Origin of the sequence: Microbispora sp. H11081 (assembly GCF_012999535.1) — a bacterium.
Classification (GTDB): domain Bacteria; phylum Actinomycetota; class Actinomycetes; order Streptosporangiales; family Streptosporangiaceae; genus Microbispora.
In genome coordinates this window covers 1-56,005 of sequence record NZ_JABBWV010000013.1, presented here as the reverse complement: position 1 = coordinate 56,005, position 56,005 = coordinate 1, and the positions used below count along the sequence as shown (strand labels likewise).

The following is a 56,005-nucleotide window of genomic DNA, read 5'->3' as shown; positions in this document are numbered from 1 at the left end:
ACGAGGAGTCCTTCAAGATCTACGGCGACGTCTTGATGGGCCCGCTGGGCGTCATTCGCACCGGTGGCTACTTCTTCCGGTCACCCCACGTGTTCCACGGCCCGCTCTACTCGCGCGGCGGAACGATGTCGTTCATCCGCTCGGACGCGGCCCCGACCACCGAGTACCGGCAGCCAGGTCCCGGCGCGACCTGGGACGAACTGTCGGCAAAGGCATATGTCGACTGACGCCAACCAAGTCCGCACCATCGATCCTGGAGCAGCGATGCAACAGCCCACCGGCGCCGCCACGCCACGACCGGTCCCCGCCACCAACGGCGGAGCGGCGATCTCCATCAAGGGGGTCGGCAAGGAGTACACGAGCGACGCCGGCCCGGTGCGTGCGCTGATGCCCACGGATCTCGAGATCAAGCCGCGGGAGTTCGTCGTCCTGCTGGGACCGTCGGGCTGTGGCAAGACCACCCTGCTGCGCATGCTGGGCGGCCTCATCGCGCCCACCGAGGGCACGATCACCATCGGGGACAAGGACCTGTTCGCGGAGGGCTCGACCCAGCCGTCCCGGGAGGCCCTGGGCTCCCTCGGATTCGTGTTCCAGCAGGCCACGCTGATGCCCTGGCGCAAGATCTGGAAGAACATCGCGCTTCCGCTCGAAGTCACCAGGGTGCCGAAGAAGGAGCGGCGCGCGCGGGCCGAGGAGCTCGCCGCGTCGGTGGGCCTGTCCGACTTCCTCGAGCACTACCCGCGTGCCCTCTCCGGCGGCATGCAGCAGCGGGTGGCCATCGCCAGGGCGCTGATCCACCGGCCGTCCATCCTGCTGATGGACGAGCCGTTCGGCGCGCTGGACGCGATGACGCGCGACCGGATGAACTCCATGCTGCAGCAGCTGTGGCTGGACACCGGCAAGACGATCGTGCTGGTCACCCACTCGATCTCCGAGGCGGTGTTCCTCGCGGACCGCATCGTGCTGCTCTCGCAGCGGCCCGGCCGGGTCCAGGACATCGTGAACGTCGACTTCGAGCGGCCTCGCGGCACGGACGTCTCGAAGGACCCCCGCTTCGGGGAGATCGTGCAGTACCTGCGCCGGCAGCTCGGCGAGGTGTGATGAGCGACGCGAGCGGGGCGACCGCCGTCCTGGCACGGTTCGCGGCGGAGCTCTCCTACGACGACCTCCCCGAGGAGGTCGTCGCCAAGGCGCAGGTCCTGTTGCTGGACTTCTTCGGCGTGACGATGGCGGGCAGCCGCGTGCCGGAGATCGTGACCATCACCGACCTGGTCCGCGCGCGCGGCGGCCGGCCGGTGGCCACGGTGCTCGGCGGGGACTTCGCCACCACCGTGGCCGACGCGGCCTACGTCAACGGCTGCGCCTCGGACGTGCTGGAGCACCAGGACGGTTATCGGTTCGGCGGGTTCCACCCGTCGCACGCACTGTCGGCGCTGCTCGCGGTGGCCGAGTCCACCGACGCCACGCTGCGGGACCTGATCGTGGCCGCGGTGGCCGCCTACGAGGTGGCCAACCGGATCGGCCGGGTGCTGCATCCCGGCGCCACCACCAAGGGCTGGTTCCCGGTGGCCGCGGGGTACGGCGCGGCGGCCGGCTGCGCCAAGCTGCTCGGCCTCGACGCGGCGGGCGTCGCGTCCGCGATGGGCGCGGCAGGCTACTTCGTGCCCGCCGTGATGATCGAGCAGATCTTCACCGGGCACACGGTCAAGCCGGCGTTCGCCGGGCAGATCGCCAGGTCCGGGGTCGAGGGGGCGCTGCACGCCAAGGCCGGGCTCACCGGATGGCCCGAGGTGCTTGAGCATCCCAAGGGGATGATCTCGCTCTTCGGCGGCGCGGCCGACGACCCCCGGCTCACCGACGGGCTCGGCAGCGAGTGGACCATCCTCGAGGTGCACCAGAAGCGCTTCGCCGGATGCCGGCACACGCACGGAGCCAGTCAGGCGTGTGTCGACCTCGCGATCGAGCACGACCTGGACCCGGCCGACGTCGCCGACATCGACGTGGAGACCTACGAGGTGGCGCGGATCTTGGTCGAGCGGTCGGTGACGCCCGCGGAGTCGGCGATTCCGTGCACGTTGAGCCTGCCGTACTCCGCCGCGGTCGCCATCGTGGACCGCGACGTCTCCGGTGCGCAGTTCGAGCCGTCCCGGCTCGCCGACCCGCTGGTGCACCAGGTGGCCTCCACCGTGCGCATCCGTGTGTCCGACGAGATGAACGCCCTGTATCCGGAGTTCACCGCGACCCGCGTGACCATCACGACGCGGGACGGGAAACGGCACGAGAGCTTCGTCGACCTCCCGGCCGGGGACCGGCGGGCTCCGCTCAGCCGGGACGAACTGCTCGGGAAGTTCCGCAGGTACGTCCACCCGGTGTCGGGGGAGCAGGCGGCGGACCAGGTGGTGAGCCTGGTGCTGACCTCGCCGGGCTCCGCCGTACGGGAGCTGACCGCTCTGCTGACGGCCTGACGGCCTGACCGGTCGGCCGGCCCCACCGGCCGACCGGCCGCAGTCACGATTCACTACGGAGGAACCTTGCTCAGCCCAGACAGCCCCCTGCACACCATCAAGCCGCAGGAGTTCACCGCGGAGGCGTTCGCCCCCTTCGGGGAGGCGATGTCGCTGGACGCCACGCCCCGGCTGCCCATCGACTTCTACTCCGGCAAGAACGCCGTGCACGGCCCGGTCCGGCTGGACTGCGACACCACGCCGGAGTTCCTGGTGTTCCGCGTCGGCCAGCGCGGGGACAGCCTGCGTTTCCTGGAGCGGCACGTCGAGATGACCCAGACGATGATCCCGCTCAACGGCCAGCCGTACGTCGCCGTGGTCGCGCCGCCGCAGGTGCCGCTGGAGAACGGGTTCCCCGTCCTGGACGAGGTGAAGGCGTTCATCATCCCCGGTGACGTCTCCATCAACCTGTACCGCGGCACCTGGCACGAGCCGCCGTTCCCCTCGGTCGACGGCCAGCTCTTCCTGATCACGAGCCACGAGCGGCTGACCCGTGGCCTGCAGTGCAAGCTCGACGAGAACGGCGAGCTCGACCAGTTCGACGTGGAGAAGCGCAGCCCGTTCTACCGCACCGGCCAGCGCGTGCGAGTGCAGCTGCCATGACCGCGGTGACCAGTGCGGACGTCGTCGTGACCGGACCGGCCATCGGTTCCTCGGCGCGCAAGGAGGGTGGGGACACCCTGCTGACGGGGCGCGGCCGGTTCGTCGACGACTACACCCTGCCGGGGATGCGATACGCCGCGGTGGTGCGCAGCGAGGTCCCCCACGCTCGCATCCTGCGCGTCGACGTGCGCGAAGCGGAGCAGAGCCCGGGTGTGGCGCTGGTCCTCACGGGGGAGAGCGCCGCCGCCCACGCCGGCCCGATCCCCCATTTCATCGACCCCGCCGCCAGGGGCGGACGTTACACCGACGTCCGCTGCCTGGCCGTCGGGAAGGTCGTCTACGCGGGTCAGCCGGTCGCGGCGGTGGTCGCCGACACCCGCCGTCAGGCCGAGGCCGCGGCCGAGCTCGTCCGGGTGGAGTACGAGCCGCTGCCGCACGTGCTGGACGGCGACGACGCGCTGGCGGCGGACGCGCCGCTCCTGTACGAGGAGTGGCCGGACAACGTCGTCCTGCACAACCACTACGGCACGGGGGACGTGGACGCGGCCCTGGAGTCCGCCGACCTCGTCATCTCGGACACGATCCGGATCGCGCGCAGCACGACCGCGCCGATCGAGCCGCGCGGCTATCTCGCCTCGTGGGACCGCCTGGACGAGACCCTGACGGTGTACGGGTCGCTGCAGAACCCGCACCAGCTGCGGTGGATGGTCGCGAACAGCCTCGGCCTGGACGAGACCGCGATCCACGTCATCACCGCGCGGGTCGGCGGCAGCTTCGGCCTGAAGATGCAGGGTCATCCGGAGGAGACCCTGGTCTGCCTGCTCAGCAAGCTGACCGGCGCGCCGGTGAAGTGGATCGAGGACCGCCGCGAGGCGTTCATGGCCGGCGCGCGCGAGCAGGTGCACCGGTTCACGGTCGGCGCCATGCGCGACGGCCGCATCGTGGGCATCCGCGACCAGATCGTCGCCAACACCGGGGCGGTGTCCGCGCAGGCCGGATGGGCGATGCCCAACATGTCGGCCACGACGCTCGCGTCCGGCTACACGGTGCCCAACGTGCAGGCGGAACTGCACGTGGTGGTGACCAACAAGCCGCCGCTCAACGCGGCGCGGGGCTTCGGCAAGGACTCCGCGCACTTCGTGATGGAGCGGGTCGTCGACCTGGTGGCCCGCGGTCTCGGCCTCGACCCGGCGGAGGTCAGGCGGACCAACTTCATCCCGGCCGGCCAGTTCCCTTACCGGACGGCCACGGGACTGAACATCGACAGCGGTGACTTCCCGGGGCTGCTCGACAAGGCGCTCGCGGCGCTGGACTACGACGCCCTGAGGAAGCGGCAGGCGGACCTGCGCACGGAGGGCCGTCACCTCGGCGTGGGGCTGGCATTCGAGCTGACCCCCGAGTCCGCCGACGGTCCCGGGTCCTTCGTCTCGGGGTTCGACGTCACCACGGTGCGGATGACCATGACCGGCAAGGTGACGGTCTACACCGGGGTGACCACGCCCGGCGGCGGCAACGACACCGGGATCGCCCAGATCGTCTCCGACGAGCTGGGTGTGCCGATGAGCTGGATCACCGTGGTGCAGGGCGACACCGAGCGCTGCCCCGGCGGGTTCGGCAACTTCAGCGGGCGCGGCATGGTGACCGGCGGAGGGTCGGCGGCGCTGGCCGCCCGCGACGTGCGCGCCAAGATCGCCACGGTCGGCGCGCGGATGCTCGCGGTGCCGGTGGACGAGGTGGAGGTCGCGCACGGGTACGTGAGGGCGGTCGGCGACGGCAGGACCGTGCCGATCCCCGAGGTCGCCGCCGCGGTGGTGACGCGGGCCTTCGCGATCGCCAACGAGGTGGAGCCGGTCCTGGAGGCCACCCGCGCCTACAAGCCGGGGAATATCGACCACGTCCCCGACGAGCGCGGCCGGATCCAGCCCTATCCCACCTATTCGAGCTGCCTGCACGCCGCCGTGGTCGAGGTCGACGCCGAGACCGGCCAGACCAAGCTGCTGGACTTCGTCATGGTCCACGACTGCGGCACCATCATCAATCCCGCACTGGTGGAGGGGCAGGCGTACGGCGCGATCGTGATGGGCATCGGCGCCGGGCTCACCGAGCGGCTCGTCCACGACGCGCAGGGCCGGCTCGCCAGCGACCGTTTCAAGTCGTATCTCCTGCCGCGCGCGGGCGACCTGCCCACCATCCGCCTGGAGCACCAGGTCACGCCCAGCCCGTTCACCATGTACGGCAACAAGGGCGCGGGCGAGGCGGGCGTGGGCGGCGCCCAGGCCGCCGTGGCCAACGCGATCGAGGACGCGCTCGCGCCCTTCGGCGTGACGGTGCGCGAGGTGCCGTTGCCCCCGCCTGCCGTCCTCGCTCTCATCGACGAGGCGCGAACGAAATGATCACAAAGGATTTCACCTACCACGCGCCCACCGGCCTGGACGGGGTGGTGTCGGTGCTCGCCGAGGCGGCGGGCGACGCCGTCGTCCTCGGCGGCGGCACGATGCTCATCCCCGACATGACGCACGGCAGGACCCGCGCCGACGTGGTCGTCGACCTGTCGCGGGCGGGCCTGTCCGGGATCGCCCCCGGTGACGGCGAGGTCGTGGTCGGCGCTACGACCACGTACGCCGACGTGCTGGCCGACGACCGCGCCCCGGCCCTGGTGCCGCTCCTGCGCGTGATGGCCGGTGGGGTCACCGGTGGTCCGCAGATCCGCAACAAGGGCACCGTCGGCGGATCGGCCTCCTACGCCAACCCGTCGTCGGAGGTCCCGGCCTGCCTGGTCGCGCTCGGCGCGCGGATGCGGCTGGCGTCGGCGTCGGGCACCCGGGAGGTCGAGGCCCTCGACTTCTTCACCGGGGCCTTCGCCACCGCGCGCCGTCCCGACGAAGTGCTCGCGGCCCTCGTGCTGCCCGCTCTCACCGGCACGTCCGTGGGCTACACGAAGCTGAAGCACGCCGAGAGCAGTTGGCCGATCGCCACCGCGGCCTGCGTGCCGGGGCCGGACGGCGCCCTGCGCGTCGCGCTCGGCGCGGTGGCCGCGACGCCGCTTCTCGTCACGGTCGACCGGCCGGACGCCGGCGTCGCCGACCCCGCCTGGCGGGCCCACGTACGGGAGGTCGTCGACGCGGCGGTCACCGAGCCGTGGAGCGACGTCCTGGCGGACGGCGAGTACCGAAGGCGTGTGGCTCCGGTGGCCGCCGCGCGAAGCATCGCCCGCGCGCTGGAAACCGGCGGGGAGGAGGAGACACCGTGAACAGGGTTCGCCTGAAGGTGAACGGCCAGGAGCACGAGATCGAGGTCGAGTCGTGCACGCTGCTGGTGCACGCGATCCGCGAGGACGTCGGCCTGACCGGCACCCACGTCGGATGCCTCACCGGCGACTGCGGCGCCTGCACCGTGCTGGTGGACGGCGCGTCGGTGAAGTCGTGCTCGGTGTTCGCCGTCTCCGCCGACGGCGCGGAGATCACGACGATCGAGGGCCTGGCGGGTGACGAAGGCCTGCACCCCGTTCAGCAGGCGTTCTGGGACGAGTTCGCCTTCCAGTGCGGGTACTGCCTGCCGGGCATGCTGCTGACGACCTGCGAACTGCTCGACCGCGACCAGGACCCCGACGACGCGGCGATCGACCAGGCGATCAACGGCAACCTCTGCCGCTGCACCGGTTACGCCAGCATCCGGAGCGCGGTGCGCCGCGCGGCGACCCGGATGGCCGCGGGAGACCCCGACGCCCTGCCCGAGTCGCAGCGCTCCGAGTCGCCGTCCGCCGAGCCGCCGCCCTCCGCCTGACGACACCCCCGAGGAGAACACCATGGACAAGGCATCCGACGAGCTCGACGCGGCCGTCGCCGTAGTCGAGGACTTCCTCGCGGCGCTCGGCCGGGGCGACCAGGCCAGGGCCGAGACGCACCTCGCCGAGGGCGTGGTCATGATCTTCCCGGGCGACAAGCGGTACGCCACCCTGCGGGAGCTGGCACAGGCGTCCGCGCCCCGCTACCGGCACGTCGACAAGCACCGTACGGAATACGAGGCGTTCAGCGACGCAGACGGCGACGTGATCGTCTGGTCCATGGGGACGCTGTTCGGCGAGAACAACGCGGGCGTCCGCTACGACGGCGTGCGTTACGTCGACAGGTTCCGGCTGCGCGACCTCAAGATCGTGGAGCAGCGGGTCTGGAACGACCTGGCGCAGAGCGGCGTGCTGACCGCGCGGACCGCGGACGAACTCGATCCCCGCTGGCGGCCCGCGGCCACCTGACCGCACCGCCCGTGACCCCCGAACCTCCCCTGACCCCCAACACCCAAGGAGTAGAGAGAACATGGCCCGCAAACTGGTGCTGCTGACCTATGACATCAAGCCGGGGACGGACCTCAAGGAGTACGAGCAGTACACCCGGGAGGTCGACTACGGGAAGTTCCGGCAGAACGACAGGATCCTCGACTACGCGAACTTCGTGATCAAGCGGAACGTCCGGGGCGAGGAGTGGTTCAAGCACTTCGACCTGATGTTCGTCGACGACCTCGACGCCTTTCACGCCGACGGCAAGCTGCACTTCGGCGACCCGGTCATCCTGGAGCACGCGGCCAACTGGCGCGACAAGTGGAGCCGCGACGAGGCCACGGGCTGGCGCGGCAAGGTCAACATCAGCTACGCCGACGAAATCTGAGGGTGAGCCCTCGTCCAGGCCGAGGGCGGGACGCGCGAAGTGGTAGTTGAAGGAGACGGAGCCGAGACCGCCGGCTCGTCCAGGAAGCCGCCCCCGGCCTCCTCTGAGCCGCGGTCCACGGTATCGCCGGAGTTCTCCGAGAAATGGTCATGGGCTCCACGAAGAGCGGTACTGCTGGCCGTACTCCTCGGCATGACCTACATGTACCCCGCCTACCTGGCGGGGACCCTGGGCGTCGCGATCCGCGAAGACCTCGGTCTGGACAGGGCGGCCCTGGGCCTGACGATCAGTCTGTTCTTCGCGATCGGTGCGACCGCGATGACGTTCGGAGGGCGCGTCGCGGACCGGATGGGTCCGAGACGCGCGCTCCGCATCGCAGCGGGAATGACGGGCGCGTGCCTCGTCGGCGTCGCGGTGTTCGGCGGTTCCTGGGCGGGCCTGCTGGTGAGCCTGGCGATCGGCGGCATCGGTTCCGCGGTCGGGGCCCCGGTCGGGGCGCTGCTGATCCTGCGGCACGTCGCCCCCTCGCGGCGGCCGATCGCGTTCGGCCTGGAACGTTCGTCGCTCCCCGCCTCGACGCTCCTGGCCAGCATCTCGCTGCCGCTTCTCGCCACGGTGCTGCACTGGCGGCTGGTCTTCCTGGTGGGAGCGCTGGCCGTGATCGTGCTCGTGGCCCTGCGAATACCCGACGCCGCTCCTCGGGCGGCGAAACCGGTGTCGGAACGGGCGGAGGACACGAGTGCACCCGCGCCGCGCGGGCGGCTCGCCCCGGTGGGCCCGCTGCTGCTGATCACCCTGGCCTTCTTCCTCGGTTCCGCGTCCGCCACCGCGTTGAGCAGCTTCTTCGTCGACTACGGCGTGCTGCTCGGCTTCTCGCAGAGCGAGGCGGGAGTGGCGCTCGCCTTCGGCAGCGTGGTGATCATCGCGGCCCGCTTCGGGCTGGGACTGGGCCGGGTACGACGGCCGGGCAGGCTGACGGTCGCGGCGATGATGGCGCTGGGCGCGGCGGGTTTCCTGCTGCTCATGTCGGGTGACCGGGTCCTGGCCGTGATCGGCATGTGCGTCGCCTGCGGCGCGGGCTGGGGATGGACCGGCCTGGTGGCCCTGGCCCTCGCGGAGGTCTACCGGGAGGCGCCGGGTGCGGCGTCGGGCCTGGTCCAGGCAGGCGGGTCGGCCGGCGGGATCCTCGGGCCGCTGCTGGTCGGCGCCACGGCGAAGTACTACTCCTACCCCGTGGGGTGGAGCCTGTCCGCGATCTTCCTCGCGCTGGCCTCGGTCATGGTGCTCGCGAATCGAGCCCTGTGGAAGGAAAGACGATGAACAACCGAACCGCTTTCACCACGTCGGAGCTGCCGGCGTCGTGCGACGTCCTGGTCCTCGGCAGCGGTGCGGCCGGTCTGGTCGCCGCCTGCCGGGCGGCCGACGCGGGCCACGACGTCCTCCTGGTGGAGCGCGCGAACCTGATCGGCGGCACGACCGCGGTCTCCGGCGGCGTGCTCTGGGTGCCGGGCAACCACCTGATGGAGGCCGGCGGCTACTCCGACAGGCGGGAGGACGCGCTGGCCTACCTCACGGCGGTCACGCGGGGCGACATGCCGCGCGAGCGGATCGAGTGGTTCCTCGACGTCGGCCCCGAGGCGGTCCGCTACCTGTGCGACGAGACCGAGGTGGGGCTCGCAGCGCTGGGACGGCCCGACTACCGCGCGGACCTGCCGGGAGCCGTGCCGGGAGGGCGCGTCCTCGACAACCTTCCGTTCGAGACCGGCGCGCACCCCGGTCTGGCCGAGCTGCTCAGGCCGGCCACCTACCTGCCGGCGATCACCATGCTGGAGCGGGAGCAGAGCCCCGGCCTCGACGTGGAGAAGGCCGCGCGGGAGCGGCAGAGCCGGGGCATCAGGACCATGGGAGGCGCGCTCGCCGGCGCGCTCGCCGTCTCCGCCCACGCCAGGGGGGTCACCTTCGTCGTCGGCGCCCGGGCGGTGGAGCTGGAGCGTTCCGGCGACGCCTGGCACGTCACGCTGCGGCAGGACGGCCGGACCAGGCGGGTCGTGGCCCGGACGGCGGTCGTCCTGGCCAGCGGCGGCTTCGAGTGGAACCCGGATCTGCAGCGTGCCTATCTGCCCGCCCCGGTGCTGCCGATCGGCGCCCCCGGCAACGAGGGTGACGGCCTCCTCATGGCGCTGCGCGCCGGCGCGGCCGTACGCGACATGACGGCTTCCTGGGGCGTTCCCGCGTTCCAGGACCCGTCGGTGCGGTACGAGGACCTGCCCACGGGACGGCTGGCCAACGTGGAGATGACGCGTCCCGGGTCGGTGATGGTGAACAGGTCCGGCCGCCGGTTCGTCAACGAGGCGCAGAACTACCACGACCTGACGAAGGTGTTCCGCGAGGTGGATCCGGCGAACGGAGTGCCGCGCCACACACCGGCCTGGCTCGTCTACGACGGCGCCTACCAGGAGCGTTACCCGGTGGCGGGTGTGCCGCGCGGGACGTCGCCCGAGTGGGGCGTCACCCGGGACACCCTGGAGGAGTTGGCGGCCGCGTGCGGGATCGACGCCGATGGCCTGGCCGAGACGATCGAGAGGTTCAACGAGGACGCCGCCTCGGGGTCGGACCGGTCGTTCTCCCGGGGCGACTCGGTGGCGGACCGCCATCTGGGCGACCCCGCCGTCGGGCCCAATCCGTGCCTCGCGCCGATCACGCGCCCGCCGTTCACGGCGGTTCCGGTGCACGCCGCGACACTCGGCACGTGCGGCGGCGCGCTGACCGACGACCAGGGCCGCGTCCTGACGCCCTCGGGGCAGCCGGTGGAGGGGCTGTTCGCCGCGGGGAACGTCTCGGCGAGCCTCTTCGGCGACTTCTATCCCGGCGGCGGCACGTCGCTGGCCGCCGCCGTGGTCCGCGCGTACGCCATCGGATCAGCGCTTTCCTCTTGATCAGGTCCGATTTACACGGGTTTGACCGGACTAGAAGCGTTGCCATAACCTCTGAGCGGACCAGCGTTCGCTATAGCGGAACAACAGGAGCCAAGGTGGAAGACGGGCCGCTGACGGGGCTGAGGGTGCTGGACGTGTCCACGATCCTCGCCGGACCGTTGTGCTGTCAGATCCTCGGAGACCAGGGTGCCGACGTCATCAAGATCGAGCACCCGGTCCACGGTGACGGCATGCGGGGGCACGGACCCTCGAAGGAGGGCGTCCCGCTCTGGTGGAAGGAGATCTCCCGGAACAAACGGATGGTGGGCCTGAGCCTGTCGGACCCGGCAGGGGCCGAGGTGTTCCTGCGGCTGGCGGAGACGGCCGACGTCCTCGTGGAGAACTTCCGGCCCGGCACGCTGGAGCGCTGGGGCCTCGGACCCGACGTCCTCCACAAGGTGAACCCCCGGCTGGTCATCGTCCGGATCACCGGCTTCGGCCAGCAGGGGCCGTACGCCGCGAGGCCCGGGTTCGGCACCCTGGCCGAGGTGATGAGCGGGTTCGCCCACCTCACCGGCCAGCCGGACGGCCCTCCCACGCTGCCGGCGTTCGGCCTGGCGGACAGCATCTGCGGGATCGCGGCCTCGTCGGCGACGATGATGGCGCTGTGGGCCCGCGAGAAGAGCGGCCGCGGCGAGATCGTCGACATGAGCCTGCTGGAGCCGATCACGACGGCGGTCGGGCCGGGCCCCACCGTGTACGACCAGCTCGGCGTCGTGGGCAAGCGACAGGGGAACCGCTCCTCCAACAACGCCCCGCGTAACACCTACCAGTGCGGCGACGGCGGCTGGGTCGCCATCTCCACCAGCGCCCAGAGCATCGCGGAGCGGGTGATGACGCTGGTGGGACACCCCGAGGTCATCGAGGAGCCGTGGTTCGCCTCGGGCCGTCAGCGGGCGGAGCACGCCGATCTCCTCGACTCCTACGTGGGCTCCTGGATCGCCGCGCGCACGCGCGACGAGGTGATCCAGGAGTTCGAGCGCGCGGGCGCGGCGGCGGCGCCCGTCTACAACGCGCGCGACCTCGTGGAGGACCCGCACGTGCGGGCCACCGGGATGCTCACGCACGTCGATGACGACGAGCTGGGCCCGGTGCTCATGCACAACGTGATGTGGCGGATGACCGGCGCTCCCGGACGCATCCGTTTCACCGGCCGGGAGCTCGGCGCGGACACCGACGAGATCCTGCTGGGCGAGCTCGGCCTCGACGACGAGACGGTGGCGGAGCTGCGATCCAAGCAGGTGATCGCATGACAGGCGCCGGCATCTCCGGCATTCGACCCAGGAACGAGGAACAAGGCGACGTGGGCGGCACCAGTACCACCGGCCTGCTGCTGCGGGCGGTCAGCGAAGGGGTCCGGATCTACGATCTGGGCCGGCCACTGACGATCGGGATGCCGCAGTCCCCCAACCATCCCGCCTTCTGGCACGCCCTGCCCCGCAGGCACGGCGACATGGTCCGGGCGGACGGCGGCTCGGCGGCCAACGACATCATCACCATGGGCACGCACGTCGGGACGCACATCGACGCCTTCGCGCACGTGTCCCACGACGGCAGGCTGCTCGACGGATCGGACGCCGCCGAGGCGGGCCGGGGCGGCCGCTTCGCCGAGCTCGGGGTGCACACGATCGCCCCGATGGTGCGCCGCGGCGTCCTGCTCGACATCCCCGCGGCCCTTGGCACGCCGGTCGGCTGCGAACCCGGTTACGAGATCACCCCGGCGGATCTGGAGGCGGCCGTCGAGCGGCAGGGCACCCCGATCGGCGCGGGCGACGTGGTTCTCGTGCGCAGCGGCTGGGGGCGCTTCTTCGGCAGCGGCGACAGGAGCGTCTACATCGGCAACGACTCGGGCGTGCCGGGTGTCGGCGAGGCCGGCGCGGCCTGGCTCGCCGACCGCGGAGCGCACGCGGCCGGCGCCGACACGATCGCGTTCGAGTGCCTGAAGCCCGGCAGCGGGCACAGCGTGCTGCCGGCGCACCGGGTGCTCCTGGTCGAGCGGGGCGTCTACATCATCGAGACGATGGCGCTCGAGGAGCTCGCTGCCGACGGCGTGCACGAGTTCGCCTTCGTGCTCTCCCCGCTGCCCATCTTCGGGGCCACCGGCTCCCCGGTCCGTCCGCTGGCGGTGGTCGGCGCATGAGCGGCACGAACGAACCGGTCCTCGCGACCGAGCTGTCCGTCTTCGCGGCCAAGACCCTGTCCGGCGCGCTGCCCGAGGACGTGGCAGACAGCGTGCGCCGCCGGGTGCTCGACGTGCTGGGACTGTGCGTCGCCGCCTACCGGCTGCCGACCAGCGACGCGGTCGCCGGCTACGCGGCCGACCAGGGCGGACGCCCCGAGGCGAGCGCGGTCGGCGTCGAGACGAAGCTGCCCGCCGCGCAGGCGGCCTTCGTCAACGGGGTGCTCGCGCACTCGCTCGACTACGACGACACCCACCTGCCCTCGGTGCTGCACCCCAGCGCCGCGGTCGTCCCCGCCGCGCTCGCCGCGGCGGAGGCGTCCGGAGCGTCGGGAGCCGACACCGTCGCCGCGGTCGCGGTCGGACTGGAGATCGCGGTACGCCTCGGCATGGCGGGCTACGACAGCGAGCTCGGCAACTCGGTGTTCTTCGAGCACGGGCAGCACGCCACCTCCATCTGCGGGGCGATGGGCGGGGCCGCCGCGGCGGCGCTGCTGATGGATCTCGGGGCGGACGGCGTGCGGAACGCGCTGGGAGTCACCGCGTCCTTCGCGTCCGGCATCATCGAGGCGAACCGCACGGGAGGGACGGTCAAGCGGCTGCACTGCGGCTGGGCCGCGCACTCGGCCGTGACCGCCGCTGCCCTCGTGCAGCGGGGCTTCACCGGTCCGCCCACGGTCCTGGAGGGGCGCTTCGGGTTCTTTGAAGCCTTCCTGCGTGGTGAGACCGACCTGTCCCAGGTGCTGAACGGGCTGGGCGAGGAGTGGGCCGTACCGGGGATCTTCTTCAAGCCCTACCCGGCGAACCACTTCACCCACACGGCGATCGACGCGGGCATGGCGCTGCGGTCGCGAGGACTGCCGATCGACCGGATCGAGCACATCGAGCTGCGGGTGCCGTCCGCGGTCATCCGCACCATCGGCCAGCCGCTGGAGACCAAGCGGGCGCCGGAGACCGGCTACCAGGCCCAGTTCAGCGGGCCGTACGCGGTCGTGGCGGGGCTGATCGGCGGGTCCGGGCTCGGCGTCGGACTGGACGACTTCACCGACGAGCTGGCCAGGGACCCCGCGCGCCGCGCGCTGATGGCCAAGGTCGACGTCGTGCCCGACGAGCGGTGCGACGCGATCTACCCCTACCAGTTCCCCGCCGTGGTCCGGGTCCGTACGGACGACGGCCGCGAGTGGACCGAAGAGATGCTGGCCAACCGGGGAGGCCCGCGCAGGCCGCTGTCCGAGGCGGAGCTGTCCCGCAAGTTCACCGAGAACGTGGCGGGACGGCTGCCGGAGGAGACCGCCAGGACCGTGCAGGACCTCGTCCTGCGACTCGATCAGCTCACCGGGGTGGCGGACGTGCTGCACCCCCTCACCCGTCTCGACGGGAAAGCGCGCTAAGGAGACAGCAGTGGCACAGTACGACCTCATCGTCAGCAACGTCCGGGTCGTCCGGCACGACAAGGCCGAGGCGGAAGTCGCCGACATCGGCGTCCTCGACGGCCGGATCGTCCGGGTCGAGCAGGGCCTGGACCCCGCCGAGGCGCGCACCGTCGTGGACGGCGGCGGCAAGCTCGCCTTCCCCGGTGTGGTGGACGCCCACCAGCACTGGGGCATCTACAACCCGCTGTCGGTGGACACCGAGACGGAGAGCCGGGCGTGCGCCCAGGGCGGTGTGACCTCCGCGCTGACCTACATGCGCACCGGCCAGTACTACCTCAACAAGGGCGGCGAGTACGCCGAGGTCTTCCCCGAGGTCCTGGCGGCGTCGGACGGCCGTTCGTACGTCGACTACGCCTTCCACCTCGCGCCGATGATGCGCCGGCACATCGAGGAGATCCCGTCGCTCGTGCGCGACCACGGGGTCACCTCGTTCAAGGTGTTCATGTTCTACGGCAGCCACGGCCTGCACGGCCGTTCCGCCGACCAGAACTCGTTCCTGATGATCCCCGAGGGTGAGCGGTACGACTACGCGCACTTCGAGTTCGTCATGCGCGGCATCCAGGCCGCCCGCGAGGAGTTCCCCGACCTGGCCGATGAGATCTCGCTGTCGCTGCACTGCGAGACGGCCGAGATCATGAGCGCCTACACCAAGATGGTGGAGGAGGAGGGCAAGCTCACCGGCCTGGCGGCCTACAGCGCCTCGCGCCCGCCGCACTCGGAGGGCCTGGCCGTCAGCATCGCCTCCTACCTCGCGCACGAGACCGGCCTGCCCACGATCAACCTGCTGCACCTGTCGTCGGCCAAGGCGATGGACGCCGCGCTGCGGATGGCGGACGCGTTCCCGCACGTCGACTTCCGCCGCGAGGTGACGATCGGCCACCTGCTCGCCGACATCGACACGGCCAGCGGCATCGGCGGCAAGGTCAACCCGCCGCTGCGCCCGCGTGAGGACGTCGAGGCGCTGTGGGCCCACGTGCTCGACGGCAAGGTCGACTGGGTGGTCAGCGACCACGCCTGCTGCCGTGACGAGCAGAAGTTCGGTGACCCGCGCGACGACGTCTTCCTGGCCAAGTCCGGCTTCGGCGGCGCCGAGTACCTGCTGCCCGGCCTGGTCACCGAGGGCCGGCGGCGCGGGCTCTCCTACGGCGACATGGCCAAGCTGCTGTCGTGGAACCCCGCCCAGCGGTACGGCCTGCGCAACAAGGGCGCGATCGCCGAGGGCCTCGACGCCGACTTCTGCCTCGTCGACCCCGACGTCACCTGGACCGTGCGCGCCGAGGAGTCCGAGTCGACCCAGGAGTACACGCCGTTCGAGGGCTTCGAGCTCACCGCCAAGGTGGTCGACACCTTCCTGCGCGGTCACCGGGTGCTGGAGAACGGCAAGGTCGTGGGCGAGCCGCAGGGTCGCTACGTGGCCCGGCCCGGCGGTCGTTCGTGACCCCTCGCAGCTACCTGTACGTTCCCGCGGACCAGAGCGACAAGCTGGCCAAATCCCGCGGGAGCGAGGCCGACGCGCTGATCCTCGATCTTGAGGACGCGGTCGCCGCGGGGAGCAAGGAGACGGCGAGAAAGCAGGCGGCTGAGTTCGTCGTCTCCACCGGCCCCGAGCAGGTGGCGCCGGCGCTCTGGGTGCGGGTGAACGCGGAGACCGTCGAGGATGACGTGGCCGCGGTCGCCGTGCCAGGACTGGTGGGGGTGGTCGTCCCCAAGGCCGACCCCGCGATCCTGGCGAGGGCGGACGCGGCGCTGACCAGGGCGGAGTCGTCGCACGGCCTCGGGGCCGGGACGTTCGCCGTCCTCGCGCTGATCGAGTCGGCCCTCGGCGTCGCGCGGGCGGAGGACGTCGCGGCCGCTCCCCGGGTCGTACGGCTCGGGCTCGGCGAGGCGGACCTCGCCGGCGAGCTCGGCCTGCGGCCGGGCCCCGCCCGCGAGGAGCTGTGGCCGATCAGGTCCAGGATCGTCGTCGCGTCGGCGGTGGCGGGCATCCTCGCCCCCGTGGGGCCCGTGGACACCGCGGTGCGCGACACAGGTCAGCTCCAGGAGACCACCCGGATCCTGCTGCGCCAGGGCTTCCGGGCGCGCACGGCCATCTCCCCCCGCCAGCTCGCCGTCATCAACGAGGTGTTCACCCCGGACGCGGCCGAACTGGCGGAGGCCCGCGACGTGCTCGACCGCCTCGCCGAGGCGGAGCGGCGCGGCAGCGGTGTCGCGCTGGACGCCGCGGGCAGGCTCATCGACGCCGCGGTCGCCCGTACGGCCCGCGAGGTGGTCGGCAGGGCGCGCTGACCCAGGGCATGCCGCCCCTTGAGGACGGCGTCCGCCGCACCGGCCCGATCTCCATCCGGGGATCGGGCCGGACGCGTGTACGCGGCCGGAACTAACGCTGCTTGAGACGCTGCGCTTCCTTGCGCACCTCGGCCTGGACCGACCGCTCGTGCTGCAGCCACTCGGGGTTCTCCGCCTTGATGGCGTCGATCTCGGCGGTGGTGAGCGGCCCGGTGATGCCCGCCCTGGCCAGGCCCGAGTTGGAGATGCCCAGCTTGACGGCGGCGACCTGCCGGGGGTGCGGCCCGTTGCGCCGCAGGTCGGCCAGCCAGGCCGGCGGGTTGGCCTGCAGCGCGTTCAGCTCATCCCTGGAGACGACTCCCTCCTGGAACTCGGCGGGAGTGGCCGAGAGGAGCACACCCAGCTTCTTGGCCGCGGTCGCGGGCTTCATCGTCTGAGTGGTCTTGAGCTTGGTCATAAGGTCAAGGGTATGGCGCGAAGCCGCCTCCCCTGACATCGGTACCCTGGGCAGATGACCGACAGGGAGTTCCGGCTGGCCTACGTGCCCGGGGTGACGCCCGCCAAATGGGTCGGCGTGTGGGCAGAACGCGTGCCGGACGTGCCGCTCACCCTGGTCTCCGTCGCCGCCGCCGACGCGGTGCGGGTCCTGCGCGACGGCGACGCCGACGCCGGGTTCGTACGGTTGCCCGTGGACCGTGAAGGGCTCAGCGTGATCCCTCTGTACGTCGAGACCACCATGGTCGTGGTGCCGAAGGACCACGTGGTGGCCGCCGCCGACGAGGTGACCGTCGCCGATCTCGCCGACGACGACATCCTGCGCCCGATGGACGACACCCTTGACTGGACGACCCTGCCGGGACGGCCGGCCGCCGCCCGTCCTGAGACGACGGCGGAGGCGATCCAGCTCGTGGCGGCCGGAGCCGGGCTGCTGCTGGTCCCGCAGTCGCTGGCGCGCCTGCACCACCGGAGGGATCTGACCTACCGGCCGGTCGTGGAGACGCCGCAGTCGCAGGTCGCGCTGGCCTGGCCGGAGAATGCGACGACCGAACTGGTGGAGGACTTCATCGGCATCGTCCGCGGCCGTACGGCGAACAGCTCGCGGGGCCGTGCCCCCGCGCCCGCTGAGGCGAAGGCGAAGGCGCCGAAGCAGCCGCGCGGTCCCGTCCCCGGCGGGTCGGGGCGCCGGGGCGCGCGGACCGGCCGGAGCGGGAAGGGCCGCCGGTCCCGCTGAGACGCGGCACTGAGCCGCGACTCCGAGCCGCCGAGGCTGAGCCGCGACGCCGAGTCACGACGCCGGGCCACGGCTCGGCCCGGATCCGGGCCGAGCCAGGCCGGGTCAGGGCACGACGAGGGCGTTCGCGCCCAGGAGAACCTTGATGTCCCCGGCGAACGCGCCGTTGTTGATGTTCACCGCGTAGTTGGGGAGCTCCACGACGTTGATCTTGCGGTTGAGCCGCTCCACGCGCAGCCGCACGGGGGTCTCCCCGGGGTGCACGGTCAGGATCCGCTTCAGCTCGTGGACGAGTTCCCTGTCGATGCGTTCCTCGCGGAGGGCGATCACGACCGGTTCGCGGCCGTCGTCCTGAATCCCGGAGATGTCGAGGAACGTGATGTCGGTGGCGTTGAAGGAGATCGTGGCCTCGTCGCCGTCGCCGCGTGACCGGATCCGGCCGGTGACGGAGACGACCAGGTCGGGTGCGAGGTTCGTGCCGTAGAGCTGGTAGGTCTGCGGGAAGCAGGGCACCTCGATCGACGCGTCATGGTCTTCGATCTTGAGGATCGCCCAGACGTCGCCCTTCTTGGTGACCTTCTTGTCGACGCCCGAGATGATCCCCGCGATGCGTACGTTGCCCGCCCCGGCCTGCCCGTCGAGAACCTGCGCGATGGTCAGGTCCCGGTTGCGTTCCAGGATGCGTTCCGCGCCGTTGAGCGGGTGGTCGGAGACGTAGAGGCCGAGCATCTCCCGCTCGAAGGCCAGCTTCGTCTTCTTGTCCCACTCGCCTTCCGGGACGGCGATGTGGAAGACGTTCCCGCCGGGGCCGTCGTCGTCGAGCGCGCCGAAGAGCGAGTCCTGGCCGAGCGCCTCCTTGCGCTTGACGTCGATCACCGCGTCGACGGCCTGCTCGTGGATCTGGATCAGCCCGTGCCTGGGATGGCCGAGGCCGTCGAACGCTCCCGCCTTGATCAAAGACTCGATCGTGCGCTTGTTGCAGACGACCTGGGGCACCTTGGTCAGGAAGTCGTTGAAGTCGGTGTAGGCGCCCTTGTCCCGGCGCGCGGAGATGATGCCCTTGATGGCGTTCTCACCGACGTTCTGGATCGCGCCCAACCCGAACCGCACGTCCTCCCCGACGGCGGAGAACCGCAGCCCCGACTCGTTGACGTCGGGCGGCAGGACCTTGAGCTTCATGCGGCGGCACTCGGCGAGATAGAGCGCCATGCGGTCCTTGTTCGTACCCACGGAGGTGAGCAGGGCGGCCATGTACTCGGCCGGGTAGTTGGCCTTGAGATACGCGGTCCAGTAGGAGACGAGACCGTAGCCGGCGGTGTGGGACTTGTTGAAGCCGTAGGAGCTGAAGGGTTCGAGGACGTCCCAGACGGCCTTCGCCGCTTCCTCTGTGTAGCCCTTGGCGACCATGCCGGAGGAGAAGGTGGCCCATTGCTTGTCCATCTCCTCCTTCTTCTTCTTGCCCATGGCCCGGCGCAGGATGTCGGCGCCACCGAGGGTGTAGCCGGCCAGCTGCTGGGCGATGGCCATGACCTGCTCCTGGTAGACGACCAGGTGATAGGTAGTGCCGAGGATCGGCTCAAGGGCTTCCTTGAGCGAGGGATGGATCGGGCTGATGTCCTGCTGCCCGGCCTTACGGAGCGCGTAGTTGACGTGGGCGTTCGCCCCCATCGGGCCGGGACGGCCCAGGGCGAGGATGGACGAGATGTCCTCGAACCGGGTCGGAGCGATCAGCTTGGTGAGATCCCGCATCATCGAGCTGTCGAGCTGGAACACGCCGAGCGTCTCACCGCGGGCCAGCAGCTCGTAGGTCTTCTTGTCGTCCAGCGCGAGACTGAGCATGTCGAGGTCGACGCCGCGGTTGTCCTTCACGTTCTGCACCGCGTCACCGATGACGGTCAGGTTGCGCAGGCCCAGGAAGTCCATCTTCAGGGCGCCCATGGACTCGGAGCTCGGTCCGTCGAAGCCCGTGATGCGGGCGCCGTCGTCGGGGCGCATGAAGATCGGCATGACGTCGATCAGCGGCTGGGAGGAGAGGATGACGCCCGCTGCGTGCACGCCGGTGCCCCGGGTCAGCCCCTCCAGGCCGAGCGCGGTGTCGATGACCTGCTTGACGTCCGGGTCCTCCGCGTACAGCTTCCGCAGCTCGGTCGCCTCGGCGTACCGGGGGTGCTTCTCGTCGAAGATGCCGGTGAGCGGGATCTCCTTGCCCATGACGGCGGGCGGGAAGGCCTTCGTGATCTTCTCGCCGACCGGGAAGGGGTAGCCGAGGACGCGGGCCGCGTCCTTGACCGCCGCCTTCGACTTGATCGTCATGTAGGTGATGATCAGCGAGACGTTGTCCTCGCCGTACTTCTCCGTGACGTACCGGATCATGTCACCGCGCCGGCGCTCGTCGAAGTCGAGGTCGACGTCGGGCATGGAGATGCGTTCGGGGTTCAGGAACCGCTCGAACAGCAGCGAGTGCTCGATGGGGTCGAGCTCGGTGATGCCGGTGACGTAGGCGACCATGGACCCGGTGGCCGATCCTCGGCCCGGGCCGAGCCAGATGCCGTTCTCCCGCGCGTAGCGGCAGATGTCCGCGACGACGAGGAAGTATCCGGGGAACCCCATGCCCTCGATGACGCCGAGCTCGTACTCGATCCGCTCCACGACCTCGGCCGGCACGGGGTCGCCGTAACGCCGCACCGCGCCACGCTGTGCCTCCTTGCGGAGCCAGCTCATCTCGGTCTCCCCTTCGGGAACCGGGAACTTGGCCGCCAGGTCGCGGTGGGCGAACACCTCGTCGTACGGCTCGACCCGCTCGGCGATCAGCAGGGTGTTCTTGCAGCCCTCGGCCCACATGTCGGAGTTGGGGTTGAGAGCCCACATCTCCTCGGCGGTCCGCACGTAGTAGCCGTTGCCGGAGAAGCGGAACCGGCTGGGGTCGCTGAGCAGGGAGTTGGTGCCGACGCAGAGCAACGCGTCGTGGGCGGTGGCCTGGTCCTCGGTGACGTAGTGGGAGTCGTTGGTGACCAGGGGCGGGATGCCCAGGGTCTTGCCGATCCGCAGCAGGTCCTCGCGGACCCCCGTCTCGATGGGGATCCCGCCGTGGTCCATGAGCTCCAGGAAGTAGTTGTCCCGCCCGAAGATCTCCTGGTATTTGGCGGCGTGCTCCAGCGCCTTGTCGTACTGCCCGAGCCTGAGCCGGGTCTGCACCGCACCGGACGGGCAGCCCGTCGTGGCGACGATCCCCTCGTGGTACTCCGCGAACAACTCGTCGTCCATGCGCGGGTACTTCTTCATGTGGCCCTGCAGGGAGGCCAGCGACGAGATCCTGAACAGGTTCCGCAGGCCCTGGGCGTTGATCGCCCACATCGTCTTGTGCAGATAGGTGCCGCTGGCGGAGACGTCGCCGCCCAGGCCGGTGCGCTCGTCGGACTTGCGCTGGTGGGGCTCTCCCCAGAACACCGGCTGCTTGTAGTGGCGGGACTCCGGGCTGACGTACCCCTCGATACCGATGATCGGCTTGACCCCGGCGGCCTTCATCTTCGACTGGAACTCGTACGCGCCGAACATGTTGCCGTGGTCGCTCATGGCGATCGCGGGCATGCCCAGAGCGGCCGCCCGCTCAGCCAGCTTGCCGATCTTCGCCGCTCCGTCCAGCATGGAGTATTCGGTGTGAACATGCAGGTGAACGAACGAATCAGCCACTGGTGATCTCTGGCCTTTCGTGGTCGGGCGGGCAGAGACCCAACTCTATCGAGAGCCGGAAGCCGCCGTCGTGGCCCGGCGGGAACCGGCCGATCGCCGGCCTCGGCCGATCACTACCCGGTCCCGGCATCGGTGCGAGGCCGCAGGGCGCGGGCCCGCAGCGCCGCCCGCGCGGCGGCGCGACCGGTGTCGGTGAGGCGGTCGCCGGGGTCGTCCGGGCCGCGGCGCCGGTGCATCATGCCGAGCAGGTCCAGACGGCGGTGGATCGCGCCCATGAGCCATCCGACGGCGTCCGAGGCGATGGGAGTTCCGGTGGCGGGGGAGTGCCAGCCCTCACCGGCCATGGCGTCGGCGACGGCGGCGCACCGGTCGAAATAGCCGGTGGGAGCCTCGGAGAGGTGCAGCATCAAGACGACCTCCGCCGCTGCGCACTCGGCGGGATCAGATGGGATCAGGGCGGCTGTCACGGCCGGCCACAGTGTGGCCGTATCGGCTCCGGCCAGGCGTTTGCCCTCCGGGGTGAGGACCAGGCTGCGCTTGCTGCGCCGTACGGCCCCGAGTTGCCGGACGAGCTCTCGCAACGTCCAGGCTTCGGGGATGTCGGATTCCGAGCGCGGTCTTCCGGTCAGCGTGAGCCAGTCGAAGCGGCGGCAGCCCTCCGCGACGACGGCCCTCGCGAGGGTGTGGTTGGCGGTCAGCGGGACGCCGCCGTCGGTGGCCGCGAGGGTCAGCAGCCAGCGGACCGGCGCCAGCCGTGCCTCCGCGTCCTCGGGAACCGCCACCGGTGGCAGGATCATCGGGACGATCTTCTTCGTGAGGCGGGCGCGGGCCGCGCCATGCGAGGAGGCCCACAATTCCATCCGTTCTGTGTGGATGTCCTCCAGCCGGCTCCGCTCGCCCGCGGCCCGAGTAGAGGTGAGGAGTTCGGCGGTGACGCGTTCCGCGGCTGCGCGCCACCCGCGGGTTCCAGGAGCGAACTCGCCCGCGGCCATCGCCATCTCCAGACGGACGGCTGTCGTCAGGAAGGCCTCGTTCTCGTGGAGGCCCATCACCCGTCCCCAGGTCAGGACTCCTTGGACGTCGGGCGGCTGCACCCCGGAGGCGTTCATGGCCTTCTCGAACGCCTTCAACCCGGCGTCGCGGCCCTGGTGCCAGGCGGTCAGGACCCGCACGGTGGTCTCGGAGGCGCAGACGGCGGCGTACCGGGGCATCTCCAGCAGGTCGAACAACGCACCGAGCGCGGCGGCGAGCCGCTGCTGTTCCGCCAGGCCGGCCCACCCCTTGGCGGGCAGCAGGTACCACAACCAGTGCTGGAGCCCGTACAGGGTGACGGCCTCGACTCCTTCCCCGAAGGTCAGCGAATCGAACGCGATCCGCGCCCGACCGGCCTCCTCCGGGCTGCGCCGGGCCAGCTCGGCGAGAGCGCGTTCCACCTCCTCGTCCCCGGTCCTGCCCACCTTTCCCTCCTTCTCGTCCGCCGGACGGGCCGGCCGGGTGTCGTCCGCGTGGCCGGCTCCGGAGCCTGTCACGGCATCGGCGCCGTTTGTCGCGTCCGCGCCGCTCCCGCACCCGGCAGGGGATCGGAGACGACACGTTCCACACCCGGCATACTTTCTTCTTCGCCCTCCACGAAACACCCCGGTAGAAAGGTGAACGCACGCATGGTGCTCGCTCACGACCAGGCAGGAACCGGTTCCCCTGTCGTCCTGCTGCACTCTTCCGTCTGCGACCGGCGCATGTGGGACCCGCAGTGGCAGGCCCTGCTCGACGCCGGCTACCGGGTGGTGCGCTGCGACTTCCCCGGACACGGGGAGACTCCCGTGCCGGACCGGCCGGGCAACAACGCCGAGGACGTCGTCCGCCTGCTCGACGAGCTCGGGATCGACCGCGCCTCCGTCGTCGGCTCCTCCTACGGCGGCAAGGTGGCGGTGGAGTTCGCGGCCCGCTGGCCAAAGCGGGTCGACGCGCTGGTCCTGCTGTCGGCGGGCTCACCCACCTGCCCGCCGACCGAGGCGCTGGAGGCCTTCGGCGCCGAGGAGGATGCGCTGATCGAGGCCGGCGACCTGGACGGGGCGGTGGAGCTCAACGTCCGCACCTGGCTGGGGCCGCACGCCGACGACGAGACGCGGGTCAAGGTGCGCGGCATGCAGCGGCAGGCGTTCGACCTGCAGCTCGCGGCCGAGGAGGAGTTCGACCGGCTGGTGGCGGAGTGGGACCCCGCCCAGGTCGAGGCACCGACGCTGGTCGTGACCGGCGGGCACGACCTCGACTATTTCCAGCGGGCCGCCGCCGACCTGGCGGACCGGATCCCCGGCGCACGCCTGGTCCGGCTGCCGTGGGCGGGCCACCTGCCCAGCCTGGAGCGCCCGGCGGAGACCTCCGAACTGGTCATCGGCTTCCTTCCCTCGCCTTGATCTTTATGGTGCTCCGCGTGAATGAGAGATGATTCCGGCGTATGAGGGACAAACCGGCAGGCCTGGCGGAGGCCCAACTGATGGTGGCGCTGACGGAGGGCTGGGGCGTGGAGCCCCACTCCGTCGAGTACCTCCCGGTGGGCGCGGGCAGCTACCACTGGTCGGTGGTGGATCGACGTGGGACGGCGTGGTTCGTCAAGGTGGCCGACCTCGGCGTCGAGGACGCTGGACGTGACGCCGCGTTCGACCTGCTCGGCCGGTCGTTCGGCGCTGCCCTGGCACTGCGGCGGGACGCGGGGCTCGACTTCGTCCTCGCGCCGATCCCGGCCACGACCGGCGCCTCGATCCGGCGGCTGAACTCGCGTTACGCCCTGTCGGTGTTTCCGATGGTGGCGGGAACCGCCGGAAATTTCGGCACGCACCGGCCCGAGGACCGTGCCGAGGTGGTCGACCTGCTGGCCGCGCTGCACGAGGCGACTCCGATCGTGGCGGACGTCGCAGCACGGGCCGACCTGGTGCTGCCCGCACGGGACAGGCTGGAGGAGGCACTGGGGGACCTCGATCGAGAGTGGACCGGAGGGCCCCACGCCGAGCCGGCCCGCACGCTGCTGTCCGTCCATGCCGGACGGATCCGACGACTGCTCGCCGACTTCGATCGGCTCGTCGACCAGGTACGGAGCACCGCCGCTGAGTGGGTGGTCACGCACGGCGAACCACACCCAGGGAACGTCATGCGCACTCCGGCCGGACCGCGGCTCATCGACTGGGACACCGTGCAGATCGCTCCGCCAGAGCGGGATCTGTGGATGCTCACCCCCGCCCTCGCCCGCATGCTCGGCGAGAACCCGGTCGGCGACGATGACGTACTCGTCCGTTACACCCGAGCCACCGGCCGGACCGTCACCCCGGCCGGCCTCGCTCTCTATCCGCTCTGGTGGCGGCTCGCCGACATCGCCATCTTCGTCGACGAGTTGCGCCGGCCGCACGGCGCGGGCGAGGACATCGCCGCGTCGTTGCGCTATCTCACCGGCTATCTCGAATCCAGCCAAGACTGACCTGCGGCCGCGTTGCGGCGGGAGAATCCTCTGCGGCCGATCTCCTGGGGTGAGGGCGGCGTCGCGAACGTGCCTAGCGGTTCAGGGAAGACCTGGACAACCTGCGACTTCGCGATCGCAGGTCATCGGTGGCGGGCGACGCTCCGGCAGTCCACGCGCCGGCGAGGTCTTCTTCAGCCGCCGGCGGGCGACGCCTCGTCGGCGGTGAGGGTCCGCAAGATGTCGACCAGCGTCGACATCTGCTCGGGGGTGAGCGGCCTGAACAGCTCTTCCGCTGCCCGTTCATAGCCGGCCGTCCAGTCCTGGGCCAGTGCGGCCCCTTGCGCCGTCACTCGAAGGAGTACGGACCGGCGGTCGTCCGCGCTGGTCTGGCGTTCGAGCAGTCCGTCACGTACGAGCGCGTCGACCAGGGTGGAGGCGGTCCCCTGGGCGATACCGACAGCGAGAGCGAGCTCGGTGAGCCTAATCGGCTGCGAACGTGCCACCTCCACCACCAGGCGCGACCTCGGCGTCGACACCCCATGCTCGCCCAGACGCTCGTTGAAGTGACGTACGAGCACCTTCGCCGTACGACTGAACTCGTCGGCGACCTGTGCTGCGGTCACGCTCTTCCTCGCGTGCGGCATCGCCCACCTCCACTTGACGCACCCATCGTACGGGAGGTTACATAGACGTCGATGCATTGATACCAAACTATTCGATAGCGATGTATCTGGTACGGCGCCGACAACCGGGCGCGCACGAGAAGTGCGTCCTCAATCACAAGGAGTGCAAGCATGAAGGTCTTTGTCACTGGCGGCAGCGGTTTCGTCGGCGGCGCTCTCGCCCATCTCCTCGTCGCCGAAGGACATGAGGTCATGGCGCTTGCCAGATCGGGCTTGAGCATTCAGCGGGTACAGGCGGCCGGAGCCGATGCCGTTCCTGGCGATCTCGCCGAGCTCGGCCGGGCCGGTTCCCCGGCGCCGACCTGGCTCGCCAAGCTGCGCGAGGCCGACGCGGTCGTGCACGTCGCGGCTCACATGGAGTTCTGGGGGCCCGACTCGCTCTTCGAACAGGCCAACCACGTGCCGACCGTCGCGCTACACGCCGCGAGCGTCGCGGCCGGGGTGCGACGCTTCGTGCTCATCAGCGCCGCGTCTGTCTCCACGGGCAGTCAACGTCATCCCGTCGTCGACGAGTCGACGGCGGAAGGCCGGCCGAACATCGCCTACAGCCGTGTCAAGCTGGCCACCGAGCGCGCACTGTTGAAAGCCCACAGCGAGAACACCGAGCTGGTCGTGCTCCGCCCGCCGTTCATCTGGGGTCGCGGAATGAAGACGATCAACGAAATGGTCGAGGTAGCCGAGGCGGGACGGTTCGCCTGGATCGATCACGGTAAGCACATCGTCGACTTCGTGCACGTTGAAAACCTGGCCGGTGCCGCGATCCTCGCGCTCACACGGGGCCGCCACCGCGGGGTGTACTACGTGACGGACGGCACGCCGATGCCCGTTCGAGACTTCCTCACCCCCTTGCTGGCGACCCGCGGCGTGGATCTGTCCAAGAGCCGCAGCGTCCCTCTGGCGATGGCGGTGCCCATGGCCGCGATGATGGACCGCACGGCACGCCTGCTTCGCCGCAAGACGGCGCCCCCGCTGACGAACTGGCTGGTGAGCTTCACCGGCCGTGACCGTTCCTACGACATCACCGCCGCGCGGACGGAACTGGGCTACTCGCCTGACGTGACGGTGGAGAAAGGTCTGGCGGAGATGAGCTTCTCGTGAGGTGACGACCTCGCGCGCCGCGATATGGCCGCGCGTTGCCCCGCGTGCTCGGGGTGTCGGCGGGTAGGGCGTAGGCAGCGATGGATCGAAGGAAGGCAACGCGGCGATGATGCGGCATCTGCCCAGTGCGCATGGCCATGCCGGGCTGCCCGACCAGAGGTTGCTGCGGGCGGCCTTCAACAGCGCGGGGGCGGGTATCTATCTGACTGATCATGCCGGGCGTATCACCATGGCGAACCGGCAGGCCGGGGCGTTGCTGGGCCGTCCCGTGGCGGAGATGCTGGGCGCCGATGCCCACGATTTGCTGCACAGGGACGCCGACGATGTGGTGACTTCCCGCTCCACCTGCCGGCTGATGGGGGTGCTGGAGCACGGTCGTCCGGCGCGTGGCGAAGAGTCGACCTTCTCACGGGGCGACGGCAGCCTGCTGCCGGTCTCCTTGTCGGCCGCTCCGATACTGGAGGGCGGGCAGGTGCTCGGGTTGATCGTCGTCTTCTCCGACATCACCGAGCGGCTGCACCTTTCTCGTCAGCAGGCCGACCAACTGGCCATGTTGGAGCATTTCAATGCCCGCCTGACGCTGGTCACTGAGATCACCTCTGTGCTGACCCAGACGCTGGACGTGGACGAGGCCTTGCAACGGCTGGGCAGGCTGATCGTCCCGCGACTGGCCGACTGGGCGGTGGTGGATCTGCGTATCGATCACGATGAGGTGCAGCGGGTGGTGGTGATCCCTCCTGCGGATGAGGCGAGGAGGCCCCCGCTGCCCGAGCCATCGAGTCCCCTGCTGGCACGGGTGCTGGACCGGGGTGAGACCGTCTTGTTGGGTCCGGATGAGATGGTCGGCGAGGCGGGCTCCGGCATGGCCGCCGCGCAGCGTGAGCTGTTCGCGGTCCGGGGAGCGGTGTCGGCGATCATCACGCCGCTACGCACCCAGCGGCAGGTGCTGGGGGCTCTCACCGTGGCGCGCACCGACCCGGCCCGCCCCTTCGACGCCACCGATGTGACGCTGGTCGCCGACATCGGACAGCGCGCGGGGTTGGCAGTGGGCAACGCGCGCCTGTTCGGCCGGCAACGCGAGGTGGCCGAAATGATGCAACGTCACCTGTTGGCCCCGCTGCCGCAGGTGGGCCACCTTGAGATGGCCGCGCGCTACCTGCCGGCCCCGGTGGGGTCTCAGGTCGGGGGCGACTGGTACGACGCCTTCCTGCTGCCCGACGGCGTCACCGCCCTGGTCATCGGTGACGTGGTCGGCCACGACATCACGGCCGCCGCTGAGATGGCCCAGCTGCGCAGCATGGTGCGCACGCTGGCGTGGGACCGCTGCGTGTCGCCCAGCCTGGTCGTCAACCGCGTGGATGAGGCGATGTCGGCCGTGACGGACGTGCCCATGGCGACGATGATCTTCGGGCGTGTGGAGGGCCCCGAAGGTGGTCCCTGGCAGTTGCGCTGGAGCAACGCCGGGCATCCGCCGCCTCTGCTGGTCACCCCTGACGGGCATGCCCGCTACCTGGAACACAGGCAGGATCTCCTGCTCGGGCTCCGCATGGATATCGAATCAACCAGGCGCGACGCCGTCGAGCAGATGCCGGCCGGGAGCACCCTCGTGCTCTACACCGACGGCCTCGTTGAAAGCCCCGGCAGCGACCTGGCCACCGGACTGGCCCGGCTGCTGCGTCAGGCCGCGGCCGCGGCTCACCGCCCGCTGGAGGACTTGTGCGACGAGATCGTGCGACGCATACCCCTCGGAACCACCGACGACGTCGCCCTTCTCGCGCTACGCCTTCCCGCGTGCGGCGCTGACACCTGATCCTGTACGGGGCCGTGCCATGCGGCAGTGGATCCGCTCGGGCTCAGGCCGCCGCCTTGAACGACGCCGGCGGCCCGGCCGCCGGTCGCTGCGGGCTCGGCCCCGGCAGGGCCAGGCGCAGGACACGCTTCCAGACCGAACCCGCCTGCCGGGCCAGCGATCCGGACGTGTACGGCAGACCGAAACGCTCGCACAGGGCGCGGACCCGCGGCGCGATCTCCCCGTACCGGTTGCTGGGCAGGTCGGGAAACAGGTGATGCTCGATCTGGTGGCTCAGATTGCCGCTCATGATGTGGAACAGGCGTCCGCCGTCGATGTTGCACGAACCGAGTAGCTGCCGTACGTACCACTCGCCGCGGGTCTCGTTCTCGAGCCGGTCCTCGGTGAAGACCTCCGCGCCCTCCGGAAAGTGGCCGCAGAAGATGATGGTGTGCCCCCACACGTTGCGGGCCAGGTTCGCGGTCAGGTTGCCGAGCAGGACCGGGAGGAAGGCCGGACCGGCGAGCAGCGGGAACGCGACGTAGTCCTTGACAACCTGGCGCCGAATCTTGCCCGCGACGGCACGAAGTTGGGTCAAGGCCTCCTTCAGGTCCTTCTTCCCTGACGGGATGCGCTCGAGTTCCAGGTCGTATATCGCGATGCCGTACTCGAAGAAGAGCGCCAGCAGCGCGTTGTAGAACGGCTGAGCGAGATAGATCGGATGCCATCGCTGCTCCGGGCTGATCCGCATCGCCGAGTAGCCGATGTCGCGGTCTTTGCCGAGCACGTTCGTCCAGGTGTGGTGGACGAAGTTGTGGGAGTGCTTCCACTGATCGGCCGGAGAAGCGAAGTCCCACTCCCAGGTGGTCGAGTGGATCTTCGGGTCCCGCATCCAGTCCCACTGCCCGTGCAGGACGTTGTGCCCGATCTCCATGTTCTCCAGGATCTTCGCGACGGCCAGTGCCGTCGTGCCGGCGGCCCAGGCGGGGGGCAGCCAGGAGGCGAACAGCAGCGCCCTTCCGCCCAGCTCCAGCTTGCGCTGGACTGCGATGAGACGCCGGATATAAGCCGCGTCCCGCTCGCCGAGGCTCGCGAGCACCTCGTCGCGAATCTTGTCCAGCTCGCGGCCGAACCCTTCGGCGTCGAATGGGACCGGACGGGATGTGGCAGGCATGAGTGTTCCTTTCACAGCTCGATCTCGACCGGGCCGGCCGCCACCGACACGCAGGTCTGGATCATCTCTCCCGCGTCTCCGTGCACCTGGCCGGTCCGTACGTCACGTACCTGGCCGGAGCGAAGGCGCGCGACGCATCCGTAGCAGATGCCCATGCGGCAGCCGCTCGGCATGAGCACCCCCGCGCTCTCGCCGACGGCCAGCAACGGCGTTCCGCCGCCGGCCTCGGCTTCTCGGCCGCTCCGGGTGAACCGGACGCGTCCCCCCGAACCCGCTGCCGCCGACGGCACCAGGCTGAAGCGCTCGACATGGAGCCCGTCCGCGGGGCCGGTCCAGTACGCGGCGATGTCGTCGAGCATCGCCGGCGGTCCGCACGCCCAGACGGACCGTTCGGTCCAGTCCGGGCAGAGCCGGGCCAGATCCGCGGGCCGCAGCCGCCCCTCCGGCTGCGTGTGCCGTTCGTGCAACCGAAGCCGCGGCCATCGCGCGGCCAGGCTCCGGAGTCGCCCGCCGAAGATGACGTCGGCGGATGTCGGCGCCGAATGGACCAGTACGACATCCGGTCCGTCCGCATCGTCTGGACGCAGGCCGTCCAGCATTGCCATCACCGGTGTGATGCCGCTCCCGGCGGTCACGAACAGCAGTCGTGGGGGTGGTGGCTCGGGAAGGACGAACGCCCCCTCGGGCCGGGCCAGCCTGAGCAGCGTCCCGGGCGCCGTGCTCCGCACCAGGTAGTTGGAGACGAGCCCGCCGTGCGCGGCCTTGACCGTGACGGTGACGCGACCGTCGGGCCTGTCTGGGGCCGATGACAGCGAGAAGGTGCGCCAGTGACGCCGCCCGTCGATGTCGACGCCGATCCGGACCCACTGGCCGGGGCGGTGCGTGACCCAGCCCCGGCCCGGGCGGATCACCAGGGTCGCCGCGTCGGCGGTTTCCGCATGCACCGTCTCGACCCGGCCGCACAGCTCCTCCGCGCCCCAGAGCGGGTTGATCAACCCGAAGTAGTCCTCGGGAAGCAGCGGCGTCGTCAGCCACTGCGCGGCTGTCGCCAGTGGGCGCAGGAATGCAGGGGATGCGGACGCACGCATAAGGATCACAGACAGAGCCTTCCGAGGGAGCGGCAACCACCGAGGACCCAGGCCACGAACGGCCACCCGTACGGATGTGTACCCGGTGCCCGCGTCCGGCAGCCGCAGGCCGGGGCCATGATGGACACAGGAAGCGATCCAGGACCGGTAACGGACTGGTAGGCGGTCGGGCCCGTGAAGGCATGTCAGGGAGAGGGTGATCCCCATCGTCTTGGCGCGGCGCTGGATGCCGACCGGGACTCCCAGCCCGCAGCCGTCGCATGCCGCCACACCAGACAGATCGAGAATGAGTGATCTGCACGTTGGAACGGGTCTATTACCCCTAGCGCGACATCGTAGGCGCGCGACGTGTCCCACCGATCTGACGGTCTCGCCGGCGGTGAGGTTCGTCGGCACGAAGTGGCCCAGCGAGAACGCGAAGGCGGGCAGAGAGCCGGACGCGATGCGGTATCACGGGAAGCCAGATCGCCCGAAGCGGCCGCCTTCGTCCTCCCAGACATCCTGCTCTGCCTCTTGTTCCGCCGGGACCCCGGGCGCGGGAGTTCGGTCCTCCACGGGAGGCGCACCGTTCGGGTCCCTGGGGGCCGACGCGTATGCGGCCTCCGGCGGTATCACCCGCAACGTTATTCCCTCGTGGCCGTTGATGGTCAGGGTAACCAGCCCGCGGTCCATGGATTGGAACCATCCGACCTTCACAGCCCGGCCGGCGACCGGAATACGGTGCGGAATGTTGCTCCAGGCGTCCACATGCAGGCCGACCCGGAGTGTCATCCTCCCCAGCCGGCGGTCGACGGCTGCGATGAGACCCGGGAGTTCGGCCGCCGCATCCGTTAACCTGGGCCACCATTCCCCGTCCACAGCACGCGTGCGACGAGAGCTGGGTTCCAGGCTGAGCCGTACGACGGATACGTCATGCGACTGCTCCGCCAGAACAAGGGCGATGGGAACTGCCGGCGGGGAGGGAGTGTGCGTCAGCGTCATGATCGGCCGACCTGTCTCAGCGCTGGCGGGGCTGCGTCTGATGAAACGCCGCAGACGTGCCGACGCCATTGCCGGCATTGGAAATGCCCTCGGTATTAGGAATTCTACTCCTTCCGCTGGCCGGTGGGCGGGCTTGCGACAGGCCTGGTGAGCGCTGACCGCGTCGTCCAGGTGCAGGCCGGAGTCCGGGCCTGAGCAGGAGCGCTCGGTCACCCACGCTGACCGGGTGCCACCATCAGCAGGGGTGATCGGCTCATCTGGCGTTGCCGGTTTCCTCTTGAGGCGCCCGGGGCTTGACTGTGAGATGGGCCGCGGTCCGTGGGGATTCGGACCACCCCAGAGCGGCCTCCGGGGTGCCCAGGTCGGAGACACGTGGTTGCCGGCGTGTTCGGTGGCCCGTCGACTCCGCCGGGCACTCCGGCCGGACGAGGCCGATCCCGGCGAGCCTGCGACGGCACGGCTCCAGAAGCCTCGGCAGCGGCGACGCGGATTCCCGCCGTGGACATCACCGCTGAGATCCGGCTACGCCCGAGGATCGCGGGGATACCGATGTGGACCGGGCCACCGTCCCTGATGCGAGGAGAATCGTATGGCCACGGACGCCCCCTCGGGGCTGCTCTACTTACTCAGCGTTGGCAAGGAAAAGGAACTGATCCTCCGCATGCAGGGCACGATGCCCACAGCCGAGAAACTCGTCAGTTGGATGGAGCAGGGCACTGTGGTGTCCCTCCAAATTTCCCACGAGGGAGAGCCGGGCCCATTCACCTACGTGGTCAACTTCAGGCATGTGGTGGCGGCACGGCTCGCCCCGTATACCACGACACGGATCAGCAGCTTCTGAGCCATCGCGAAGGGCCCTCTTCGGCCACGACGCGCCCGTGGGTCTTCGCCCGCGCGGATCGCTCGCTTCCCAGGCGAGAGCATGATGCCTGCGTCGTGGGGCAGGATACGAGTCTTTGGCTAGGCCACCATTGAGATGGTGCGGTCCAGGCCGGTTACACGCAGTAACCGAGACAGGTACGGGCAGGGTGCTGTCAGGGAGAGGGTGATTCGCAGGCCGAGTCAACCCCTGACGTAGCCGTGACGTCAGATGTTCGGTCCGCCGGGAAGCGTGAGAGACGCCTCACGGGTGTTAGGTTAGACGCAGTTGCAGTTGTGGTACCCATAGTGAACTTGTGTGCACCTGACGGTATGTAGCCTCAGGTGCATTTTTTTGTTTGCCGGTCTTCTCCGGGTGTGGGCCTATCGCGGCAACGCGGAATTCGTGACAGTGCGGATTTCGGCTACGCCCATCAAGAGGAGATCAACATGGCTTCTGGCACCGTGAAGTGGTTCAACGCGGAAAAGGGCTTCGGCTTCATCGAGCAGGACGGCGGCGGCGCCGACGTCTTCGCACACTACTCGAACATCGTCTCTCAGGGCGGCTACCGCGAGCTGCGTGAGGGCCAGAAGGTGGCTTTCGATGTCACCCAGGGCCAGAAGGGCCCTCAGGCCGAGAGCATCGTTGCCGCCTGACAAAATTATCAGGGCTCACACCTTCACGGGTGCGGGCCCTGATCCGTTTCCGACTGCTGCATCGTTGCCGCACGAGAATCGGCGGCAGGGGATGTCAACCACAGCCGCACAGCTCCTCGATACCAGTAATCGACAGCGCACCACGGACTGCCTCCAGCAGGCCTTCGGCGCGGTGAGGCGCTCGGGCTCCGCTGGGATGACGTCGACCTGGACAACGGCGTGCTCCGCGTCCGGCAGGCACTCCAGCGGCAGAAGGGCGAAGGGCTCAAGCTCGTGCCGCTGAAGACGCAGCGCTCTCGTCGTACGATCCGGCTCCCGGAGAACCTGGTGAAGGTCCTCAAGGAGCACAGGGCCGAGCAAGCCGCGGAGTGCCTGGCGGCCGGGACGGCGTGGAACAACCCGCGCGGCCTGGTCTTCACGACGCACATCGGGACCGCCATCGAGCCGGAGAACCTCTACCGGCACTTCCGGGCCGTGTGCGACGCGGCGGGTACGGCTGCACGACCTCCGGCACACCTGCGCCACGATCCTGCTCGCTCAGGGCGTGGACACCCGAACAGAACCATCATGGAGATCCTCGGCCACAGCACGATCGTCACGTGCTGCCCGAGCACCAGGCGACCGCGCTCGACAAGCTCGAAAAGGCGCTCGGGGGACTCGCGTAGGACCGTAGCCGTCAACAGCTCCAAACGATCACCCTCGTAGGGCTGTTTTCGCAGGTGGGGCGCCAGGGACTCGAACCCTGAACCGACGGATTAAAAGCTCGGCCGATCATGGTTCCGAACGGTTCAATACAGGTCAGCGGGCCTGTTCGGTCCATCTTGAACTGCCCTGGGCTGCCCTGTACTGCAACCCAAACTGCAACCAACGGCGCTCCGTTGGGCCGGGGCTGAGGAACGAAGTCCCGGACCGCCGATCGCCCCCAGCCAGCGCACGTCGTCAGCCACTTACAGGCGATCGTGAGGCAGAACTGCGTTCAATATCAGCGTGATGATCTTAACTAGACGCCGATTCTCTACTTTCCGGCGGCTGCTCTAGATTCTGTTCACGCTTACGCTGTTCAGACTTAAGTCGCTCAACTTCCTCGACAAATTCTGCCAGCTGCTCCTCTTCTTTCGGTATCCGCTTGTATCGCCCGATGCCGAGTTCGACAGCATGCCATTCTTGCTCAATGGCATCAGCAGTTTGCTGCAGATAAAATCCACGCTCCTTGAATTTAAAATATCCGGTGAATCCTGCAGCTATTCCTACGACAAAGCTACTCGCGACGGAGGCCCATCGGAGGTTGTCTTGCTCGACTGCCAACCCGCTGACCGTTGTAGTTGCAAGCGAGCCAACGATTACCGCCGATTGCATCAGATTATGAATACGCCTATAATACTTACTCTCCTTCCTTAATCCTTTGATATCTCGAACTGCGTCCTCTCGATAGATTGTGCGCCGCTCCTTCACCGATAAGGCTAGTTCGGACGCCTTCAGTCTCTTTTTCTCAATGAGGATCGCAAGCTCTAGAGCCACCTCTCCTGGTGACTTCGTTCTTGTATCGGGCGAGTTAACCTCACTTGCGTAAGCACCACATGCAAAGAGAGTTGCTAGAGTTAAAGGGATTGCAATAAGATTTACTGGCATCATGTCGAATCTGCCATAAGTTGCCCATGTGACTACATATATTGCCACAAAGCTGACAGGCCCAAGAACTATCCCTATCTTAAAAAGCTTTTGAAATAGTTTGGCTCGGCTCAGGTCGAACTCTTTTCTCAGAATCTGCTGATTGAGGTCTAGTAACTCTTCCGAGACTACCCGGCCCTCTGAACTCATTGATTCTCCTGGGACGCGGAACAACGCTGACATAAATAGAGGTACATCAGATTCGATGCGATGTCCACGCGTTCCGTCGAAAGGTGAATTAAAACGGCCCGAAACCTCGTGCAGGTAAGGGAACCCTTCGAGGTCGCTACCCATGCAATGCTGGCGGCCCGAGCTGCCGGCGGCCGGGACCGGCCCCTAAGGCCGCATGCCCGGCCGCCGAGCGGGCGCAGGGCCGCGAGGCGGCGCGGAGCGCCGCCCTTGATCCCTAAAAGAACAATTCGGCAAGCTCTGCGTTTGCTAAGTGGACAGCCATGTCTAGGCAGGAAGGGCCTGTTCCGGGTTCGGGCCTGAATGCAGATCGGCGAGTCGGCGCAGCAGGATGTTCGTCTGTAACTCCATGACGCCAGCCCGCTCGCGGCTCAGCTCATCGAATAAGCCGTGCGCTGCCGCGTTGCGGATGCCACCGCAAGCCTCGATGTCCTTGACATCTTGCTTGGTGATCAGATTCGCACTCCGTAGCAACGCAGTGAGGGTGCTCAACGTGGGCCGGGGGGGAAGCACGAGGCTGTGAGCTTCTGCCGCAGCGCGCAGCGCGATTTCCAACGCTGCCCCACATAGGACGATTGCTGCTGCGGGGTGCGCCTCGTGGTCTTCAAGAAGTCGGCGAACCTGACTCATAAGATCCGTGCTGGCAACACCGAACTCAGCCCAAGCTCGGGCTCCAACAATCTCAACAATCCCCGCCTCGACCTGATCCGCCCATGCGCGCAAGAGCTCGCCGATGGCACGTGCTCCGGATTCGGTTGATTGATTCTCGCCCTTGTTGTTGTAGACGGTGGTTGCTTGGAGCGTCCAGAAACTGTTCGGCCCTGCGTACTGGCGAAGGAACTCCAAGGCGGCGGCGGCCCGAGCCACTATTCGTGACTGGAGACTCTGCGGGGAGGCTGCCCACCAGCCTCCTCCATAGTCGCCAGGAGTCCAGATCATGTCCTGCTCAAGCGCGTCAGCCTGCGCGCGGGCGTATGTCAAGACGTCTTCGATGCTCCGCATGAGCTGAGCTTAGACGTCCAGTTTCTACCTGCGCATCCCGTTTGGCTGCATCGCAACCCTTAGAGAAAGCCAAGATCACAGACTAGCCAAGATGTCTGGGGTTAGGTGCCGTCTGTCGGTAGTGTTTCAGGAGCACCACGATCTAGGAGCGCGGATGACAGAAGTCCCGGCATGGCTTGACCTCGCTGTTCGTCAGTTCGGTGCTGCCTGCGCGAGCAAACTCGCCGGCCCCGGTGAGCGTGAAGCGGCGATCCGCAGCCCAATAGAGGCACTCCTCAGCGCTGCCGGCCAGCAACTCAGTCTCACGGCCGTCTTCCATGACGAAGTGCGCGATACGCAACGGCAGGTGCGTCCGGACTATGGTGTCAGCATCAACGGGGCCATCACTGGCTACGTTGAGGTCAAGGCTCCGGGGAAGAGTATCGATCCTGCCAGTCTGCGGGATCACGATAAACTTCAATGGGAACGGCAACGGGACCTGCCCAACCTGCTGTACACGAACGGCACCGAGTGGCGGCTTTACCGTGACGGCGAGGCGGTCGACACACCTGTCCAATTCCTTGGGGACCTAAACAGCGGTGACGTGACTGCGCCCCCAGCATTTGAAAAGCTGCTGATAGAATTCCTACGCTGGAACCCAGCTCCAATAACCAGCGTGGCCTCTCTGGTACGTGCCGTTGCCCCACTCACCCGATTGCTACGTGGCGAAGTCCTCGACCAACTAGCTGCCGAACGGGCAGCCATACGTGGGGGTGCAGATCCCAGCGTCCAGCCGTTCCTAGGCTTGGCGCAGGACTGGCGTAAAATGCTGTTCCCACAGGCTTCTGACGATACGTTCGCAGACGGTTACGCTCAGACCGTCACCTTTGCTCTGCTACTAGCTCGCACGAACGGAATCACAGTTGCGGGGAAATCCCTGCATCTTATTGGCGAGGAACTGAGGGCCGAACACTCTCTGATGGGGAAAGCCCTCCAGTTGCTCACTGACGACCTAGTGGCCGACTTCAAGGTCACACTCGATTTACTTGCTCGGGTCGTGGATGCGGTTAACTGGCCCCGGGTACGTCGCGGGCGCCGTGACACCTATCTACATCTGTATGAACACTTTCTCGACCAGTACGATCCTGAACTTCGAAAGGCGTCCGGCTCCTACTACACGCCCGTCGAGCTGGTCGAGCAGATGGTTCGGCTCACCGAAGACGTGCTAGTTACGCGGCTAGGCAAGTCGCGCGGGTTTGCTGACGAGACTGTGACAACGGTGGACCCTGCAATGGGCACCGGAACGTATCTTCAAACTGTTCTTGAACGGATTGCGGCGAACGCCTCAGTACATGATGGTCCCGGTTCGGTCCCTGGCGCAGTTAGAAGTGCAGCCGAGCGAACTATCGGTTTTGAATTGCAAATGGGCCCATATGCAGTCGCTGAACTACGTGCTGCAGATCTTTTGGCTTTGCATGGCGCACAGCCGCCCAATGGCGGGATGAAACTGTATGTAACCGATACCCTCGATGACCCGTATGCAGCCGAAGCTCAGCTCGGTTACGCAATGCAACTCATCGCGCAGGCGCGCAGGCGCGCCAACGAGATTAAAGCACGCACAAACGTCACCGTAGTCATCGGCAACCCGCCCTGGGGGGAGCTGGCCAACGGGGTCGGCGGCTGGGTTGAGAATGGAAGCCTAGACCAGAGCCGTCATGCTATTTTGGACGACTGGTACATCCCGGGCATGGAGCGTTTTAAGGCCAAGCTCAAGAACCTGTATATCTACTTCTGGCGGTGGGCAACCTGGAAGGTTTGGGAGTCCACCCCCACTGATTCTCAAAGCGACGCTGGGGTGATATGTTTCATCACTCTGTCTGGCTACCTTACTGGAACTGCCTTCAAGGGCATGCGGAAGTACCTGCGCAAGTACGCTTCTGAAGGCTGGATCATCGACCTAACCCCCGAAGGTCAGACCCCGGATGTACCTACCAGGATTTTCCCTGGCGTCCGCCAGGAAATGGCGATCGGGATTTTTGTACGCCGGGTCGGCAGTTCGGACGAAGAGCCTGCTCCCATTCACTACCGCGCCCTGCATGGCCGTCAATCAGAAAAGTTCGCGCAGCTTTGTGGGACCGAACTCGGCGGCGACGATTGGCGAGACTGTCGTACTGGATGGGAAGCGCCCTTCACCCCCGCAGCCGTAAGTGGATGGGACGACTATCCAGCGCTTGCTGACCTACTTCCCTGGTACTCCCCAGGCATATTTCCCACGCGAACGTGGGTATATGCGCCTAGCGGTGAGACGCTAAGTAGGCGCTGGGCGATGCTGATCGGCGAGAACGATCCCAACCGCAAGTCTGAGCTATTTAAGGAGGGGCGTGACGCCAACCTCAACAAAGTGAAGCCACCTCTGCCCGGAAGCGACACCCACCGGCATACCGGTACCGCGGTTGGCCAAGAGACCAATTCATCCGTTACCAGTGTCCGCGTTGGTTACCGGGCCTTCGACCGTCAATGGGTAATTGCTGACCCTCGTCTCATGGATATGCCTCGCAAGGACTTGTGGGCTGCTCGCATTCCAGGGCAGATATTTTGCGTCGAACAGCACACAGAGGTAATCACTTCAGGGCCAGGGCTCGTGTTCAGTGCGTTGATCCCCGACTTTCACTACTTCAACAACCGGGGAGGTCGAACACTGCCACTTGTTCACCCAGATGGATCGCCGAACTTGGCACCTGGTCTGCTCCAATCGCTATCGAGCCGACTAGATATCGAGGTGGGCGCTGCAGATGTGATCGCCTACATCGCGGGCGTTACCGCGCACCCCCACTTCACAAGCAATTTCGCTGACGAGCTAACCACTCCCGGGATACGAGTACCAATTACCGCAAACGCCGCTCACTGGGGCGATGCTGTAGAGCTTGGCTCCTATGTTGTCTGGCTGCATACGTATGGTCTGACTTTCACTAGCGCCGATCGCCCTGAAGGATCGATTCGCTATCCCGCAGGCGATCCTCGTCAGCCTCTATCGCACGCTCCGATCACAGCGATGCCGCAGCTCATGACCTACGTGCCGGAACGGCAGGTAATCCTACTAGGAGATGGCGAGTTTGGTCCGGTGCGCCCAGAGGTATGGGCGTACGCCGTAGGTGGCCGAAACGTGATCGGATCGTGGTTCAACTACCGCAGAAAAGAACCGGGCGGACGAGCCGGGTCTCCACTAAACGACATTCATCCCGATACGTGGCCGTCGGAATGGACCGGTGAATTCATCGACCTGCTTACCATGCTGACTCGTCTCGTTGATATTGAGCAGGTTCAGGCCGAACTGTTGGATAAAATCTTGTCGGATTCGCAGTTGACTAGCGCGGAACTGTCATCCGATGGCGTCCGCTGGCCAACGACTCGCGCAGACCGTAAACCTCGTCACAGTCTCGCGAGCTCATCCCCCGATGACGGGGGTACCGCTCCGACGCTGATTTAACGCGGGACAGCAGAGCCCCACGCCATGTCACGCTGCCCGTCCATGCGCCGACATTGATCACGAATGGTCAACGATGGACGACATATCCTGCTCCTGTGCATGTGGAGGCTGTCCGGCGATTATCCCTAGCTTGGTAGTCGGACGTTCCCTGAACAGCCTGGGATAAAGGAATTCCACTGGGGACCGGCGGCTTCGGCGCTACGCCGTACGCTCCGCGTCCTTCTCGGCACCTGCGACGAGCTTGACCAAGTCAGCGAGGATCTTGGGCGCCGCTGCAATCGTGGCGCGGGCCTTCATGGTGTGAGCGCTGCCGTCGATGTCGGTGACGATGGCTCCGGCTTCACGGGCGATGAGGACGCCTGCGGCGGTGTCCCAGGGGTTGTTGGACAGCATGATGCAGGCGTCGGTTTTGCCTTCGGCGACCCATGCGAGATCGACGGCGGCGGAGCCGAACATGCGGACGCGCTGCACGCGGGTGGCGAGTTGGTAGTTGAGCGGTAGGCGGACGCGGTTCTTGGCCTCGGCGTCCTTGCCTACGGCGTAGTCGCCGACGGAGACGATGGCGGCCTGTAGGGCGTCGGTGGTGCTGGCGCTGATGGGGTGGCCGTTGGCGGTGGCTCCGCCGGTTTCGGCTGCGGCGTATCGGGTGGCGAGGAAGGGGAGGTCGATCACGCCGAGGATGGAGCGGTCGTGGTCGATCAGGCCAAGCGAGGTGCCGCACAGGGGGATGCCGTGGGTGAAGTTGGCGGTGCCGTCGAGTGGGTCGAGTGCCCACATGAGGCCGTCGCCGGCGCTGGTGATGCCTTCCTCCTCGCCGAGGAACCCGATCTCGGGGGTCTCTCGGGATAGGAAGTCGCGTACGGCGTGCTCGGCGGCGTAGTCCACTTCGGTGACCATGTCGCGGTCGCCTTTGGCTGTGACGAGGCCGGGGAGCTTGGTGGTGATGATGTGGCTGGCGATGGTGACGGCCTGCTCAGCTATGGGCAGTAGCGCGCGGGCGTCAAGGGTCATACGGGTTTGCTCCGCTCCCACATAGAGGTGAAGACCTGGTCGAAGACGGGGAACAGCCCGTCGGCGGCGGTGTTGTCGGTGATGACGAGCGTAGGTGAGTCGACTCCGCGGGCGGCCGGGAGGTAGGGCTGTACGACGCAGGTCGAGCCGTCCACGATCAGGATGTTGAAGCGGATCGTCTCGTCGTAGACGTGGATCTCCAGCCGTTCGGCGGCTTCGGGGTCGAGGCGGTCGCGGAGCCGGGTGAGCATGCTGATGTTGAGCGCCGTCAACGTCTGGAGGGTGCCGTCGGTGTAGTGCTCTTCGCGCTCGCGGGCCTTGATGGCCTCGCCCTTGGGGTCCAGGAACAGGCAGCGGATGCGGGTGCCGCTCTCCAGTAGGCGGGTGAGCTGGTGGTCGGGGTAGCTCTGGCAGATCACGTTCAGCGACAGGCCGCAGGCGTTGATCTCCTTGGCGCCGTCGAACAAGGACGCGGGCGGGTATGCGGCGCTGTAGGCGGACCGGCTGCTGAAGACGGCTGTCACGTCGGCGAAGCGCGCGTCCTCGCACGGGTCGGGCGCGGGAGTGGTGTTGTCTGGGGTGCTTCTGGGTGCCGGTACGGCCGCTGCCGCTGTGGTTTCGGCGGAGAACAACTGGTGGGCGGTCAGGCCGGGGAACATCGCCTCCAGGACCCGGCAGTGGTCGGCGTAGGGCAGGCCCTTGAGTTCGCCGGACAGCCAGCGGTGGAGCTGGGCGCGGCTGGGCCACCTGCCCGCGAGGGCGGGGTCCACCTTCTTGGCGGCCCTGTCGTACTCCCGGCAGAAGGTGCTGTAGGTCTGCCAGTGGCGCTGGCGTAGGAGCGACTTCAGCATGATCGGTTGCTCGGTCATCATCCGCGCCCTCGGGGTTGGGGAGCCCTGGTAGGCCCAGGTTAACCAGCGCGGCGGATCACGGGGAGACAAAGACGAGACGAAGCGAGACACGATGCGCCCAGGCGGGACATCCACGCGGTCGAGACGCGACAGCCCGCCGGGCAATTGTTGGATCATGGCTGGTCAGTGTGGGTTGTGCGGAGGGCGGGGCTGGAAATACGCCAGTCCCCGGCGCGGTGTCGTCGCGGCCGAAGAGGGGGCCGGCGAGACCGTGGCGGGTGAGCGGGTCACGGTCGAGTGCCTGGGCTGCCAGGGCTCCGGCATGGCGCCGGAGGAGTGAGGCCGATGGCTGCCCGCTGGCTCGACCCGATCGCCTCTCCTTCGCTGCCGCCTGATGTGCCGCTGACCGCTGAGCGGGCGGCCGGGCTGCTGTCCGCCGAGTTGTCCATCGGGCACGGCATCGCCACTGACGTTCATGCCGGGCACGGGGTGGCGTTCCTGTCGGTCTGGGTTGACCTGCTCGTGTGGACCAACGGCCGGTGGTTCCGCTGGTCGACAGGGCGGCGCTCGGCCAGCGGCCGTCTCGTGTTCGCCTTCGCCCCGGCGCACGACATCGTGACCACCGCCCGGCGGGTGGCCCTGCTGCGGGAGGAACTGCGGCGCACGCACCCCTACTCTCGGTACATCGAGGACGGCGGCGCATGACCGCCCGGCATCTGAGTCCTCACCTGCCGCGCCCTCAGGCCGACGCCGAAGTGCTCGTATGGTTCGCTCCCACGCCCACCAGCCGTGAGCTCGTTTTGGCCTGGACCTGCGACTGCCTGGCGATCTTCTTCCAGTTGATCCAGTCGGGCGGGGTCGCGTTCATCAGGAAGACGGTCCAGGACGAGCGTGAGCCGGTGATCGCCGAGACGCACCGGTGGCCGCTGCGGGAAGCATGGCTCACCTGGGCGGCGATGCTGGCCGGTCAGGTGCGGGTGAACGGGCGCGTCGGCGTGGTCGAGTCCTCAGGGCAGTGAGGGAACTCCCGCGCCGTCGCGCCTTCTGCTTTCGACGGGGCAGACAGAATCAGGACGGATAGCTAAGCTGACGACAAGTCGAGTTGTAGGGAAGTCGTCATGTCGTCTGAAGAGTACGCTCCGCCGAAGTACGCGCAGATCGTCCAGGCCATCCGGCGACGCATCGCGGACGGCACCTATCCTCCGGGCTCGCTCCTGCCCTCAGAGACGCAACTCATCAACGAGTTCCACGTCAGCCGGCCCACCGTCGTCCGCGCTCTCCAGGTCCTCCAGCTGCGGGGCGTGATCGAGCGGGAGCACGGCAAAGGCTCCTTCGTGAAAGCCACGCCGCCGGCCGCGGCTGAGGAAGCCTCCCGGCCCGGCCGGGCCGTGCTCGACCGCGCAGAAGCCGACGAGAACGGCTCCCCGGTAAGCGTCGGTGAGCACCCGGCCCCCGCGAGCGTCGCCAAGCTCCTCGGCGTCCCTGAGAAGTCATCCGTCATGATGCGGCGCGTCCTGTTCCGCGATGCCGACCGGCCGGTCGACCTCATCACCATCTGGTGCCCGGTGGAACTGGCCGAAGGTACCGGCCTGGGTCAAATTGAACCGCTCACCGCCGGCATCCGGCAGCATCTCCAGCACACGAAGGGCCTCAAGCTCGAACACGTCGCGGAACGGCTCAGCGCACGGCACCCCTCGACGGAAGAAGCCAAGCTCCTGGAGCTTCGTAAGACCGCGCCCGTCCTCGGCGTGCTGGCCAGCGTCTACAACGGCGGCGGCCGACCCGCCCTCATCGTGGATCTGGTCCTCCCCGGCGACCTTCACGAACTGGAAGACGCATACTCTCTCTGACACGCTGGCGCTCGGCTCATGTGAACTGAACGAGGATCAGATACGCCCTGGGATGCTCCACGTATGCGGCGCGTACCGTGTACCGACCTGGGGCAAGGTCGATGACGAGACGATTTTCTGGCGCGACGTCGTCATGCCCATAAACGGAATCGAAGAGAACCAGCGGCTCGTCGACGGTATACGTCAACTCCTCGCCTTCTGGCACTGACTCTGCGTCCATGACCTCCGTAGCCACGTCCACCAGTTCCTGCTCTGAGTACGCCCCGACCCAGGAGATGAGGGCTTTGCGCTCGGCGAGGAACGTCGTAGGGGATGGCTCGGCCTTGACCAAGGCTTCGGCCGGACCAACCCGGATCAGCCCGATGTACCCGGGCACCGAGCAGGCGCGGCCGTAATCGCCTTCGTCCTCGGAAGAGTCCATCGGCGCCCCGTGCCAGTACGGGAGTGCTGACTGCGGCACGAGGATGTGCGGGCCGCCCAAGGTGTCCACCCACGTGAGGCCGCTGCATTCCGCCTGCTTCGGGTCATTTGCGGTCATGTCGCAGAGCGTACGCAGGCAACACGTCAAGATTCTCGGCAACTCGACTTGTCGAGTACGCGGAAGGTGGATACTCTCAAGACAGCTCGACAATACGAGTTGTCGAGAGGACGAGAGAAGGGAGATGTCTCATGGCACTACAAGGACCCATCCCAGTGACCTTCGACATGGTCTTCCCGCACGGCTGCTACGTCGTCGGGGAGGTCGAGCAGGTCAAGGACTTCGACGCATCAACCAACGGCCGGTTCGTCCAGGCGCGGGACAAGCAGACGGGGGAACTCGTCTGGCAGGTCGCCGTGATGGACGCCGACCCGACCCTGAAGCCCGCGCAGAAGACGGTGGCCGTCAAGATCCTGGCTCCCGTCCAGCCGGTGCCGCCAGCCCCGATGGCGGGCCTGCCGTTCACCCCGGTGGAGTTCGACGGGATCAGCGTCACGCCGTACGTCAACCAGGCGGGCCGCCTGGCCTACTCGATCCGCGTGCGGGAGATGCGCGCTCCCCGCTCGGGCGGTGGCCGGGCCGCTGCTCAGGCGAAGGACGCGGCATGACGGGGCGGCGTACCGTGCACCCGGTCAGCACGATCAACCTCAAGACCGGGCCGGGCGCATCGGCGGCCAACCACCCTTACCCGCAGCGGTCACCCGTCCTCGGGCTGGTCTTCGGCGGTGTCCAGGTGCTCGTCACCACCTCCGCCGGAGACCGGGTCACCGTCGATGACGTGGAGTTCGCCCGCTGCCTGGCGCGTGAGGCGGCCTCGTTCGCCCGGTCGGTGGAGCGGATGTTCCACGGCCTCCCGGACGGTGAGGGGGTGGCGGTCCGATGACCCCGGGCCCCTACACCTACCTCACCATCTCCATCACCTCCGACGAGCGGCCACGGGTGAATGTCGGGTTCTACACCCCCGCTCTTCGCGCGGTCGTTCGGAAGCTGGAGTCGGGGCGGCCGTACCTGGTCCTGGAGTCCGACGAGGCGTACGTGTCGATCTCCACGACCGGGGCCGGACCGGCCACCGCGAACGACGTGGAGACCGCCCGGCGCATCTTCGACGCTGCCGCCCGGTACCTGGCCGACTGCGAGCGCATGCACGCCGACCAGTCGGCCGACTCCGATCAACTCGCCCTTCCCCTCGGGGAGACGGCGGCCTGACATGCAAGCGGGGCCGCAGGAAGCGGCAACTTCCGGCGGCCCCTCAACTCTCCCTGACTGCGAAATCACGAGAGGACACGAAGTCTAATGTTCCGAAAACTGCCTGGCGACGAGGCACGTAACCTCGTCTCCACCACCCCGGACACGGCCGTGGTCTTCCGCCCGGCCGTCGTCCGAACCCCCGCCATCGTCACCATCGTGATCTGGCTGTCCCGCCTGCTCGCGGGCCTGGTCCGTCTCGTCGTGCGGCATCCGGTCGCGGTGGCCGTGCCGGTCGGCCTCGGGGTGATCTGGACCCTGTACGGCTGGCGCGTGGCCCTGGTGATGGCCGCTTTCCTGCCCTCGGCCGGATTGTCGTGGGCGCTGCTGGGTCGGGCCTCGTTCCTGCGCCTGGTCGGCTGGCCGCTGCTGGCCTGGTGGCGGCTGGTCGCCGTGTACCGGCGGCACTGGCAACCCGTGATGGTCGTCTCCGGCCTCGGGCGGCACATCCGGGGACGCGACTACCTGCCCCGCCTCGTGCGGGTGGAGTGCGACGGCTGGGCCGACCGCGTCAGTGTGAAGATGCTCAACGGCCAAGCCGTCAAAGACTGGGCCGACCGCATCGAGCACCTGGCCCACGGCTTCGGCGCGCCCTCCTGCCGGGTGGCCGTCGCTCGGGCCGGGCGGCTCGTGCTCACCTTCCCCCGGCGTGACCCCCTCGCCGAACCCCTGCCCGCGCTTCCGGTGCCTGAGGTCGCCTCGGTGGGGCCGGTCGAGATCGGCCGGTGCGAGGACGGCACGCCCTACCGGCTCAAGGTCCACGGCACCCATGTCCTGATCGCCGGTGCCACGGGCGCGGGCAAAGGCTCCTACCTGTGGTCGACAATCCGCGGGCTCCTCCCGGCGATGCGGGCCGGGCTGGTGCAGGTGTGGGCGCTCGACCCCAAGCGGATGGAACTGTCCTTCGGCCGTGCCCTCTTCGGCAGTCGGTACGCGGCCGATCCGAAGGAGTGCGCCGACCTGCTCGATGAGGCCGTGTGCGTGATGCAGGAGCGAGCCGACCGGTTCGCCGGCCTCCAGCGCTCCCACACCCCCACGCCTGCTGACCCGTTCGTCCTGGTGCTCGTCGACGAGGTCGCGTTCCTGACCGCCTACCAGCCCGACAAGCAACTCCGTCAGCGCATCACGGCGGCCCTGGCCACCCTGACCACCCAGGGCCGGGCGGTCGGCGTCGGCGTCATGGCCGCGCTCCAGGACCCTCGCAAGGAGGTCATGAACATCCGCAACCTGTTCCCCGACAAGATCGCCCTCCGGCTAGACGAGTCCGAGCAGGTGGACATGGTCCTCGGCGACGGCGCACGCGACCGGGGCGCACTGGCCGACCACATCTCACCGGTCCCCGAGCTGGGCGCGGGAGTCGGCTACGTCCGGCTAGAGACCTCACCTGATCCGGTGCGGGTGCGGGCGGCCTACGTCTCCGACGCCGACATCCGGGCGATGGTCGCGGAGTTCGCGGGGGTGGGCCGATGATGCGTCTGGCTCACCTCCTCGACGGCCTGCGCTGTTCGGGCTGTGGCGCGCTCGATGTGCTGTGGCTCGACCCGGTGCGCGGGATCGTCGAGTGCCACGAGTGCGGCGAGAAAGCCTCCGTGATGGTCGATGGCCTCGGCCCGGCCGACCTCCTCGACCCCCTCGGAGCCTGGGACGGTGACCGGTGACCAACCCGCCCGACCGCTCCACCCCCCGCGCCGTCCGGATGGCTCAACCGCTGGCCCGTGAGGTCGTGGAAGAGATCGCCAAGCAGTACGGGGTGTGCATCCGCCCGGTCCCGCTGCGGCGGCAGGACATCCTCACCGGGCAGACCGAGGTCATCGACGTGCCGTGCGGGGCCACCTTGGAGAGCAAGTGCCCGCCGTGTGCGAAGCGCAATCGCCAGTTGCGGCGGGCGCAGTGCCGGGAGGGCTGGCACCTGGAAGCCGAGCCCGTGAACCTCCCGGACAACGCCGACGAGTATCAGCGTCACCTTGTCGAGCTGCGGGCCGATGCCCAGGCGTGGCGGGATGAGGTGGAAAAGGCCGGCGGCGACACCACCGATCTGGACGCCGCCATCGCCGAGCTGGACGAGGAAATCAACGCCGCTGGCATGCGCGGCAACGTCCTCGGCCGCACCTCGGGCAAGCGCACGCGGTCCACGAAGCGGCGGCAGGACGCCCCGGACCTGCCCAAGCGGCAGATGACCAAGACCACCCTCGGGCGGACCTTCACCGGCTCGGACGGCAAGACCTACCGGCCGTCGATGTTCGTCACGCTCACCCTCCCGTCGTACGGGCGGGTGCTGGAGGGTGCGCCCCTGGACCCGGACCGGTATGACTACGCGCGGGCGGCCCGCGACGCGCTGCACTTCTCCAAGCTCGTGGACCGCTTCGTGCAGAACCTCCGCCGGGTGGCGGGCTATGACGTGCAGTACTTCGCCACCGTCGAGCCTCAGAAGCGGCTCGCCCCTCATCTGCACATGGCGATCCGCGGCACCCTGCCCCGTGCGGAACTGCGGCAGATCATCGCGGCCACCTATCACCAGGTGTGGTGGCCCCCGATGGACACGATCCGGTTCGAGGGTGACCACCTGCCGGTGTGGGAGGACGGGGCCGGCTACCTCGACCCGACCACGGGGGAAGTCCTGCCGACCTGGGAACAGGCCCTCGACGCTCTCGACGCCGACGAGGACGCCGAACCCCTGCACGTGCTCCGCTTCGGCGACCAGCTCGACATACAAAGCGTCCTCGCCGGAACCCCGGACGCCGACCAGCTCATCCAGTACCTGTCGAAGTACCTGACCAAGTCCCTCGGCGACGCCCTCGGCACCGACGACCCACGCAGGAAGACGCACGCGGAACGGCTGCTCGACGCCCTGCGGTTCGAACCGTGCTCGCCGACCTGCCCGAACTGGCTGCGCTACGGGATCCAGCCAAAGGGCGCCAAACCGGGCATGGCCCCCGGCCGGTGCAAGGGCAAGGCACACAAGCCCGACCACCTCGGCTACGCGGGCCGCCGCGTCCTGGTCTCAAGGAAGTGGTCCAACAAGACCCTCACCGAGCACAAGCAGGACCGCCGCACCTGGGTCCTGGAAGCCCTCGGCGTCGAAGACGAACCGGTCGACCCCCACCGCTACGTCTGGAAGCCCGTCAAGCCCGGTGATCCCGAACTGGCCCCGATCGGCGTCCGGCTCCTGCGCTCGGTCCACGAACGCCAGCGCTGGCGCAACCACATGAACCAACTCCAGGCACTCGGCGACGGCCAAGATCTTTCGGCAACTGAAGGGAGGGCAGCGTGATGGACAGACTCTTCTACCGACCCAAAGACGCGGCGGTCGTCCTCGGCATGAGCCGTACGGCGGTCTTCCGGCTGATCAAGACCGGTGAGCTTCGCTCGGTGAAGTACGAGGGATACCGGCTGGTGCCTGCTGACGCTCTTCAGGAGTTCGCGCGGGCGCTCGAAGTGGGCTCGACGCCGGAAAGGGCGGCGTGATGTCTCGGAAGCCCAACGGCCGGTCCTCAATTTATTTCGGCAAGGACGGCAAGTGGCACGGCTGGGTCACGATGGGCGTCAAGGACGACGGCACGCCCGATCGCCGTCACCGTATTGGCAAGACCGAAGCGGAGGTCACCCGCAAGGTTCAAGAGCTGGAGAAGGCGCGCGACTCGGGGAAGATCGACAAGCCGGGCAAGGTGCCGACGGTCAAGGAGTGGATGCGGGTCTACCTCGACGAGATCGCCCCGTTGAACGTAAGTCAGTCCACCCTCGTCAGCACCTACCGACCGAAGGTCGAGCACTGGATCATTCCTCGGCTCGGTGCTCACCGGCTCGACCGGCTCCGGCCGGAACACCTGGACGCCTTCTACGGCTGGCTGAACAAGCAGGACCTCCGGCCGAACACGATCTTGCAAATCCACCGCATCCTGTCGCGCGCGATCAAGCTCGCCGTACGGCGGGAGATCGTCGCCCGGAACGTCTGCGGGTTGATCGACGCACCGACCGGGGAGGAGGTCGAGATAGAGCCGCTGTCGGAGGACGAGGCGCGCGACATCCTCGACGTCGCCAAGGATCGCCGGAACGGGACGCGCTGGTCGGTGGCTCTCGCGCTCGGTCTTCGGCAATGTGAGGCGCTCGGCCTGCGGTGGAAGTACGTGGACCTAAAGCGCGGGCAGCTTCGGATCTTCTGGCAGATCAAGCACCAGCGTTACCGGCACGGCTGCGCAGATCCGCATGCCTGCGGGGCCGCCCTCCACCGGTACCCGTGCCCGGCCGACTGCCCCAAGGCGAAGCGGACGTCCGGACGGCGGCACACCTGCGTCAAGCAGCGGTGTCCGGCCTCGTGCGACCGGCACGGCGGCAAGTGTCCGAAGTTCTGCGAACCCGGCTGCACCAAGCACGCGCCGTCATGCCCCCAGCGCGTCGGCGGATGGACCTTCGTGAAGCCCAAAGGCAAGAGCAGGCGAGTCGTCCCGCTTCCTCCGCCGTTGATCCCGCTCCTCAAGCTGCACCGTGAAGCCCAGGAGGCCGAACGCGCGGCGGCGGGGGAGAGGTGGCAGGACCGGGACCTCGTCTGGTGCGAGCCGGACGGCAGCCCGATCGACTCGCGGCAGGACTGGGAGGAGTGGAAGGAACTGCTCCGCCTGGCCGAGGTCGAGAAGGACGCCAGGGTCCACGACGCCCGGCACACGGCGGCCACGCTGCTCCTGGAGCAGGGGATAGACATGCGGGTCGTTCAGGTGATCCTCGGCCACTCCCAGCTCACCACGACGAAGCGCTACACCCACGTCACCGAGAACCTGGCCGGCGACGCCATGGCGCGGATGGGCCGGGCGCTGTGGGACGAGTGAACCGGCGACTGCACAACTGCAACCAGAAATGCAACCGGGCAGGCTTCCGAACGATCACGATTCGGGAGTCTGCCCAGCTCGTTGAGGGTGGGGCGCCAGGGACTCGAACCCTGAACCGACGGATTAAAAGTCCGCAGCTCTGCCATTGAGCTAGCACCCCTTGGTCGTGGTCCTCGGGTCCCCACAGCGGGTGATCCCCAGAACACTCCCCACAATGCAGGGTACAGAGAGTACCGCGTCTTCGGCGACGACATTGTCCCTGATCGCCCCGCCCACGTGGCCAGGGGCGCGTCAGCGGAAGGCGTCGAGGCCCGTGAGCGCCTTGCCCAGCGTCAGCAGGTGCACTTCCTGGGTGCCCTCGTACGTGAGCACGGACTCCAGGTTGGTCATGTGCCTGATGACGGGATACTCCAGCGTGACGCCGTTGGCCCCGAGCACCGTACGCGCCTGGCGGGCGATGTCCAGCGCGGCCCGGACGTTGGCGAGCTTGCCGAAGCTGACCTGGGTGGGCTTCAGCTTCCCGGCGTCCTTGAGCCGGCCGAGGTGGAGGGCGGTGAGCCCGGCCTGGCCGAGGGCGACCGCCATCCAGGCCAGTTTCTCCTGCGTGAGCTGGAAGCCGCCGATCGGCTTGCCGAACTGCACGCGGGTGGTCGCGTAGTCCACGGCCGCCTCCAGGCAGGCGCGGCCCGCTCCGACGACCCCCCACAGGATGCCGAACCGCGCTTCGGTGAGGCACGACAGCGGGCCCTTCAGGCCCACGACGCCCGGCAGGACCGCGGAGGCCGGCAGCCGTACGTCGTCGAAGTAGAGCGACGACGTCACCGAGGCCCTCAGGGACAGCTTCCGGTGGATCTCAGGGGCGGTGAACCCGGGGGTGGCGGTCGGGACGACGAAACCGCGGATGCCCTCGTCGGTCTGTGCCCACACGACGGCCACGTCGGCGATCGAACCGTTGGTGATCCACATCTTGGCGCCGTTCAGGATCCAGTCGCCGGACGGGTCCTGCTTGGCGGTGGTGCGCATGCCCGAGGGGTCGGACCCGTGGTCGGGCTCGGTCAGGCCGAAGCAGCCGATGGCCTCACCCGAGGCCAGCCTGGGCAGCCACTCCTCTTTCTGCTCGTCCGAGCCGTACTTCCAGATCGGGAACATCGCCAGCGATCCCTGAACGGACACGAACGACCGCAGCCCCGAGTCGCCCGCCTCGAGCTCCCGGCAGGCCACGCCGTACGAGACCGCGTCGAGCCCGGCGCAGCCGTACCCCTCCAGGTGCATGCCGAGCAGGCCGAGCGAGCCCAGGGCAGGGGCGAGCTCGCGTGCGGGGAACGTGCCCTGCTCGAACCACTCGCCGACGTACGGGAGGACCTCGCCGGAGACGAGTTCCCTGACGGAGTCCCTGACCATGCGGTGCTCGGGGTCGAGCTGGTCGTCGAGTTCGAGGAGGTCGTCCATGCCGTCAGGGTATCCGGGGTTCCTCGGGGTAGGGCCAGGGGGAATCCCGATGTGCGTCCATCCCCCTCGAAGGCACAGTGGAGGTATGAACGAGATGAACACCAACGGTTCGGTCAAGCAGCTCCGCCGCACTCGGAACGGCAGGATCGTCGCCGGTGTGTGCTCGGGCATCTCCGAGTACACCGGCATCGACGCCAACATCCTGCGCCTCGGGCTCGCCGTCGCCAGCTTCTTCGGCGGCCTCGGCGTCGGCATCTACGCCGTCGCCTGGCTCCTCCTCCCCGAGGAGGGCAAGAACACCTCGATCGTCCAGGACCTCATCGACAAGAACAAGGACGGCCGCGTCTGGCAGGACGCCAAGTCCAAGTGGGACAACGTCCAGCAGGGCTGGAACCAGGGCGGCCGTTCCAACGACGCCTCCTACCCCCCGCCGGCCCCCACCGCCCCCGGCTACGAGCAGCACCCGTACGGCCGGTCCTCCACCGGCGACGCCCAGAACCAGGGTCCGCAGGCCTGACTCAGGCAGCGGTGGCCCGGACCTTGGCGATGATCTCCCTACGCGATTCGGTCCAGAGCACGCTGAGCACGGCGGCGGCGCACAGCCCGGCCACGCCAGCAAGCGACACCACCGGCTCTGGGCCGAGCCGCTGGGCGACGGCGCCCCCGACGAGGATGCCGGCGCCCTGCGCGGCCAGCAGCCCCGACTGCACCAGCCCGAACGCCGCGGCCCGCCCGGAAGCCGGGACGCACTGTACGAAGGCCGCGTTCGCCGCGAGCTGGTAGGCCCCGCCGACTCCGGACAGCACCCAGAGCGCGATCACGCACTCCAGCGGCGGCCGGAGCACGCACAGCACGAGCGGCGCGCAGGTCAGCATGGCCAGCCAGCCCATGCCCCGCAGCCGCCCCGCCGGCGTGACGAACCGCCCGAAGAAGAACGCGCCGATGACCGTGCCCGTCGGCATGGCCGCCATCAGCAGGCCCGTGACCACGGGGACGGGCAGCCTCCCGTCGTCGAGCGATGCCGCGTACGGCGCCGCGATGCCCTCGGGAAGCACGTAGAACCCGCACAGCCAGGCGAACAGGACGAGTGTGCGCAGCCGCCGTTCGCCGAACACCAGACGCGCGCCGGACAGCGTCATCCGCCACATGGACGGGCGGCCGTCCTCCCGCCCCGGTGCCGGGCGGTGCCGCACCCCCGCGACGATGACCAGGGCGGAACCGAGGAACGTCGCGCAGTCGAGCGCCAGCGCCCGGTACGGCCCCAGCACGGCGATAGCCGCGCCTCCGGCGGCGAACCCCAGCATCTGCACGGCCTGGTTGGTCACGTTCTGCAGGGCCGACCCCACGACGTACCGGTCGCCGTCGAGCACCTCGGGCAGCAGCGCCGCGCGGGCGGCGGAGAACGGCGCGCCGAGCAGGACCACGCAGAAGACCAGTGCGCACAGCACCGGGAACGGCGTCGCGGGCAGGGCCATCACGGCGAGCATCAGGGCGCGCAGCACGTCGCACCAGAGCATGACCCGCCGGCGTGGGTACCGGTCGGCTAGCCCGGCCAGCAAGGGGCCGCCGAGGATGGGCGGCAGGTAGGTCAGCGCGTAGACGGCGGCCGTGGCCAGCGGCGACGCGGTCCGGCTGTAGACCAGCACCGCGAGCGCCACCTGGGCGAGTTGGTCGCCGAGCAGCGACATGCCCTGTCCGAGCCACAGGGCCCGGAACTCGGGGATCGCGGCGACCTCGCGGTAGGTGGTCCGCACCTGGGGAGGACGCCGATGGCGGCCGGACAGCCTGCCGGGCTTGGCGGCCGCCATCTCACTACGCAGAGGTCGCTCCGCCGGCTGGGTCCGCCGGGGTCCGTCGCCGCGACTGATCATGACGGTCCGTGGTCAACATGTCACTTACAGTGCCTGGCGGAGGTGACTTTTGCAAGCCGCTGACGGTCCCCTTTCTCGGGCCGCGAACGCGAGACGACGCCTGGACCCAGCCGGGAAAGGCCTTACCAGCCGAGTTCGTGCAACCGCTCGTCGTCGATGCCGAAATGGTGGCCGATCTCGTGGACGACGGTGATGCGGACCTCCTCGATCACGTCGGCCTCGGTCTCGCAGATCTCCAGCGTCGGGTTCCGGTAGATCTCGATCCGGTCGGGAAGCACCCCCGAGTACCACTCACCACGCTCGGTCAGCGGAATGCCCGTGTAGAGCCCGAGCAGGCCGGGCTCGGGCGGGTCGTCCACCACCACGACCACCACGTTGTCCATGACCTTGGCCAGGTTGGCGGGGATCGTGTCCAGCGCCTCGGCCACGAGCTCCTCGAACCTCTTCAGCGGGACGTCGATCACATGCTCATCGTGTCATCACGAGGTGGCGGTGCGGTAACGCCGTACGGCCACTGGCCCGAACCCCTTCGACGAGTCCTGCTCTTTCCGGGCGAGGCACTGGACAGCCTCGCGCCGTCCGCCTTGTGACGCTTCTGCCCGATACGAGCGGGCGCATCGAGGGCCGGCCGGGCGCCCGGTAACCGGAACACCGTGTTCCGATAACCAAAAAGGCTCCGTCTTCGGGTAGTCAGGAGGGGATGGAGAACTCGCGGTTGCGGGCGCTTGCCCGCAGGATGGTCGGCAGCCGGTTCGCTCGTGTGCTCGTCCGTGTGCTCGCGGTCGTGCTGGCGGCGGTGGTCGGCGGATGGCTCGGTTTGGCCTTCGGTGCGAAAGTGGACACTCCGGTCGGGCCCGCGGACATCGGGATGTCCCTGGCTCCGTCGTGGGGCGGGGAGACCGTCATCGACGTACGGCCCCTCGGCACGCTCAGCTTCGACAGCCACAGCGGCCCGTTGCGGCTCGACCTGACGATCGAGGCGGTGCACCCCGAGGCCGCGGAGGAGATACTCAAGAACCCCCGGTGGGCCGACAGACTCCCGACGACCATCGAGGCCGACGTCATCTCCGGGCTGCGGACACTCGTCCTGCGGGCGGTGCTGTTCGCCGTCGCCGCCGGGTTCCTCACCGGCCTGGTCGCCTTCCGCCGGCTGTCGCGGGCGGCCTGGACCGCGGCAGGCTCGCTGGCGATGGTCGTCACCCTCGGCGGCGTCGCCGCGCTGACGTTCAATCCCCGCTCGATCGCCGAGCCCCGGTACACCGGGCTGCTCACGGGCGTGCCGTCCCTGGTCGGCAGCGCCCAGTCGATCGTGACGAAGTTCTCCGAATATCGAGGCCAGCTCGCCAAGCTGGTAACCAACGTGTCCCAGTTGTACGAGGCCGGGTCCAACCTGCCGATCTTCGACCCGGACCCGGACACCATCCGCGTGCTGCACGTCTCCGACCTGCACATCAACCCGCTGGGCTGGAACGTGATCAAGTCACTGAAGGATCAGTTCAAGGTCGACATGATCATCGACTCCGGCGACATCGCCGACCACGGGACCAAGGCCGAGAACGAGTACGTCAAGGAGATCGGCTCGCTCGGCGTCCCGTACGTCTACGTGCGCGGCAACCACGACTCCATGACCACCCAGCGGGCGGTCGAGAAGCAGAAGAACGCGGTAGTGCTGGACGGCGCCGCCGCCACGGTCAAGGGGCTCACCGTGTACGGCATCGGCGACCCGAGGTTCACCCCGGACAAGTCCGTCCAGGCGGAGGGCGACCAGAGCAAGAGCCTCCTCGACCTCGGCCGCGTCAACGCGGGCAAGCTGGCGCCGCGCGATTGGCCCCGGAGCACGTCCACCTCGGCCCCGGAGAAGATCGCCGCCGACATCGTGGCGGTCCACGACCCGACCGTGGGCAGGGGTCTGTCCGGGTACGTGCCGCTCGTGCTCAGCGGGCACGTCCACGCGCGGTCCACCGAGATGATGCCCTCGGGCACCCGGCTGATGATCCAGGGGTCCACCGGAGGAGCCGGCCTGCGCGGCCTGGAACACGACGAGCCGACCCCGCTGACCGCCTCGGTGCTCTACTTCGGCAAGAGCAGCCACCGCCTGGAGGCCTGGGACGACATCACCGTCGGAGGCCTCGGTGAGCAGTGGATCCAGTGCCAGCGTCATATCGAGCCCGACCCTGGTCGTACAATTTTCCCCGAGTCGCCACTGGCGCCGTCGCCGACGGCAACAGGCAGCGGCTCGCCGTCGCCGGTCGCTTTGGCATCAGGGGCAAACGTCCCCTATGCTTCAGAGGTCTCCGACGGAAGGCGTCACGGAACAGGGCGAAAGCCTTGAGCCCCCATCGTCTAGCGGCCTAGGACACCGCCCTTTCAAGGCGGCGGCACGGGTTCGAATCCCGTTGGGGGCACGTGGGGCGCGTCGAGCGCACCGGATGACGGAAGGTCGAAGACCTCCCGGAACCTGGTAAGCTAGGCGAGCCGAACAACACGGGGAAGCGAAAAGCTCCCCGGACATAAAGGTCCTGTAGAGCAGTTTGGAGTGCTCGCCACCCTGTCAAGGTGGAGGTCGCGGGTTCAAGTCCCGTCAGGACCGCGCACAGCGGCAGCAGCCGAGGTCAGGTAGCTCAGTTGGTACGAGCGTCCGCCTGAAAAGCGGAAGGTCGGCAGTTCGACCCTGCCCCTGACCACACTCTCTGAACAGCCCAAACGCCCCGAGCGATCACGCTCCGGGGCGTTCTTGATTCGCGTTGACGACAACGCTGACGAC

54 protein-coding genes and 4 tRNA genes (1 of these 58 cut by a window edge) are annotated in these 56,005 nt (G+C 68.4%); 42 read left to right on the top strand and 16 right to left on the bottom strand.

Annotated features, from left to right (window positions below; translation table 11 throughout):
- The 16 genes from HHX31_RS26345 to HHX31_RS26270 all read left to right on the top strand — a co-directional run.
- A protein-coding gene (locus HHX31_RS26345; RefSeq protein WP_169951219.1) for a hypothetical protein crosses the window boundary here: on the top strand, positions 1-227 show its 3' end. It extends 544 nt beyond the left edge of the window; the window shows 227 of its 771 coding nt (coding positions 545-771); its start codon lies off the left edge, out of view; the stop codon is at positions 225-227.
- A gap of 37 nt (positions 228-264) precedes the next feature.
- Positions 265-1,101: an ABC transporter ATP-binding protein gene (locus HHX31_RS26340; protein ID WP_169951217.1), complete on the top strand. Its 837-nt coding sequence runs from the start codon at positions 265-267 to the stop codon at positions 1,099-1,101.
- Positions 1,101-2,465, top strand: coding sequence for an MmgE/PrpD family protein (locus HHX31_RS26335; protein ID WP_169951216.1), 1,365 nt, complete (start codon positions 1,101-1,103; stop codon positions 2,463-2,465). The genes HHX31_RS26340 and HHX31_RS26335 overlap by 1 nt, the downstream gene beginning before the upstream one ends.
- Before the next feature lie 66 nt (positions 2,466-2,531).
- Positions 2,532-3,107: an ureidoglycolate lyase gene (locus HHX31_RS26330; protein ID WP_169951214.1), complete on the top strand. Its 576-nt coding sequence runs from the start codon at positions 2,532-2,534 to the stop codon at positions 3,105-3,107.
- A gap of 5 nt (positions 3,108-3,112) precedes the next feature.
- Positions 3,113-5,500, top strand: a complete 2,388-nt coding sequence (locus HHX31_RS26325) for a xanthine dehydrogenase family protein molybdopterin-binding subunit (RefSeq protein WP_169951213.1) — start codon at positions 3,113-3,115, stop codon at positions 5,498-5,500.
- Complete coding sequence (locus tag HHX31_RS26320; protein ID WP_169951212.1) at positions 5,497-6,357, top strand: xanthine dehydrogenase family protein subunit M; 861 nt, start codon at positions 5,497-5,499, stop codon at positions 6,355-6,357. The genes HHX31_RS26325 and HHX31_RS26320 overlap by 4 nt, the downstream gene beginning before the upstream one ends.
- Entirely contained in the window at positions 6,354-6,890 is a 537-nt protein-coding gene (locus HHX31_RS26315) for a (2Fe-2S)-binding protein (protein WP_169951211.1), read from the top strand. Before HHX31_RS26320 ends, HHX31_RS26315 begins: the two co-directional genes overlap by 4 nt.
- A 22-nt stretch (positions 6,891-6,912) precedes the next feature.
- Positions 6,913-7,359: a nuclear transport factor 2 family protein gene (locus tag HHX31_RS26310; RefSeq protein WP_169951210.1), complete on the top strand. Its 447-nt coding sequence runs from the start codon at positions 6,913-6,915 to the stop codon at positions 7,357-7,359.
- Positions 7,360-7,420: 61 nt separating this feature from the next.
- Positions 7,421-7,768 carry a hypothetical protein gene (locus HHX31_RS26305; protein WP_169951209.1) on the top strand — a complete coding sequence of 116 codons (348 nt, stop codon included), beginning with the start codon at positions 7,421-7,423 and terminating at the stop codon, positions 7,766-7,768.
- A 192-nt stretch (positions 7,769-7,960) separates the two neighbouring features.
- The gene (locus tag HHX31_RS26300; protein ID WP_169951208.1) at positions 7,961-9,088 is read left to right on the top strand and encodes a nitrate/nitrite transporter; all 1,128 of its coding nucleotides are present in this window, start codon (positions 7,961-7,963) and stop codon (positions 9,086-9,088) included.
- On the top strand, positions 9,085-10,704 hold the full coding sequence (locus HHX31_RS26295; protein WP_169951207.1) for an FAD-dependent oxidoreductase: 1,620 nt from the start codon (positions 9,085-9,087) through the stop codon (positions 10,702-10,704). Before HHX31_RS26300 ends, HHX31_RS26295 begins: the two co-directional genes overlap by 4 nt.
- 95 nt (positions 10,705-10,799) lie before the next feature.
- Complete coding sequence (locus HHX31_RS26290) at positions 10,800-11,996, top strand: CaiB/BaiF CoA-transferase family protein (protein ID WP_169951206.1); 1,197 nt, start codon at positions 10,800-10,802, stop codon at positions 11,994-11,996.
- Positions 11,997-12,046: 50 nt separating this feature from the next.
- Complete coding sequence (locus tag HHX31_RS26285; RefSeq protein ID WP_311932246.1) at positions 12,047-12,883, top strand: cyclase family protein; 837 nt, start codon at positions 12,047-12,049, stop codon at positions 12,881-12,883.
- Positions 12,880-14,313: an MmgE/PrpD family protein gene (locus HHX31_RS26280; RefSeq protein ID WP_169951203.1), complete on the top strand. Its 1,434-nt coding sequence runs from the start codon at positions 12,880-12,882 to the stop codon at positions 14,311-14,313. Before HHX31_RS26285 ends, HHX31_RS26280 begins: the two co-directional genes overlap by 4 nt.
- Before the next feature lie 10 nt (positions 14,314-14,323).
- Complete coding sequence (locus HHX31_RS35825; protein ID WP_169951201.1) at positions 14,324-15,793, top strand: dihydroorotase family protein; 1,470 nt, start codon at positions 14,324-14,326, stop codon at positions 15,791-15,793.
- Entirely contained in the window at positions 15,790-16,641 is an 852-nt protein-coding gene (locus tag HHX31_RS26270) for an aldolase/citrate lyase family protein (protein WP_169951199.1), read from the top strand. Before HHX31_RS35825 ends, HHX31_RS26270 begins: the two co-directional genes overlap by 4 nt.
- 91 nt (positions 16,642-16,732) lie before the next feature.
- Here HHX31_RS26270 and HHX31_RS26265 read toward each other — a convergent pair whose 3' ends face one another.
- Positions 16,733-17,098: a DUF5997 family protein gene (locus tag HHX31_RS26265; protein ID WP_169951197.1), complete on the bottom strand. Its 366-nt coding sequence runs from the start codon at positions 17,096-17,098 to the stop codon at positions 16,733-16,735.
- A 54-nt stretch (positions 17,099-17,152) separates the two neighbouring features.
- On the opposite strand from HHX31_RS26265, the gene HHX31_RS26260 reads away from it, so the two are divergent.
- Positions 17,153-17,872: a LysR family substrate-binding domain-containing protein gene (locus tag HHX31_RS26260; protein WP_169951195.1), complete on the top strand. Its 720-nt coding sequence runs from the start codon at positions 17,153-17,155 to the stop codon at positions 17,870-17,872.
- 105 nt (positions 17,873-17,977) lie between these two features.
- Here the strand turns inward: HHX31_RS26260 and dnaE are convergent, their stop codons facing one another.
- Entirely contained in the window at positions 17,978-21,562 is a 3,585-nt protein-coding gene (gene dnaE, locus HHX31_RS26255; protein ID WP_169951194.1) for a DNA polymerase III subunit alpha, read from the bottom strand.
- 113 nt (positions 21,563-21,675) lie between these two features.
- The gene (locus HHX31_RS26250) at positions 21,676-23,019 is read right to left on the bottom strand and encodes a hypothetical protein (RefSeq protein ID WP_169951192.1); all 1,344 of its coding nucleotides are present in this window, start codon (positions 23,017-23,019) and stop codon (positions 21,676-21,678) included.
- Positions 23,020-23,223: 204 nt separating this feature from the next.
- Between HHX31_RS26250 and HHX31_RS26245 the strand changes: the two genes are divergently transcribed.
- Complete coding sequence (locus HHX31_RS26245; protein WP_169951190.1) at positions 23,224-23,976, top strand: alpha/beta fold hydrolase; 753 nt, start codon at positions 23,224-23,226, stop codon at positions 23,974-23,976.
- Between the two features lie 41 nt (positions 23,977-24,017).
- Positions 24,018-25,031, top strand: coding sequence for a phosphotransferase (locus HHX31_RS26240; RefSeq protein ID WP_211590358.1), 1,014 nt, complete (start codon positions 24,018-24,020; stop codon positions 25,029-25,031).
- Between the two features lie 173 nt (positions 25,032-25,204).
- Here the strand turns inward: HHX31_RS26240 and HHX31_RS26235 are convergent, their stop codons facing one another.
- Positions 25,205-25,636: a MarR family transcriptional regulator gene (locus HHX31_RS26235; protein ID WP_311932245.1), complete on the bottom strand. Its 432-nt coding sequence runs from the start codon at positions 25,634-25,636 to the stop codon at positions 25,205-25,207.
- A 171-nt stretch (positions 25,637-25,807) separates the two neighbouring features.
- On the opposite strand from HHX31_RS26235, the gene HHX31_RS26230 reads away from it, so the two are divergent.
- Complete coding sequence (locus tag HHX31_RS26230) at positions 25,808-26,794, top strand: NAD(P)-dependent oxidoreductase (protein ID WP_169951187.1); 987 nt, start codon at positions 25,808-25,810, stop codon at positions 26,792-26,794.
- Positions 26,795-26,900: 106 nt separating this feature from the next.
- Positions 26,901-28,604, top strand: a complete 1,704-nt coding sequence (locus HHX31_RS26225) for a SpoIIE family protein phosphatase (RefSeq protein WP_169951185.1) — start codon at positions 26,901-26,903, stop codon at positions 28,602-28,604.
- Positions 28,605-28,647: 43 nt separating this feature from the next.
- Here HHX31_RS26225 and HHX31_RS26220 read toward each other — a convergent pair whose 3' ends face one another.
- The 3 genes from HHX31_RS26220 to HHX31_RS26210 form a co-directional block, all read right to left on the bottom strand.
- Positions 28,648-29,757, bottom strand: a complete 1,110-nt coding sequence (locus HHX31_RS26220) for an acyl-CoA desaturase (RefSeq protein ID WP_169951183.1) — start codon at positions 29,755-29,757, stop codon at positions 28,648-28,650.
- Between the two features lie 11 nt (positions 29,758-29,768).
- Positions 29,769-30,845: a ferredoxin reductase gene (locus HHX31_RS26215; protein WP_169951415.1), complete on the bottom strand. Its 1,077-nt coding sequence runs from the start codon at positions 30,843-30,845 to the stop codon at positions 29,769-29,771.
- 450 nt (positions 30,846-31,295) lie between these two features.
- Complete coding sequence (locus HHX31_RS26210) at positions 31,296-31,826, bottom strand: DUF5994 family protein (RefSeq protein WP_169951181.1); 531 nt, start codon at positions 31,824-31,826, stop codon at positions 31,296-31,298.
- Positions 31,827-32,415: 589 nt separating this feature from the next.
- On the opposite strand from HHX31_RS26210, the gene HHX31_RS26205 reads away from it, so the two are divergent.
- The 3 genes from HHX31_RS26205 (at position 32,416) to HHX31_RS26195 (ending at position 34,046) form a co-directional block, all read left to right on the top strand.
- Positions 32,416-32,667, top strand: a complete 252-nt coding sequence (locus HHX31_RS26205) for a hypothetical protein (protein WP_030512071.1) — start codon at positions 32,416-32,418, stop codon at positions 32,665-32,667.
- Between the two features lie 467 nt (positions 32,668-33,134).
- Entirely contained in the window at positions 33,135-33,341 is a 207-nt protein-coding gene (locus tag HHX31_RS26200) for a cold-shock protein (protein WP_169951179.1), read from the top strand.
- Between the two features lie 147 nt (positions 33,342-33,488).
- Positions 33,489-34,046 carry a site-specific integrase gene (locus HHX31_RS26195; RefSeq protein WP_169951414.1) on the top strand — a complete coding sequence of 186 codons (558 nt, stop codon included), beginning with the start codon at positions 33,489-33,491 and terminating at the stop codon, positions 34,044-34,046.
- Between the two features lie 291 nt (positions 34,047-34,337).
- Here the strand turns inward: HHX31_RS26195 and HHX31_RS26190 are convergent, their stop codons facing one another.
- Together HHX31_RS26190 and HHX31_RS26185 are read right to left on the bottom strand one after the other, a co-directional pair.
- Entirely contained in the window at positions 34,338-35,159 is an 822-nt protein-coding gene (locus HHX31_RS26190) for an SLATT domain-containing protein (RefSeq protein WP_211590357.1), read from the bottom strand.
- A gap of 306 nt (positions 35,160-35,465) precedes the next feature.
- The gene (locus HHX31_RS26185) at positions 35,466-36,200 is read right to left on the bottom strand and encodes a hypothetical protein (protein ID WP_169951177.1); all 735 of its coding nucleotides are present in this window, start codon (positions 36,198-36,200) and stop codon (positions 35,466-35,468) included.
- 154 nt (positions 36,201-36,354) lie between these two features.
- On the opposite strand from HHX31_RS26185, the gene HHX31_RS26180 reads away from it, so the two are divergent.
- The gene (locus tag HHX31_RS26180; RefSeq protein WP_169951176.1) at positions 36,355-39,666 is read left to right on the top strand and encodes a type ISP restriction/modification enzyme; all 3,312 of its coding nucleotides are present in this window, start codon (positions 36,355-36,357) and stop codon (positions 39,664-39,666) included.
- 198 nt (positions 39,667-39,864) lie between these two features.
- Here HHX31_RS26180 and HHX31_RS26175 read toward each other — a convergent pair whose 3' ends face one another.
- Positions 39,865-40,677, bottom strand: coding sequence for an inositol monophosphatase family protein (locus HHX31_RS26175; protein WP_169951174.1), 813 nt, complete (start codon positions 40,675-40,677; stop codon positions 39,865-39,867).
- Positions 40,674-41,528: a DUF5919 domain-containing protein gene (locus HHX31_RS26170; RefSeq protein WP_211590356.1), complete on the bottom strand. Its 855-nt coding sequence runs from the start codon at positions 41,526-41,528 to the stop codon at positions 40,674-40,676. The genes HHX31_RS26175 and HHX31_RS26170 overlap by 4 nt, the downstream gene beginning before the upstream one ends.
- Before the next feature lie 175 nt (positions 41,529-41,703).
- Between HHX31_RS26170 and HHX31_RS26165 the strand changes: the two genes are divergently transcribed.
- The 4 genes from HHX31_RS26165 to HHX31_RS26150 all read left to right on the top strand — a co-directional run bounded on the left by HHX31_RS26165 (position 41,704) and on the right by HHX31_RS26150 (position 43,378).
- Positions 41,704-41,868, top strand: coding sequence for a hypothetical protein (locus tag HHX31_RS26165; protein ID WP_161628197.1), 165 nt, complete (start codon positions 41,704-41,706; stop codon positions 41,866-41,868).
- A 5-nt stretch (positions 41,869-41,873) separates the two neighbouring features.
- Positions 41,874-42,233, top strand: coding sequence for a hypothetical protein (locus HHX31_RS26160; protein WP_169951170.1), 360 nt, complete (start codon positions 41,874-41,876; stop codon positions 42,231-42,233).
- The gene (locus tag HHX31_RS26155; protein WP_169951168.1) at positions 42,230-42,547 is read left to right on the top strand and encodes a hypothetical protein; all 318 of its coding nucleotides are present in this window, start codon (positions 42,230-42,232) and stop codon (positions 42,545-42,547) included. Before HHX31_RS26160 ends, HHX31_RS26155 begins: the two co-directional genes overlap by 4 nt.
- Before the next feature lie 99 nt (positions 42,548-42,646).
- Entirely contained in the window at positions 42,647-43,378 is a 732-nt protein-coding gene (locus tag HHX31_RS26150) for a GntR family transcriptional regulator (RefSeq protein ID WP_169951166.1), read from the top strand.
- 16 nt (positions 43,379-43,394) lie between these two features.
- Here the strand turns inward: HHX31_RS26150 and HHX31_RS26145 are convergent, their stop codons facing one another.
- Complete coding sequence (locus HHX31_RS26145) at positions 43,395-43,916, bottom strand: Imm21 family immunity protein (RefSeq protein WP_169951164.1); 522 nt, start codon at positions 43,914-43,916, stop codon at positions 43,395-43,397.
- Between the two features lie 155 nt (positions 43,917-44,071).
- On the opposite strand from HHX31_RS26145, the gene HHX31_RS26140 reads away from it, so the two are divergent.
- The 8 genes from HHX31_RS26140 to HHX31_RS26105 all read left to right on the top strand — a co-directional run bounded on the left by HHX31_RS26140 (position 44,072) and on the right by HHX31_RS26105 (position 49,921).
- Complete coding sequence (locus HHX31_RS26140) at positions 44,072-44,464, top strand: plasmid replication, integration and excision activator (RefSeq protein ID WP_311932244.1); 393 nt, start codon at positions 44,072-44,074, stop codon at positions 44,462-44,464.
- Positions 44,461-44,739, top strand: coding sequence for a hypothetical protein (locus tag HHX31_RS26135; protein ID WP_138459397.1), 279 nt, complete (start codon positions 44,461-44,463; stop codon positions 44,737-44,739). Before HHX31_RS26140 ends, HHX31_RS26135 begins: the two co-directional genes overlap by 4 nt.
- Positions 44,736-45,062 (top strand): hypothetical protein, encoded by a 327-nt coding sequence (locus tag HHX31_RS26130; RefSeq protein ID WP_169951160.1) that lies wholly within the window; start codon positions 44,736-44,738, stop codon positions 45,060-45,062. The genes HHX31_RS26135 and HHX31_RS26130 overlap by 4 nt, the downstream gene beginning before the upstream one ends.
- An 87-nt stretch (positions 45,063-45,149) precedes the next feature.
- The gene (locus tag HHX31_RS26125) at positions 45,150-46,571 is read left to right on the top strand and encodes an FtsK/SpoIIIE domain-containing protein (protein ID WP_169951159.1); all 1,422 of its coding nucleotides are present in this window, start codon (positions 45,150-45,152) and stop codon (positions 46,569-46,571) included.
- Positions 46,568-46,759 (top strand): hypothetical protein, encoded by a 192-nt coding sequence (locus HHX31_RS26120; RefSeq protein WP_169951157.1) that lies wholly within the window; start codon positions 46,568-46,570, stop codon positions 46,757-46,759. The genes HHX31_RS26125 and HHX31_RS26120 overlap by 4 nt, the downstream gene beginning before the upstream one ends.
- On the top strand, positions 46,756-48,372 hold the full coding sequence (locus HHX31_RS26115) for a replication initiator (RefSeq protein ID WP_169951155.1): 1,617 nt from the start codon (positions 46,756-46,758) through the stop codon (positions 48,370-48,372). Before HHX31_RS26120 ends, HHX31_RS26115 begins: the two co-directional genes overlap by 4 nt.
- Positions 48,372-48,566: a helix-turn-helix domain-containing protein gene (locus HHX31_RS26110; RefSeq protein ID WP_169951410.1), complete on the top strand. Its 195-nt coding sequence runs from the start codon at positions 48,372-48,374 to the stop codon at positions 48,564-48,566. The genes HHX31_RS26115 and HHX31_RS26110 overlap by 1 nt, the downstream gene beginning before the upstream one ends.
- Positions 48,566-49,921, top strand: coding sequence for a tyrosine-type recombinase/integrase (locus tag HHX31_RS26105; RefSeq protein WP_211590354.1), 1,356 nt, complete (start codon positions 48,566-48,568; stop codon positions 49,919-49,921). The genes HHX31_RS26110 and HHX31_RS26105 overlap by 1 nt, the downstream gene beginning before the upstream one ends.
- An 88-nt stretch (positions 49,922-50,009) precedes the next feature.
- Here the strand turns inward: HHX31_RS26105 and HHX31_RS26100 are convergent.
- A tRNA-Lys gene (locus HHX31_RS26100) sits at positions 50,010-50,081 on the bottom strand.
- A gap of 131 nt (positions 50,082-50,212) precedes the next feature.
- The gene (locus HHX31_RS26095; protein WP_169951153.1) at positions 50,213-51,370 is read right to left on the bottom strand and encodes an acyl-CoA dehydrogenase family protein; all 1,158 of its coding nucleotides are present in this window, start codon (positions 51,368-51,370) and stop codon (positions 50,213-50,215) included.
- 85 nt (positions 51,371-51,455) lie between these two features.
- Here HHX31_RS26095 and HHX31_RS26090 point away from each other — a divergent pair, with 85 nt between their 5' ends.
- Entirely contained in the window at positions 51,456-51,887 is a 432-nt protein-coding gene (locus HHX31_RS26090) for a PspC domain-containing protein (RefSeq protein ID WP_169951151.1), read from the top strand.
- 1 nt (position 51,888) lies between these two features.
- On the opposite strand, the gene HHX31_RS26085 is transcribed toward HHX31_RS26090, so the two are convergent.
- Positions 51,889-53,178, bottom strand: a complete 1,290-nt coding sequence (locus HHX31_RS26085) for an MFS transporter (RefSeq protein ID WP_169951150.1) — start codon at positions 53,176-53,178, stop codon at positions 51,889-51,891.
- Positions 53,179-53,363: 185 nt separating this feature from the next.
- Positions 53,364-53,705, bottom strand: a complete 342-nt coding sequence (locus HHX31_RS26080; RefSeq protein ID WP_169951148.1) for a metallopeptidase family protein — start codon at positions 53,703-53,705, stop codon at positions 53,364-53,366.
- A 236-nt stretch (positions 53,706-53,941) separates the two neighbouring features.
- Here HHX31_RS26080 and HHX31_RS26075 point away from each other — a divergent pair, with 236 nt between their 5' ends.
- The 4 genes from HHX31_RS26075 to HHX31_RS26060 all read left to right on the top strand — a co-directional run bounded on the left by HHX31_RS26075 (position 53,942) and on the right by HHX31_RS26060 (position 55,925).
- Complete coding sequence (locus HHX31_RS26075) at positions 53,942-55,573, top strand: metallophosphoesterase (protein ID WP_169951147.1); 1,632 nt, start codon at positions 53,942-53,944, stop codon at positions 55,571-55,573.
- Positions 55,574-55,646, top strand: a tRNA-Glu gene (locus tag HHX31_RS26070). It abuts the gene before it with no gap.
- 110 nt (positions 55,647-55,756) lie between these two features.
- A tRNA-Asp gene (locus HHX31_RS26065) sits at positions 55,757-55,831 on the top strand.
- Positions 55,832-55,851: 20 nt separating this feature from the next.
- A tRNA-Phe gene (locus tag HHX31_RS26060) sits at positions 55,852-55,925 on the top strand.
- The last annotated feature ends 80 nt before the right edge of the window (positions 55,926-56,005 follow it).

What these genes read in the sequence shown, in the direction of transcription:
- HHX31_RS26205 (WP_030512071.1), top strand. Translation starts at nt 32,416, where the DNA reads ATGGCCACGGACGCCCCCTCGGGGCTGCTCTACTTACTCAGCGTTGGC.
- HHX31_RS26225 (WP_169951185.1), top strand. Translation starts at nt 26,901, where the DNA reads ATGATGCGGCATCTGCCCAGTGCGCATGGCCATGCCGGGCTGCCCGAC.
- HHX31_RS26340 (WP_169951217.1), top strand. Translation starts at nt 265, where the DNA reads ATGCAACAGCCCACCGGCGCCGCCACGCCACGACCGGTCCCCGCCACC.
- HHX31_RS26265 (WP_169951197.1), bottom strand. Translation starts at nt 17,098, where the DNA reads ATGACCAAGCTCAAGACCACTCAGACGATGAAGCCCGCGACCGCGGCC.
- HHX31_RS26095 (WP_169951153.1), bottom strand. Translation starts at nt 51,370, where the DNA reads ATGGACGACCTCCTCGAACTCGACGACCAGCTCGACCCCGAGCACCGC.
- HHX31_RS26120 (WP_169951157.1), top strand. Translation starts at nt 46,568, where the DNA reads ATGATGCGTCTGGCTCACCTCCTCGACGGCCTGCGCTGTTCGGGCTGT.
- HHX31_RS26305 (WP_169951209.1), top strand. Translation starts at nt 7,421, where the DNA reads ATGGCCCGCAAACTGGTGCTGCTGACCTATGACATCAAGCCGGGGACG.
- HHX31_RS26135 (WP_138459397.1), top strand. Translation starts at nt 44,461, where the DNA reads ATGACGGGGCGGCGTACCGTGCACCCGGTCAGCACGATCAACCTCAAG.
- HHX31_RS26295 (WP_169951207.1), top strand. Translation starts at nt 9,085, where the DNA reads ATGAACAACCGAACCGCTTTCACCACGTCGGAGCTGCCGGCGTCGTGC.
- HHX31_RS26145 (WP_169951164.1), bottom strand. Translation starts at nt 43,916, where the DNA reads ATGACCGCAAATGACCCGAAGCAGGCGGAATGCAGCGGCCTCACGTGG.
- HHX31_RS26190 (WP_211590357.1), bottom strand. Translation starts at nt 35,159, where the DNA reads ATGAGTTCAGAGGGCCGGGTAGTCTCGGAAGAGTTACTAGACCTCAAT.
- HHX31_RS26150 (WP_169951166.1), top strand. Translation starts at nt 42,647, where the DNA reads ATGTCGTCTGAAGAGTACGCTCCGCCGAAGTACGCGCAGATCGTCCAG.
- HHX31_RS26300 (WP_169951208.1), top strand. Translation starts at nt 7,961, where the DNA reads ATGACCTACATGTACCCCGCCTACCTGGCGGGGACCCTGGGCGTCGCG.
- HHX31_RS26215 (WP_169951415.1), bottom strand. Translation starts at nt 30,845, where the DNA reads ATGCGTGCGTCCGCATCCCCTGCATTCCTGCGCCCACTGGCGACAGCC.
- HHX31_RS26165 (WP_161628197.1), top strand. Translation starts at nt 41,704, where the DNA reads ATGGCTGGTCAGTGTGGGTTGTGCGGAGGGCGGGGCTGGAAATACGCC.
- HHX31_RS26280 (WP_169951203.1), top strand. Translation starts at nt 12,880, where the DNA reads ATGAGCGGCACGAACGAACCGGTCCTCGCGACCGAGCTGTCCGTCTTC.
- HHX31_RS26245 (WP_169951190.1), top strand. Translation starts at nt 23,224, where the DNA reads ATGGTGCTCGCTCACGACCAGGCAGGAACCGGTTCCCCTGTCGTCCTG.
- HHX31_RS26075 (WP_169951147.1), top strand. Translation starts at nt 53,942, where the DNA reads ATGGAGAACTCGCGGTTGCGGGCGCTTGCCCGCAGGATGGTCGGCAGC.
- HHX31_RS26170 (WP_211590356.1), bottom strand. Translation starts at nt 41,528, where the DNA reads ATGCTGAAGTCGCTCCTACGCCAGCGCCACTGGCAGACCTACAGCACC.
- HHX31_RS26210 (WP_169951181.1), bottom strand. Translation starts at nt 31,826, where the DNA reads ATGACGCTGACGCACACTCCCTCCCCGCCGGCAGTTCCCATCGCCCTT.
- HHX31_RS26335 (WP_169951216.1), top strand. Translation starts at nt 1,101, where the DNA reads ATGAGCGACGCGAGCGGGGCGACCGCCGTCCTGGCACGGTTCGCGGCG.
- HHX31_RS26180 (WP_169951176.1), top strand. Translation starts at nt 36,355, where the DNA reads ATGACAGAAGTCCCGGCATGGCTTGACCTCGCTGTTCGTCAGTTCGGT.
- HHX31_RS26220 (WP_169951183.1), bottom strand. Translation starts at nt 29,757, where the DNA reads ATGCCTGCCACATCCCGTCCGGTCCCATTCGACGCCGAAGGGTTCGGC.
- HHX31_RS26200 (WP_169951179.1), top strand. Translation starts at nt 33,135, where the DNA reads ATGGCTTCTGGCACCGTGAAGTGGTTCAACGCGGAAAAGGGCTTCGGC.
- HHX31_RS26090 (WP_169951151.1), top strand. Translation starts at nt 51,456, where the DNA reads ATGAACGAGATGAACACCAACGGTTCGGTCAAGCAGCTCCGCCGCACT.
- HHX31_RS26230 (WP_169951187.1), top strand. Translation starts at nt 25,808, where the DNA reads ATGAAGGTCTTTGTCACTGGCGGCAGCGGTTTCGTCGGCGGCGCTCTC.
- HHX31_RS26085 (WP_169951150.1), bottom strand. Translation starts at nt 53,178, where the DNA reads ATGGCGGCCGCCAAGCCCGGCAGGCTGTCCGGCCGCCATCGGCGTCCT.
- HHX31_RS26240 (WP_211590358.1), top strand. Translation starts at nt 24,018, where the DNA reads ATGAGGGACAAACCGGCAGGCCTGGCGGAGGCCCAACTGATGGTGGCG.
- HHX31_RS26110 (WP_169951410.1), top strand. Translation starts at nt 48,372, where the DNA reads ATGGACAGACTCTTCTACCGACCCAAAGACGCGGCGGTCGTCCTCGGC.
- HHX31_RS26260 (WP_169951195.1), top strand. Translation starts at nt 17,153, where the DNA reads ATGACCGACAGGGAGTTCCGGCTGGCCTACGTGCCCGGGGTGACGCCC.
- HHX31_RS26175 (WP_169951174.1), bottom strand. Translation starts at nt 40,677, where the DNA reads ATGACCCTTGACGCCCGCGCGCTACTGCCCATAGCTGAGCAGGCCGTC.
- HHX31_RS26310 (WP_169951210.1), top strand. Translation starts at nt 6,913, where the DNA reads ATGGACAAGGCATCCGACGAGCTCGACGCGGCCGTCGCCGTAGTCGAG.
- HHX31_RS26185 (WP_169951177.1), bottom strand. Translation starts at nt 36,200, where the DNA reads ATGCGGAGCATCGAAGACGTCTTGACATACGCCCGCGCGCAGGCTGAC.
- HHX31_RS26125 (WP_169951159.1), top strand. Translation starts at nt 45,150, where the DNA reads ATGTTCCGAAAACTGCCTGGCGACGAGGCACGTAACCTCGTCTCCACC.
- HHX31_RS26320 (WP_169951212.1), top strand. Translation starts at nt 5,497, where the DNA reads ATGATCACAAAGGATTTCACCTACCACGCGCCCACCGGCCTGGACGGG.
- HHX31_RS26155 (WP_169951168.1), top strand. Translation starts at nt 42,230, where the DNA reads ATGACCGCCCGGCATCTGAGTCCTCACCTGCCGCGCCCTCAGGCCGAC.
- HHX31_RS26105 (WP_211590354.1), top strand. Translation starts at nt 48,566, where the DNA reads ATGTCTCGGAAGCCCAACGGCCGGTCCTCAATTTATTTCGGCAAGGAC.
- HHX31_RS26130 (WP_169951160.1), top strand. Translation starts at nt 44,736, where the DNA reads ATGACCCCGGGCCCCTACACCTACCTCACCATCTCCATCACCTCCGAC.
- HHX31_RS26160 (WP_169951170.1), top strand. Translation starts at nt 41,874, where the DNA reads ATGGCTGCCCGCTGGCTCGACCCGATCGCCTCTCCTTCGCTGCCGCCT.